Annotated in this window: 56 protein-coding genes, 1 tRNA gene and 1 other RNA gene (2 of these 58 only partly in view); 6 read left to right on the top strand and 52 right to left on the bottom strand. The window is 45.5% G+C overall.

The window, feature by feature from the left end:
- The 23 genes from essC to MWM02_RS02205 all read right to left on the bottom strand — a co-directional run.
- Positions 1 to 2,230: the 5' portion of a type VII secretion protein EssC gene (essC, locus tag MWM02_RS02315; RefSeq protein ID WP_244402863.1), read on the bottom strand. It extends 2,210 nt beyond the left edge of the window; only the first 2,230 of its 4,440 coding nucleotides appear in the window; the start codon lies at positions 2,228 to 2,230; its stop codon lies beyond the left edge, outside the window.
- Positions 2,231 to 2,282: 52 nt separating this feature from the next.
- On the bottom strand, positions 2,283 to 3,617 hold the full coding sequence (gene essB, locus MWM02_RS02310; RefSeq protein WP_064552107.1) for a type VII secretion protein EssB: 1,335 nt from the start codon (positions 3,615 to 3,617) through the stop codon (positions 2,283 to 2,285).
- Between the two features lie 34 nt (positions 3,618 to 3,651).
- Complete coding sequence (yukD, locus tag MWM02_RS02305; protein WP_244402862.1) at positions 3,652 to 3,891, bottom strand: ESX secretion system protein YukD; 240 nt, start codon at positions 3,889 to 3,891, stop codon at positions 3,652 to 3,654.
- A gap of 79 nt (positions 3,892 to 3,970) precedes the next feature.
- A complete protein-coding gene (locus MWM02_RS02300; RefSeq protein WP_064552108.1) occupies positions 3,971 to 4,264 on the bottom strand; it encodes a WXG100 family type VII secretion target in 294 nt (97 codons plus the stop codon).
- Between the two features lie 272 nt (positions 4,265 to 4,536).
- On the bottom strand, positions 4,537 to 4,869 hold the full coding sequence (locus tag MWM02_RS02295; protein WP_244402861.1) for a hypothetical protein: 333 nt from the start codon (positions 4,867 to 4,869) through the stop codon (positions 4,537 to 4,539).
- A gap of 15 nt (positions 4,870 to 4,884) precedes the next feature.
- Complete coding sequence (locus MWM02_RS02290; RefSeq protein ID WP_244402860.1) at positions 4,885 to 6,837, bottom strand: DUF6792 domain-containing protein; 1,953 nt, start codon at positions 6,835 to 6,837, stop codon at positions 4,885 to 4,887.
- 25 nt (positions 6,838 to 6,862) lie between these two features.
- Positions 6,863 to 7,447, bottom strand: coding sequence for a hypothetical protein (locus tag MWM02_RS02285; protein ID WP_244402859.1), 585 nt, complete (start codon positions 7,445 to 7,447; stop codon positions 6,863 to 6,865).
- A 466-nt stretch (positions 7,448 to 7,913) separates the two neighbouring features.
- The gene (locus tag MWM02_RS02280) at positions 7,914 to 8,477 is read right to left on the bottom strand and encodes a 3D domain-containing protein (protein WP_064552112.1); all 564 of its coding nucleotides are present in this window, start codon (positions 8,475 to 8,477) and stop codon (positions 7,914 to 7,916) included.
- Positions 8,478 to 8,866: 389 nt separating this feature from the next.
- Positions 8,867 to 10,156, bottom strand: coding sequence for an EAL domain-containing protein (locus tag MWM02_RS02275; protein WP_244402858.1), 1,290 nt, complete (start codon positions 10,154 to 10,156; stop codon positions 8,867 to 8,869).
- Between the two features lie 555 nt (positions 10,157 to 10,711).
- Positions 10,712 to 11,064: a transfer-messenger RNA gene (gene ssrA / locus MWM02_RS02270) on the bottom strand.
- 102 nt (positions 11,065 to 11,166) lie between these two features.
- Positions 11,167 to 11,634, bottom strand: coding sequence for an SsrA-binding protein SmpB (smpB, locus tag MWM02_RS02265; RefSeq protein ID WP_064552114.1), 468 nt, complete (start codon positions 11,632 to 11,634; stop codon positions 11,167 to 11,169).
- 91 nt (positions 11,635 to 11,725) lie between these two features.
- A complete protein-coding gene (rnr, locus tag MWM02_RS02260) occupies positions 11,726 to 14,017 on the bottom strand; it encodes a ribonuclease R (protein WP_244402857.1) in 2,292 nt (763 codons plus the stop codon).
- 21 nt (positions 14,018 to 14,038) lie between these two features.
- Entirely contained in the window at positions 14,039 to 14,779 is a 741-nt protein-coding gene (locus MWM02_RS02255; RefSeq protein WP_244402856.1) for an alpha/beta hydrolase, read from the bottom strand.
- 79 nt (positions 14,780 to 14,858) lie between these two features.
- Positions 14,859 to 15,092: a preprotein translocase subunit SecG gene (secG, locus tag MWM02_RS02250; protein WP_064552117.1), complete on the bottom strand. Its 234-nt coding sequence runs from the start codon at positions 15,090 to 15,092 to the stop codon at positions 14,859 to 14,861.
- 560 nt (positions 15,093 to 15,652) lie between these two features.
- Positions 15,653 to 16,945, bottom strand: a complete 1,293-nt coding sequence (gene eno / locus MWM02_RS02245) for a phosphopyruvate hydratase (protein WP_064552118.1) — start codon at positions 16,943 to 16,945, stop codon at positions 15,653 to 15,655.
- 15 nt (positions 16,946 to 16,960) lie between these two features.
- Complete coding sequence (gene gpmI / locus MWM02_RS02240; protein ID WP_064552119.1) at positions 16,961 to 18,505, bottom strand: 2,3-bisphosphoglycerate-independent phosphoglycerate mutase; 1,545 nt, start codon at positions 18,503 to 18,505, stop codon at positions 16,961 to 16,963.
- Positions 18,498 to 19,259: a triose-phosphate isomerase gene (gene tpiA / locus MWM02_RS02235; RefSeq protein WP_064552345.1), complete on the bottom strand. Its 762-nt coding sequence runs from the start codon at positions 19,257 to 19,259 to the stop codon at positions 18,498 to 18,500. Before tpiA ends, gpmI begins: the two co-directional genes overlap by 8 nt.
- Before the next feature lie 37 nt (positions 19,260 to 19,296).
- Positions 19,297 to 20,481 (bottom strand): phosphoglycerate kinase, encoded by a 1,185-nt coding sequence (locus tag MWM02_RS02230; protein ID WP_064552120.1) that lies wholly within the window; start codon positions 20,479 to 20,481, stop codon positions 19,297 to 19,299.
- Between the two features lie 125 nt (positions 20,482 to 20,606).
- A complete protein-coding gene (gene gap, locus MWM02_RS02225; protein ID WP_003248107.1) occupies positions 20,607 to 21,614 on the bottom strand; it encodes a type I glyceraldehyde-3-phosphate dehydrogenase in 1,008 nt (335 codons plus the stop codon).
- A 44-nt stretch (positions 21,615 to 21,658) separates the two neighbouring features.
- Positions 21,659 to 22,678 carry a sugar-binding transcriptional regulator gene (locus MWM02_RS02220; protein WP_064552121.1) on the bottom strand — a complete coding sequence of 340 codons (1,020 nt, stop codon included), beginning with the start codon at positions 22,676 to 22,678 and terminating at the stop codon, positions 21,659 to 21,661.
- Positions 22,679 to 22,803: 125 nt separating this feature from the next.
- The gene (locus tag MWM02_RS02215; RefSeq protein ID WP_064552122.1) at positions 22,804 to 23,049 is read right to left on the bottom strand and encodes a glutaredoxin family protein; all 246 of its coding nucleotides are present in this window, start codon (positions 23,047 to 23,049) and stop codon (positions 22,804 to 22,806) included.
- A 6-nt stretch (positions 23,050 to 23,055) separates the two neighbouring features.
- Positions 23,056 to 24,369, bottom strand: coding sequence for an RNA polymerase factor sigma-54 (gene rpoN / locus MWM02_RS02210; protein WP_244402855.1), 1,314 nt, complete (start codon positions 24,367 to 24,369; stop codon positions 23,056 to 23,058).
- Between the two features lie 401 nt (positions 24,370 to 24,770).
- Positions 24,771 to 24,842 (bottom strand) — tRNA-Arg (locus tag MWM02_RS02205).
- Positions 24,843 to 25,076: 234 nt separating this feature from the next.
- Here MWM02_RS02205 and clpP point away from each other — a divergent pair.
- Complete coding sequence (clpP, locus tag MWM02_RS02200) at positions 25,077 to 25,667, top strand: ATP-dependent Clp endopeptidase proteolytic subunit ClpP (RefSeq protein ID WP_003248099.1); 591 nt, start codon at positions 25,077 to 25,079, stop codon at positions 25,665 to 25,667.
- Positions 25,668 to 25,720: 53 nt separating this feature from the next.
- Here the strand turns inward: clpP and MWM02_RS02195 are convergent, their stop codons facing one another.
- From MWM02_RS02195 to MWM02_RS02120, 16 genes are all read right to left on the bottom strand, one after another.
- Positions 25,721 to 25,978 (bottom strand): HPr family phosphocarrier protein, encoded by a 258-nt coding sequence (locus MWM02_RS02195; protein ID WP_064552124.1) that lies wholly within the window; start codon positions 25,976 to 25,978, stop codon positions 25,721 to 25,723.
- Between the two features lie 16 nt (positions 25,979 to 25,994).
- The gene (whiA, locus tag MWM02_RS02190) at positions 25,995 to 26,957 is read right to left on the bottom strand and encodes a DNA-binding protein WhiA (RefSeq protein ID WP_064552125.1); all 963 of its coding nucleotides are present in this window, start codon (positions 26,955 to 26,957) and stop codon (positions 25,995 to 25,997) included.
- 23 nt (positions 26,958 to 26,980) lie between these two features.
- Positions 26,981 to 27,958 (bottom strand): gluconeogenesis factor YvcK family protein, encoded by a 978-nt coding sequence (locus MWM02_RS02185; RefSeq protein ID WP_064552126.1) that lies wholly within the window; start codon positions 27,956 to 27,958, stop codon positions 26,981 to 26,983.
- Complete coding sequence (rapZ, locus tag MWM02_RS02180; protein ID WP_244402854.1) at positions 27,955 to 28,848, bottom strand: RNase adapter RapZ; 894 nt, start codon at positions 28,846 to 28,848, stop codon at positions 27,955 to 27,957. Before rapZ ends, MWM02_RS02185 begins: the two co-directional genes overlap by 4 nt.
- Before the next feature lie 18 nt (positions 28,849 to 28,866).
- On the bottom strand, positions 28,867 to 29,325 hold the full coding sequence (locus tag MWM02_RS02175; protein ID WP_244403586.1) for an NUDIX hydrolase: 459 nt from the start codon (positions 29,323 to 29,325) through the stop codon (positions 28,867 to 28,869).
- Positions 29,326 to 29,579: 254 nt separating this feature from the next.
- The gene (gene trxB / locus MWM02_RS02170) at positions 29,580 to 30,527 is read right to left on the bottom strand and encodes a thioredoxin-disulfide reductase (RefSeq protein ID WP_064552128.1); all 948 of its coding nucleotides are present in this window, start codon (positions 30,525 to 30,527) and stop codon (positions 29,580 to 29,582) included.
- A 75-nt stretch (positions 30,528 to 30,602) separates the two neighbouring features.
- Entirely contained in the window at positions 30,603 to 32,084 is a 1,482-nt protein-coding gene (locus tag MWM02_RS02165) for a tetratricopeptide repeat protein (RefSeq protein ID WP_064552129.1), read from the bottom strand.
- 111 nt (positions 32,085 to 32,195) lie between these two features.
- Positions 32,196 to 32,828 carry a bifunctional phosphoribosyl-AMP cyclohydrolase/phosphoribosyl-ATP diphosphatase HisIE gene (gene hisIE / locus MWM02_RS02160; protein WP_244402853.1) on the bottom strand — a complete coding sequence of 211 codons (633 nt, stop codon included), beginning with the start codon at positions 32,826 to 32,828 and terminating at the stop codon, positions 32,196 to 32,198.
- A complete protein-coding gene (gene hisF / locus MWM02_RS02155) occupies positions 32,825 to 33,583 on the bottom strand; it encodes an imidazole glycerol phosphate synthase subunit HisF (RefSeq protein ID WP_244402852.1) in 759 nt (252 codons plus the stop codon). The genes hisIE and hisF overlap by 4 nt, the downstream gene beginning before the upstream one ends.
- The gene (gene hisA, locus MWM02_RS02150) at positions 33,580 to 34,317 is read right to left on the bottom strand and encodes a 1-(5-phosphoribosyl)-5-[(5-phosphoribosylamino)methylideneamino]imidazole-4-carboxamide isomerase (protein ID WP_064552132.1); all 738 of its coding nucleotides are present in this window, start codon (positions 34,315 to 34,317) and stop codon (positions 33,580 to 33,582) included. The genes hisF and hisA overlap by 4 nt, the downstream gene beginning before the upstream one ends.
- Positions 34,317 to 34,958, bottom strand: a complete 642-nt coding sequence (hisH, locus tag MWM02_RS02145) for an imidazole glycerol phosphate synthase subunit HisH (protein ID WP_198401587.1) — start codon at positions 34,956 to 34,958, stop codon at positions 34,317 to 34,319. The genes hisA and hisH overlap by 1 nt, the downstream gene beginning before the upstream one ends.
- A complete protein-coding gene (gene hisB, locus MWM02_RS02140; RefSeq protein ID WP_064552134.1) occupies positions 34,955 to 35,542 on the bottom strand; it encodes an imidazoleglycerol-phosphate dehydratase HisB in 588 nt (195 codons plus the stop codon). The genes hisH and hisB overlap by 4 nt, the downstream gene beginning before the upstream one ends.
- Positions 35,543 to 35,555: 13 nt before the next feature.
- Positions 35,556 to 36,824, bottom strand: coding sequence for a histidinol dehydrogenase (gene hisD, locus MWM02_RS02135; protein ID WP_064552135.1), 1,269 nt, complete (start codon positions 36,822 to 36,824; stop codon positions 35,556 to 35,558).
- A gap of 14 nt (positions 36,825 to 36,838) precedes the next feature.
- Complete coding sequence (gene hisG / locus MWM02_RS02130; RefSeq protein WP_064552136.1) at positions 36,839 to 37,459, bottom strand: ATP phosphoribosyltransferase; 621 nt, start codon at positions 37,457 to 37,459, stop codon at positions 36,839 to 36,841.
- 3 nt (positions 37,460 to 37,462) lie between these two features.
- On the bottom strand, positions 37,463 to 38,644 hold the full coding sequence (locus MWM02_RS02125; RefSeq protein WP_064552137.1) for an ATP phosphoribosyltransferase regulatory subunit: 1,182 nt from the start codon (positions 38,642 to 38,644) through the stop codon (positions 37,463 to 37,465).
- Positions 38,645 to 38,859: 215 nt separating this feature from the next.
- The gene (locus MWM02_RS02120) at positions 38,860 to 39,849 is read right to left on the bottom strand and encodes a hypothetical protein (protein WP_244402851.1); all 990 of its coding nucleotides are present in this window, start codon (positions 39,847 to 39,849) and stop codon (positions 38,860 to 38,862) included.
- Positions 39,850 to 40,136: 287 nt separating this feature from the next.
- Between MWM02_RS02120 and MWM02_RS02115 the strand changes: the two genes are divergently transcribed.
- On the top strand, positions 40,137 to 40,592 hold the full coding sequence (locus MWM02_RS02115) for a MarR family winged helix-turn-helix transcriptional regulator (RefSeq protein ID WP_081260370.1): 456 nt from the start codon (positions 40,137 to 40,139) through the stop codon (positions 40,590 to 40,592).
- A gap of 240 nt (positions 40,593 to 40,832) precedes the next feature.
- Here the strand turns inward: MWM02_RS02115 and MWM02_RS02110 are convergent, their stop codons facing one another.
- From MWM02_RS02110 to MWM02_RS02055, 12 genes are all read right to left on the bottom strand, one after another.
- On the bottom strand, positions 40,833 to 41,348 hold the full coding sequence (locus MWM02_RS02110) for an acyltransferase (RefSeq protein ID WP_064552140.1): 516 nt from the start codon (positions 41,346 to 41,348) through the stop codon (positions 40,833 to 40,835).
- Entirely contained in the window at positions 41,345 to 41,992 is a 648-nt protein-coding gene (ppaX, locus tag MWM02_RS02105) for a pyrophosphatase PpaX (RefSeq protein WP_064552141.1), read from the bottom strand. Before ppaX ends, MWM02_RS02110 begins: the two co-directional genes overlap by 4 nt.
- Positions 41,989 to 42,927, bottom strand: a complete 939-nt coding sequence (locus MWM02_RS02100) for a nucleoside recognition domain-containing protein (RefSeq protein ID WP_064552142.1) — start codon at positions 42,925 to 42,927, stop codon at positions 41,989 to 41,991. Before MWM02_RS02100 ends, ppaX begins: the two co-directional genes overlap by 4 nt.
- A 17-nt stretch (positions 42,928 to 42,944) precedes the next feature.
- Entirely contained in the window at positions 42,945 to 43,754 is an 810-nt protein-coding gene (gene lgt / locus MWM02_RS02095; protein ID WP_244402850.1) for a prolipoprotein diacylglyceryl transferase, read from the bottom strand.
- Between the two features lie 20 nt (positions 43,755 to 43,774).
- Positions 43,775 to 44,710 (bottom strand): HPr(Ser) kinase/phosphatase, encoded by a 936-nt coding sequence (hprK, locus tag MWM02_RS02090; protein WP_064552144.1) that lies wholly within the window; start codon positions 44,708 to 44,710, stop codon positions 43,775 to 43,777.
- 116 nt (positions 44,711 to 44,826) lie between these two features.
- Entirely contained in the window at positions 44,827 to 45,186 is a 360-nt protein-coding gene (locus MWM02_RS02085) for a phage holin family protein (RefSeq protein WP_064552145.1), read from the bottom strand.
- Between the two features lie 39 nt (positions 45,187 to 45,225).
- On the bottom strand, positions 45,226 to 46,302 hold the full coding sequence (locus MWM02_RS02080; RefSeq protein ID WP_244402849.1) for a DUF4097 family beta strand repeat-containing protein: 1,077 nt from the start codon (positions 46,300 to 46,302) through the stop codon (positions 45,226 to 45,228).
- A 21-nt stretch (positions 46,303 to 46,323) separates the two neighbouring features.
- Positions 46,324 to 46,650: a magnetosome magnetite crystal formation protein family gene (locus MWM02_RS02075; protein WP_064552147.1), complete on the bottom strand. Its 327-nt coding sequence runs from the start codon at positions 46,648 to 46,650 to the stop codon at positions 46,324 to 46,326.
- A gap of 92 nt (positions 46,651 to 46,742) precedes the next feature.
- On the bottom strand, positions 46,743 to 49,607 hold the full coding sequence (uvrA, locus tag MWM02_RS02070) for an excinuclease ABC subunit UvrA (RefSeq protein ID WP_244402848.1): 2,865 nt from the start codon (positions 49,605 to 49,607) through the stop codon (positions 46,743 to 46,745).
- 10 nt (positions 49,608 to 49,617) lie between these two features.
- Positions 49,618 to 51,597: an excinuclease ABC subunit UvrB gene (uvrB, locus tag MWM02_RS02065; RefSeq protein ID WP_064552149.1), complete on the bottom strand. Its 1,980-nt coding sequence runs from the start codon at positions 51,595 to 51,597 to the stop codon at positions 49,618 to 49,620.
- A 172-nt stretch (positions 51,598 to 51,769) separates the two neighbouring features.
- Complete coding sequence (locus tag MWM02_RS02060) at positions 51,770 to 51,991, bottom strand: CsbA family protein (protein ID WP_064552150.1); 222 nt, start codon at positions 51,989 to 51,991, stop codon at positions 51,770 to 51,772.
- A 14-nt stretch (positions 51,992 to 52,005) separates the two neighbouring features.
- Positions 52,006 to 53,193 (bottom strand): PDZ domain-containing protein, encoded by a 1,188-nt coding sequence (locus MWM02_RS02055; RefSeq protein WP_244402847.1) that lies wholly within the window; start codon positions 53,191 to 53,193, stop codon positions 52,006 to 52,008.
- A gap of 233 nt (positions 53,194 to 53,426) precedes the next feature.
- Here MWM02_RS02055 and MWM02_RS02050 point away from each other — a divergent pair, with 233 nt between their 5' ends.
- The 4 genes from MWM02_RS02050 (at position 53,427) to MWM02_RS02035 (ending at position 57,159) form a co-directional block, all read left to right on the top strand.
- Positions 53,427 to 53,915 (top strand): MerR family transcriptional regulator, encoded by a 489-nt coding sequence (locus tag MWM02_RS02050; RefSeq protein WP_064552152.1) that lies wholly within the window; start codon positions 53,427 to 53,429, stop codon positions 53,913 to 53,915.
- A 167-nt stretch (positions 53,916 to 54,082) separates the two neighbouring features.
- On the top strand, positions 54,083 to 55,753 hold the full coding sequence (locus MWM02_RS02045) for a DUF6044 family protein (RefSeq protein ID WP_244402846.1): 1,671 nt from the start codon (positions 54,083 to 54,085) through the stop codon (positions 55,751 to 55,753).
- Between the two features lie 18 nt (positions 55,754 to 55,771).
- Positions 55,772 to 56,764 carry a glycosyltransferase family 2 protein gene (locus MWM02_RS02040; RefSeq protein WP_064552154.1) on the top strand — a complete coding sequence of 331 codons (993 nt, stop codon included), beginning with the start codon at positions 55,772 to 55,774 and terminating at the stop codon, positions 56,762 to 56,764.
- A complete protein-coding gene (locus MWM02_RS02035; protein WP_064552155.1) occupies positions 56,761 to 57,159 on the top strand; it encodes a GtrA family protein in 399 nt (132 codons plus the stop codon). The genes MWM02_RS02040 and MWM02_RS02035 overlap by 4 nt, the downstream gene beginning before the upstream one ends.
- A gap of 36 nt (positions 57,160 to 57,195) precedes the next feature.
- Here the strand turns inward: MWM02_RS02035 and MWM02_RS02030 are convergent, their stop codons facing one another.
- Positions 57,196 to 57,671: the 3' end of a S41 family peptidase gene (locus MWM02_RS02030; RefSeq protein ID WP_064552156.1), read on the bottom strand. The gene runs 967 nt beyond the window's last position; 476 of the gene's 1,443 nt are visible here — the last part of the coding sequence; its start codon lies beyond the right edge, outside the window; the stop codon is at positions 57,196 to 57,198.

Here is a 57,671-nt window from a genome sequence, read left to right as displayed (position 1 = left end):
CACTGTTAATGGAAGCCAACGCGCGCGCGCTGAAGTTTTTGCTGCCATGAATATTAGTAATCGTGCCTAATAAATGCGGAATGTTTTTAAACGGCTGCGCCATGCCGCCTCCCTTATAGTCGATGAGCAAAAATGCGACTTCATGAGGGTGAAAATGCACCGCCAATGACAAAATGTACGTTTGCAGCAGTTCACTTTTCCCAGACCCTGTCGTCCCCGCGACAAGCCCGTGCGGACCGTGCGCTTTTTCATGCAAGTTCAGCTCTACGACGTCTTTTCTGCCTTTTAGTCCAATTGGAACGGCCAACGAGCGCGAAGGTTGATGAGTCATCCAATTTTCCTTCATATTTATCTCTTCCGCTTTCTTCACTTGAAGTAATTCGAGAAACGTGACTTTTTCTGGAATAGAATTATGCATTCCTCTTTGATGATCTAAAGAGCGCAATAACCGTGCGAACCGCTCGTTTCCTTCCCGAGTATGTTCATCGAGCGTAAACGGAATATGCGCCGCTTTCCGGTGCTGGATTAAAATTTCTCCATCCCGCTCGTTGATATATTGCACGAGCGTATGAATGTTTTCTGTTAAACTTTCCTTCGTATCGGAAGCAAAAATCACGGAAATACCGACTTCTTCATTTTTTTCCTCCAAATATTCCAAAATGACATGTTCCGCAATTAAAGAGCGGTCGGCGACGATAAACACAAAATGCGGGGAAAACCGTTTTTTCTCTTTGTCTTCATCCAAGTCGCGCTCCCTCAACATTTCGTAAATGGACGATAACAATTGGTCGCGTGTCTGTTCGTTATAAATAAATCCTTTCGCGAAAGAATTGGGCAGTTGAAAATGCGGGAGCCATTTCATCCATTCCCAATCCTTATAATCTTTTTCAGCAAAGATGGCCACAAACCGTACATCGTGGTAACTGTGGAAAAAGGCGATTTGCCCTACAAGCTGCTGAATTTCATGATTAACGATCGCAGCTTTCCCGATCATTCCCATTGCCCCGCTTGACAAATCAATCGTAAGCGGAACATTTTTTACGGTTTGATAAGTTCGCGCCATCTGTTGAGCCTGCTCTAATAAATCGTCGATTTCCCGGTTAGCCAAATCCCCCATACTCACCGACACTTCATAGGTAGACGGAACATCCGCTTTTCCGATGCGAAGATGAAGGAAATCGCCGCTTTCCATCGTTCGTTCCCAAATACGGTCGCTAATTTGCAAAGCTAGCAATTTCATCTTTTCAAATGAAGGAAAGTGGTAATATAGCACGTTTCTTTGTTTCTCGGATAGCGCGTGAAGCTCTTCCCGCTTTTGTTTCAAATAATTCGTATAAATGCGCCGGCGCTTTTCTTTCCGCGCTTTGCGATTTTTTCTTTCCCGAAAATATTGCACGGCCGATGTCACCAACGTTGTCGCAAACATCACGATCGAAATGAGAATAAAGATGCCCCGCGGTTGAATGAAAGCAATAACCCCCATAACAAGAAGCATCATCAACGGCGGTAAAATCATTAGCCATAAACCGCGCTGATCCCCGTCTCCTTCTTGGCTTGGAAACGAAATCGCAACCTTTTCGCTTGGCAGTTCATAAATCATGCGCGGCGTCCGGTGATAAACAGGATACTTTTTTTTCATTTCCGAAACCGGCGGCACTGTTTCCGTCAGCGAAGATGTTATCTCTTGGCTGCTTGCGACTGCTAATAAATCATCCTCTAAAAAAACAAATTGTGCATATGGACACAGGATCACGTCCCCATTTTGCAAAGAAACAGCATCGGATATTTTCGCACCATTAAGAAACAGCGGCGATTCATGGTTTGGAACAACGAACCATTCTCCCTGCTGCTTGACAAATGATGCCCTCGCCATTTTCGTTTGAATGTCTGCCTGTGGATCAGGCGCCACCATTAGTTCAGTTTTATTGCCAACGTAATAAATGTGTTGTTTTATTTCCTTGTCCATCCACACGACCTTGAGCGTTTGTCCATCGTCGTCCACCGTAACGGGAACATACGGCTTCAGCTCCCCGATTGGTTTATCTCCTTGCAGCACCGTCATGGCGGAAGCATCTGTTTGTTGTCTTATTTCCACATATCCGTTACGAAACAAAAAAGATGGGATGGTAACATGATGCTCCAGTTTATTTCCAATAAAAATACAATCCTCCTGTCCTGTCAGCGGGAATAGCTGGCAAGCATCCTCATAAAAAATCCACAATTGACTCATATCATTCCTCTCCTATGATGCTTGTTGTGCTTGTTGCTCCACTTTCTTCCATTTATTGTTTCGTTTCCGCATTGTTTGGCTGCACGCTATTAGATGCAGGCGGCGTATGATTGGATGCAGGTGCGTTCGACTGTTGGTTTGGCGCCGTCGAAGCCGGAGGAGTGGCTGCCGGCTGCTGCGCCGGGGCTTGCTGCTGGCTTGTCTCTTCTTGCTGTTCTTCTTTCAATTGCTTTTCCTGTTCCTTCCGTTCTTTTTCATATTCCTCTATCTCTCTGTCAATTTCTTCTAATTTTTGCTGTTTTTCCTCTCCGCTTAACTCTTCGTCTGCCTTTATTTCTTCGCGATGTTTTAACAAACCATACACAATCAGCTCCCGATCTTCCATCGCTCTCGCCAATTCAAGCGCATCTTCGCTTCTTCCCCGGCCGATATAAATCCAATAAAGCAAATACTGCGGGTCTGTTTTCAACGTAATATTATTTAATACCACTTTCCGCTGCTCTTCAGTAAGCGACTCCGTCATTACGTAGGAAGAAGCCAGTTCATATTGCACGACATACGGCATTTTTTCTGGAGGGTAATTTTCCAGTGCCGTAATCACGTCGCTATATTTATTCTGTAAAAACAGCTCCGCACTTCGGACATATGCTTCTTGTTTGGGCTGTAAAAAAAAGAACGAATAAAACGTATAAATCATAGCAGGAATCAACAAAGCCATTGTCGAAAAAAAGATATATCGTTGCACATTCCATTTTTGTTTTGGAATATGTACAGACGCCTGTTCTTTCGCTTCTTCCTCATCCATCCATCGCTCTAAAATAGACAGAAGCGCTTCTAAGTTTTCTGCTTGCAACATTTCCTTGGCAATAGCGGAATATTTTAATGTTTCGTGAAATTTCAGGTATTCTTCGAATCGGTATTGCCCGTCTGTCAATGCGAGTACTGTCGCTTTTACTTCTTGAAGGAGACGCGCTTCATCCGGCTCATACGGCGGCAGGCTCTCCTTTATTCCAACATGAAGGAAAAAAGGCTCCAATCCATGATCAAACACGAGGTTTTCCGGGCATACAATAAGGATAAACCGGCGAAGAGAGTGATTTTTCACTTTTGCGACGAGCTGATATGCCGCTCTTAGCCGGGAAAGAAGCGATTTTTTCCGCACAACTGGAAACGGAAAAAACGACGGAGGTGGAGTGACGATAATCTTCACTTCATCTTCGGACACGTCAATATCCCGTAACAAATAAGGATCGATTTCTTTTATGATCTGCAATTCTAGCGGATGCTGCATTTTTAATTTCGCGCGCTGGAAGACCATCGTATAATGTTTATTCTTTGTCATTACGGCATCGATTTGTGTTTCCAAATAAGTTTTTTTCTCTTCCATAACAAAATAGGACTCCTTCTCGCTTTCTCGATGGCTACAATATCACAATGCGGTCTCCATCCGTAATTCCGCTGTCCTTTAATGTAAAATAGCCTGGGCAGACCATTTGTTTATTGTCTACCCGCACCCAGTAGCCTTCTCTTGGCGGCGCCGATATGTTTTTTAACTGCCAAACAATATCGATGAGCTTTTTGATCGAATAAAAATTGGACAGACGAAGGTCAAATACATCCTCCGTATAATGCCGAAGATCGATAGTGATTTGAATATACATAATGATAAGCCCCCAATATAGAAAAAAGCGCCATAATCTTTCTTAGATTTGTAGCGCTTTTTTCTGAACGTGTCACTATTTACCCGCGGATTTGGCCAGCGATTTGCTGATCTGTTTCTTCCAAAATCGTAGCGGAGTTGTGCAATTGTTGCGCGATTTCATTTAATAATACAGCCATTTTTTCAAACGATGGGCGCAACTCGTGATACTGCTGGATAAATGCTTCACTAGAAGCACCTTCCCAAATTCCTTGCAGCATATTGCTCATTTGATCCAATCTTGAAATCAATTCCGTGACATTAGAGCTTTCTGTATTATATTGTCTTGCGACTCCTCGTAACTCTTCTGGCGTTAAGCGAATAACTCCAGACATGTTCTCTCCCCCTATATCCATAATTTCACTTTTATTTTAATGAAGCCGACAAACAATGGTCAACAATATATAACCATTTATTTTAAAATAAGGAAAAAGAACTATTTTTTACCTAAATAATTATATAGAAACCACGATTATTTTACGATTTTTTTGCACCATTATCCTCATTATAAAAATTACTTTCTTACTATTTATGGAATTAAAAGAAAATGGAATTATAGGAGAAATGTATGAGAATAGGCAGGGCTGATGTTCATTAATCCCCTAGTTTACCTTTTCTTTTCCCGTGTGACGACATCATAATACAAGGTGATATTTTGTCCTCTCATGTCGTTAATCATGTATGTGTACCGCCAAGCAGCGGTGTGCATGGAGTTTTTATACATATCACTGTGCGATTGATTGTTTTTTTGATACTGTTCTATCGCTTCATTGGTTTTGTTGATGATTTGTCCCCTATCATCTTTCATTTCATGATGAATCAAATGAACCAATTCCGCATCCAATTCACTCATTCTATTTAATTGTTGAATAAACGTGTTCGCTTTATACATGAAATCCTGCTCTACATCAAAATGATAGAACATATTCAGTTGTCCCATACAAAATATCCCTCTTTATCCATATCGCAAATCAAATATCTTGGACACATTTTGGTCCTGCTCAAAAAACTCTTCAAACGATTTTTTGATCGTTGCAATGAGTTTTTTTCCTTTAGAAATTTCCTGTTCATAATACGAAAACATCGTTTCAAAGATATGCGGAATCATCGGATCCATCGGCGGAATCGACTCATGAACCTCAATGCGGCGCAACACATGCACCTGTTCAGCATCGTAGGTGAAATGCCCCAATAAATGCTGATAGGCCCACGGGTTTTGTTCCATGTCATTGATTTTGTTCATCAGTTTTCGTTTTTGCATTTCAAAATCTTCTACATATTCATCGAAATATCGCTGCTTCATCTCATGTAATACCGTTTCTTTTTCTTCCAGGATTTGCAGTCCCTTTTGATAAATTCTTACGGCGGAGGAAAGATTCATCCGGATTTCGTGGTCTCCCACCTTCTTGACTAAGATTAAATTCCCATACTCATCATACGTTCTGCCTTTGGAACGGGCGAGAGCCATGATGACTTCGTTCAAGGTATGGGCATCCACGCTCATGGTGATGGCATTTCGAAGATTCGCCGTATTTTCTTGGATGATTTGAAGGCGTTTTAAGATGTCCAATACCTTATCCCGAATCTGGAATAACACCTCAATACTAGCTTTCCATTGAAGAATGTCATCAGTTACCAATGGGGTAAGGAGTGGAATGGCCATTCTCCAATTCCATGTTTTGCGAAGCAGTTGTTGAATCGATGCGATATCCTTTTCAATTCCCTTGACTTCGCTCAAAACCGTTTTCTTTTCTTCTGGAGTAACATAGCCCAACTCCACAAAAACACTGAATATCGGATCCAAATTTTTATACAAAATCGCCACGTTCTTCATGAGTTCCGGAATTTTCACTTTCATATCGTCGAGCATATGATTCGCTTTCGAAACAATGTCTCCTGCATGCCACACGTAGTCCATGCTATCATAGCCCTGAAGCGACTCAATAAAAGCGATATCGACCCCCGTCATCGCCTGAACGACCTCATCAAACCCTTTTTCATTGTAAACATCGGAATATTGCGATAAATACACTTGAATGGCTTTGACATCTTTATCCGATATTTTGGAAACCAAATCTTTGATACTAGTAAAATCCTTGTTCGTATCAATGACCCGGCGGCTTCCGATATCGATGAACCCCCGCGCCCCGCTCACCGCATACAACATATCCTCTTGGGCGGTCAGATGATGAATCGAACGCTCGTCGATTTGCTTTTTGTAGTATTCTTCCGCAAAGACTTTGAGCTTGGAAGGGGAAAGGGTGTATATAGAGTTGTAGTTCAAAGGATTTAAGTTAAATCTTTCGGCTAAATCATACCAAAAATCAACATCTATTTTTGCTAACTGATAATAACTAGGAGGAGCATCATTAATTACATATACTTGCTCATACTCTTTTGCTGTTAACTGGATAGTAACAATTAAGTTTCCACCCAAAGAATGACCTAGTCCTATTTTCTTTAACTTGATTTTTTTATCATATTTATTCTTTTCCAAGTCTTCATCTATTTTTTTAGTTACTATTTCGTCAAAATGCATGGCATCTCTATATTGGCTTTTGTCTTTACCCACGAAAATACCAAAGGTATTATAAAACCAATCAAGGGGCTTCCATGTATCTTTCTCTGATACTTCGCTTCCTCTTGTAATGATATACGCTTGATTGATTCCCTTCTCCTCATCATAAAAATGAATCGCTGTTCCATCAAAACCAGAATCAATATGACTGAAATCTTTAAAATCATCAGAGCGATAAATATTAATGTGAGCGGGCGGTTCCTTTCCCGTTTCTTCGATATAAATTCTTTTGATTTCTCTTTTGATTTCGTCAATGCTAAGATTTTGATATTCTACATTCATAATCCGCGCACGCAATATATCCGTACTTAGTACTTCTTCATTTGACACAATTCCTTCGCCCCCCCGGGTTCACTTAATGCAGGAATTCAATGGATTTTATTAACTTCTTAGCATTTTCTTCTTCCTTTGTTAGGTCAATATTACATTTTTGTTTAAAATTCAAACATGACACTCCATAAATAAACTCTATTCCTTGATTACTTTTATTAGACTTTATATAACTAAAAAATGTATAAGCTTTACTTTTTCCGTTACTTAGAAGTTTTTCAGTTTTAGCATAGTAGAATGTCTTATCTTCATATTGAAATTCTGTATAATTTCCATTGTAGTTAACAGAATTAGATAATAATTTTAAATTCGTATCAATGTTATTAGTTATTGCTTTATTTTCATATGTTATCCTTACAAAATAAGCAATATTCTCTTTCTTGTTACTTTCTCCGAAATTAATATCTTCGAAATAATTTTCATGTTTTTCATAATACATCTTATCCATTATTGCATTTTTCGGATACAACATCGTATAACCGCCGGTTTTCGACTTGAATAAGTAATACCCTTTCTTCACTTCTTTTGGCGAGACCATAAATTCTCGGGTAAACTCGTCTTGAAATGCCACCGTGTCCGGCAACTTCTCCGGTTGAGCCTTCGAATCCATCTCACACCCCCCGATCAATATTAACGCCAATAGCAATAAGTTCCTCCATCTCTTAAGCAAAGGATGCTCTCCTTTCCCAATTATCTCCATTCTCTCTATACGTATCATATGATGACAAAATGTTCAATAAAAAATGTAATTATATCCAAATTTAAGCAAAAAGAACTAGAAAATCAGTGCGTTTTAGGCAGGAATGCAGATATTTTATGACTTTAGACCTCGTTGATGAATTGGAAAAATAATGTGGAGACTGGCTCTATATGTTTTATTGAAGGGCGGCACACGCGGATCTAGGAGGAAAAGGCTCACTGTCTGCCTCTTTGATTCCTCTGCGGCGAAGATAAAAGCACAAAATTTACTTTTTATATATCCAAACGAATTCATGAAATTAAGTAAGTATTATATATAAAATTGTAAGGTAAGATGCTATATTATGAAAAAAGCCGGCATCATGCCGGCTCCTTGATTATTTATATACTTTAACTTTTACTGTTCTCACACCCCATTGGATAGCTTTTGCTTTTGTAGGCATGAATACGTCAATTTTGTTGCCTCTGATTCCGCCTCCTTTATCAGCTGCAACCGCATAGCCGTAACCTTCCACATAAACCTTTGAACCTAACGGAATTACCTTTGGATCAACGGCAATTACTTTCATCAAAGGATTTTTCTTTAAATTTAAGCCTGTAGCCGTTATCCCGCTGCACCCTTTGCAGTTTACTGTATAAGCATATGCTTTAACGGTGATTGTTTTGTACGCTGCTGTTTTGGCTACCGCCTTTTTTACTGTAGTTTTAGCAGCCGCTTTGGTTACCGTTCCTGAAATCTTTAAAACCTGCTTTGGTTTGATCAAATCGCTTTTAAGGTTATTCCAGCTCTTTAGCTGGCTGACAGTCACTTTATACTTTTTAGCTATGTCCCAAAGAGTGTCACCACTTTTTACCTGATATGTACCGGCTGCCGATGCAGCTCCTGAAAATCCGAATGCTAGAAAGAATGATGAAGTAATATATAATAGTAATTTTTTCAAGATACTGCCCCCCTTACTTAATTTCTTCCCCTTGATTAAATTCGCAACAATAGAATATCAATAAAATGTAACAATTATGTTTCATAGAATTAGTAATTATATTACAAAATGAAAACATAATTGTTTCTTGACTTTTAGTTCCTCAAGCATCGGATAGACCGTATTAAAATTGCTGGCAATTTCTAATCTGGAAATTTCTGAAATCAATATGAATAGCTCAACAAACTTATTTCAGGATAACACTAGACAAACTTTTGAACTATCCAGCCCAATCATTTAAGAAAATACTCTCTCTAGAGAACAAACAAAAAAGGCAGATCTATAATTGATCTGCCTCAGCTTGTCGGCTTTGTCGACAAACCGAAAACATGGGGTAAAAACCCATGTTTTCAAACTGTTGAAGAATGTCTTTGCATCCATTCGCTCACCGCATCGGGAACTGGCTGCAGCTTCGGGTTTGGCCTTCCCAACAAATATCCTTGACCGAAATGAACGCCAAGCTGTCTCACTATTTCCAGCTCCTCGAAAGTCTCAATTCCTTCCGCAATCATTTGGCAATCGATTTTTCGCGCAAACACTACCAACGTCTCCAACAAAATTTCTTTAATCTTGTTGCGATTGATGCGATGAATGATCGAGCGGTCAATTTTAATGTAGTCAGGTCGCAATTCGGCGATTGCCTGCAAAGAAGAATAGCCTGCTCCCGCATCGTCAATCGCAATTTGGTATCCCTGTTTTCGATAGTGGTCTAACGCTTTCGTGAAAGATGCGTAATCATCGATGGACTGGCGCTCTGTAATTTCAAATACAACGTTTTGCGGCGTTAAATTCATCTTTTCGAGGAACGCCAATGTCTGCCCCGGAGTAAACTGCGGGTCATGAATCACATTAGCATTAAGATTGATGAATAATTTCCAGTTAAAATCGTTTGGCAAAAATCCCTCAATTGCCCGTTGCCGCGCCGCTTTTTCCAATGCGTACAGCTGGTTTTCTTTTTCGGCAAATCCCCACAAGCGGTTTGGCGTCGCAAAATAACTCGACTGCGGACCGCGTGCTAACGCTTCATATCCATAAATGTTTCCGGTAGAAAGCGAGACAATCGGCTGATAATGAGCCGTAATCTTACGGCAAACAAGTATATCGCGAAACTCCATCCGCAAACGTCTATATTCCGCATCTGTTTCGCTTCTTGCTTCGAAAATCGCTTCTTTGATTGCATCATACAGCAAGTTTTCAGCAGTGCGCCCCGTGCCAGGGTCTAACACGGCGGTTCCGGCGTAAAGTTCGATCGAATCACCAGACAACGCCATCGTTTCGTTTAATCGCTTTTCAAAGACGGCGCGGATCTCTTGTGCTAAGCGCAACAAAGCCACTTTCACCTGATCTGCTTCTCCTTGCTTCGTGCGGACAAACAACAATACATCGTCGCCAAACATTCGGTGAGCCAACAATCCAAATGAACCGGACATTTCCGCTTCAAAGACCAATTGTTTCCACGCTTCAAGCAGCTTTTGGCACGTTATTGGCCCATGTTTTTTCTCTATTTCCCCAAAACGTTTTATATCTAAATAAATAAGCCCTACAGGATGCTTGTTTAAATATTTGTCCATTTTCGCCGTAAGATTTTCACTGCTCAGACTGTCGGCGAGCAACATGATGGAAGCGAGCTGGTCCGCCATCCTTTAGGCTCCTTTCGATCAAAAACAGCAAACTACTTATGTGTTTAACATTATCATAACATAGTCGATACTGCGGGAATCTTAAAGATTTTGTAAATGTTCATTGAGTTTGTGTAAACCTATATAGACCAACTCCTAAATGTTAACATCCCACTCCCCATTCCAACGAACTTAGCTTTTGCATCTCATCTTTTTATAACAACATTCTCAAACTTAATCACTATGCACCTCTAGTTGGTAAAAAGACTTTTTATTTGTCCACATTTCGTACACTTTTTCAAAAAATAGATCCGTTCCATCAAAATCAATAAAACTATTAAAAAACGGACTCGCCATATCGGCAAGTCCGTTGATTTACGTTTAACACATCAAGACACATTAATTATGGAGAAAGGGCCAGACAAGTCGACCTAAACTATGCAAGCACTCTGCAATGCATAAAGCTATGCAAAATCGTGCAAATTCCTTTCAAAATCTATAGAAAATGAAAAACGACTACAAACGCAGCCGTATCAAGAGTTTCACGATGTTCAATCCGAAACGATCGGATATTGAAAATGGAGACGGTGGGAGTCGAACCCACGTCCAGAGATATCGCCACTTAAGCATCTACGAGCGTAGTCGGTATATTTGCGTTTCGCTGCATCTTCCGCCTACCGACAGGCCTCCGAGCAGCTAGCCTGATTGTTCTCTTCCCTCGTCCTCAGGCGGCGGACTCGGGCGTAGCCCACTCGCTATGAGCCCCTGAACCGCCACGTGGGCGATGGCGGGAGGAGCTAGCTGCGTTTATTAGGCAGCTAAAGCGTAATTTTCTTTGCCAGTTATTTTTAGGTGACGTTTTTTACGAGGACGTCCCCTCGGCTCGCAGCTTAAGCTCGATCTATCCCTGTCGAATCCGTATCGTCCCCGCGATGGAGAAACGATGACGAGCAATTAAGCTTTTGGTAACTGGCTTTTGCATTATTCATTATAACATAATGCGCGTCATTTTCAATTGTGAAGTTTTGGCATTATAGCTTTTGCCGCTCGCGGAATGCGCGTTCAATCTCGCGCTGCGCTTCTCTCCGCTTCATATCTTCGCGTTTATCATATTTTTTCTTCCCTTTGCCGACTCCCAACAACAATTTGGCAAAACCGTTTTTAATATATAGCTTTAACGGAACGAGCGTATAGCCTTGTTCCTTTGTGTAGCCAATCAGCTTATTAATTTCCCGGCGATGAAGAAGCAGCTTTCTTGTCCGCAATGGGTCATGGTTGTAGCGGTTCCCTTGTTCATACGGGCTGATATGCATATTATAGAGAAATACTTCGCCTTTTTCCACTTTCGCAAAAGAATCCTTTAAATTCACTTTTCCGGCGCGAATCGATTTAATTTCCGTTCCTTTTAAGACAATCCCCGCTTCATACGTTTCTTCGATAAAATAATCGTGATGCGCTTTTTTGTTTTGGGCAATCAGTTTCCCTTCACCTTTTGGCATACCGCGCTCTTCCTCCTCTTATAGCGACAACTGTAATTTTAGCAAAAAATTGAGGAAAGGAAAAGTCTCTGCCCATCGAGACTTTCCCCTATCATTTTTTCTTTTTCTTCTTCTTTTTCACCTTTAGCTTTGGAATATCTTCATAAAATTTCTTTTTCTTTGCTTTTTTCAATTTCTCGTCTTTATTGCGCTTTTTTCGTTTTTTCCCCTCAATCACGACGGGAGCATTTTTTGGATCTTTACGGCGGCGGTCTTTCATCCCGACAATCTCAAAGTCAACGATCCGCTCTTCTTTGTTTACGTTGATGACGCGAACCGTGATTTGGTCGCCGATGCGGTACACTTTTCCAGTCCGTTCGCCAATCATGGCGTAGCTCCGTTCATCGTAGCGGTAGTAGTCATCCGTTAAGTAGCTGACATGAACAAGCCCCTCGACCGTGTTCGGCAGTTCGACAAAGAGGCCGAAGTTCGTAACGGAGCTAATAATCCCATCAAACTCCATGCCAATTTTATCTTCCATAAACTCCGTTTTCTTCAAATCATCTGTTTCCCGCTCGGCTTCCACTGCGCGGCGCTCCATATTCGACGCGTGTTCCGCGATATCCGGGAGCTTTTCCGCCCATTTTTGCTGTGTCTGTTCATCCATTTGCCCATTAATCAAATACGTGCGAATAAGGCGATGAACAATTAAATCCGGATAACGGCGGATCGGGGAGGTAAAATGCGTGTAAAAATCGGTCGATAATCCGTAATGCCCGAGGCTTTCAGCATCGTAACGCGCCTGCTTCATCGAACGAAGCATCACCGTCGATATAAGCATTTCCTCCGGCTCGCCGCGCACTGCTTCTAAAATCTCTTGGAGCGCGCGCGGGTGAATGTGATTTCCCGTTCCTTTTACGACATAGCCAAAGTTGGTAATAAACTCAAGAAAACGCTGCAATTTTTCCGGTTTCGGATCTTCGTGCACGCGATAAATAAATGGGACGTTCAGCCAGTAGAAATGTTCGGCGACCGTCTCGTTCGCCACAAGCATAAATTCCTCAATAAGCCGTTCCGCTACCGAACGTTCACGCAGCACGACATCGTACGGTTTCCCGTTTTCGTCGACAAGCACTTTCGCTTCTTTAAAATCAAAATCAATCGCGCCGCGCTTCATCCGTTTATTGCGCAAAATCTCCGCAAGTTCAGCCATTAATTCAAACATCGGCACAAGCGGAGCGTATTTTTTTCGCAGCTCTTCGTCTTTGTCAACAAGAATTTTGTTCACATCCGAATACGTCATCCGCTCCGTCGTGCGAATGACACTTTGGAAAATTTCGTGGCTGACGACTTCGCCGCGCTCGTTGATTTCCATTTCGCATGAAATCGTCAAACGGTCGACTTTCGGATTTAACGAACAAATGCCGTTAGACAAACGATGCGGAATCATCGGAATGACGCGGTCGACCAAATAAACGCTTGTCCCGCGTTCGTACGCTTCCCGGTCAATCGGCGAGCCCTCTTCGACATAATAGCTGACATCGGCAATGTGGACGCCAAGTTTATAATGCCCGTTTTCCAATTTCGTGACGGTAACAGCGTCATCCAAGTCTTTTGCGTCTTCGCCGTCAATCGTGACAATCATTTGGTCGCGCAAATCGCGGCGTCCTTGCAAGTCTTTTTCGGAAATCGTGTCGGAAATGCGGTTGGCGTGTTCAAGTACTTCGTCTGGAAATTGCAACGGAAGACCGTGCTTATGAATAATGGATAAAATATCGACGCCTGGATCGTTTTTATGGCCAAGAATTTTAACAACTTCCCCTTCGGCACTCATTCGTCCTTGCGGGTACGAGGTGAGCCGCACGACGACTTTATGTCCTTCCACGGCCCCATTTGCCGCATGTTTCGGGATAAAAATGTCGTTGACAATCTTTTTATCATCAGGGATGACAAATCCGAAATATTTGCTTTCCGTATAAGTTCCGACCACTTCGGTGATGCCGCGTTCTAAAATGCGCACAATCGTTCCCTCTCTGCGCGCACCTGAAGAATCGGCATGCACGCGCACTAATACAGTATCGCCATGCATTGCGTTTTTCATCTCGGAAGGCGGAATAAAAATGTCATCGAGCGCCGGATCGTCTGGCACGACGAAAGCGAATCCTTTCGCGTGCCCGGACACTTTTCCGCGCACTAAATTCATTTTTTCCGGCACACCGTAGCGGTTGCTTCTCGTCCGTACAACAAGCCCTTGCTCCTCCATCGCGACAAGCGCTTTTACAAACTCCTTAAACGTTGCCGCGTCCGTGATGCCGAACGCTTCTTCCAGCTCTTGAACGGTAAGAGGTTTGTATGCCTCATCCCGCATAAACGTTAAAATTCGCTCGACTAACGATTGATCCATCCTTTTCCCACCTTTCAACGGTTACCAATCCAACGACTCTAAAAACTCGTAAATATCCTCATGCAGCTGTTCTTTTTCTTTATCCAGCGTAATGACATGGCCTGACTCTTCATACCATTTGATTTTTTTCACTGGCGATTCAATACCGTTATAAATAATATTGGCGCTATCGGGGTTAATCATTTCATCGTGACGCGCTTGCACAACAAATGTCGGCGCATAAATCAAATCGATGTGGTCGCGTACATCGGCAATCAGCTCTTGCAACGCTTTTAACGTTTTCATCGGCGTCTTTTTAAATGCTTCCATTTCTTTTTCAATTTGTTCCGTTGTTTTTCCTTCCCGTTTTTTATATTCGCGCGCATACTTTAGCACACCTTGATACATTGTTTCTTCGCTTTTAATATACATCGGCGCGCACATTGGAATAATTCCCACTACAGGTACAGTGTAACCCAATTTCAGGGAAAATACGCCTCCAAGCGATAGTCCAGCAACCGCGATTTTTTCGTATCCTTTATTTTTTAAAAATTCATAGGCGTTTATCACATCTTGCCACCAATCGTCCGGTCCAGTGTGTACAAGCTCTTCTGGCGGCACCCCGTGCCCTTTATAAATTGGCGCATGACATGTGTATCCTTTTGCTTCAAGAAAACGCCCCAGCATTCTGACATCCGACGAGTTTCCGGTAAAACCATGTAGCAATAAAACTGCGCGTTCTCCTGCTTCAAACGTAAATGGTTTTGGTGGAACGATCTTCATAGTGCAATAACCCCTTTCTCTTTTCCAAACAGAAAAGGCAGCCCTAGTAAATGGTTGGACCGCCCCATTGTTTTCAACATTAAAGTTGCATATACGTCACCGCTATTGATAATACAAAAAACAACACCGCTAGCACAACTGTAATGCGCTGCAACACTGCATCCAATCCGCGCGCTTTCTGTTTTCCAAACAGCTGCTCCGCACCGCCGGTAATGGCGCCAGAAAGGCCGGCGCTTCGTCCCGATTGCAACAAAACGATCACAATAAGCGCAATCGAAACAATAACTAACAATGTGACAAGCAATGCATGCATGCCTATTCCTCCTTAAAAAACGCACATTGCAATAACCTTACTATATCATAAATTCTCCATTACTACAACAGTGACCATGAATATGTCCGATGCCGGGCTCCCTTGATCAATACTTCTGACAAAGAGCCTTTTCCCATGGTCCATGTATCTTTTAATCCATGAAAAAACGTTTCTCGTCGCTTACATCGATGTTGTTCCCTGAATCGTTCCTTACACTTAATTTTTAATTTTTCTCTACTAAGAAAGGATCTCTTTCCCTAAATACATCTATGGCCGAAATAATTGTTTTTACCACTTTTTTTAAAGGGAGAAAGAAGTCATCACTCGTTTATTCCCACCTACATAAACGGTTATTTAGAAAGGATTAACCATTCAAATAAATGTCATATGGCATGCGCAACTTTGAGTGGTTTAGAAACAAGGTGTTATGTTCATTGCCCTAACTTTCCTATAAAAGAGAGGGGCACTTCATATCAAGCACCCCAACAATGGGCATAGAACCTGAAATAAAAAGAACCCAACCGAATGATTCGGTCAGGTTCCTTGTTTAGATTCTTCCATTATTTTTTCAAGTTATAGAACGATTTAATGCCGTTGTAAATCGCTGTGTCGCCAAGCTGGTCTTCGATGCGGAGCAATTGATTGTATTTCGCGACACGGTCGGTGCGGGAAGGCGCCCCTGTTTTAATTTGGCCGGCGTTTGTCGCCACCGCGATGTCAGCGATCGTGCTGTCTTCCGTTTCACCGGAACGGTGGGAAACAACCGCCGTATATCCGGCGCGTTTTGCCATTTCAATCGCATCGAACGTTTCCGTTAATGTACCGATTTGGTTTACTTTAATCAAAATCGAGTTGCCGACGCCTTTTTCAATTCCTTCCGCTAATTTTTTCGTGTTCGTTACAAACAGGTCGTCACCAACAAGCTGTACTTTTTTGCCGAGGCGTTCGGTTAATAGTTTATGGCCTTCCCAGTCATTTTCATCCAACCCGTCTTCGATGGAAATTATTGGATATTTTGAAACAAGTTCTTCATACCATGCGACCATTTCTTCGGACGTTCTTACAACGCCTTCGCCTTCCAAATGGTATTTGCCGTCTTCTTTGTTGTAAAGCTCGGAAGAAGCAACGTCCATCGCCAGCATCACTTCTTCGCCTGGTTTGTAGCCGGCTTTTTCAATCGCTTCAATGATCGTTTGCAGCGCTTCTTCGTTCGATTTTAAGTTTGGCGCAAAGCCGCCTTCGTCGCCAACCGCCGTATTGTAGCCTTTCGCTTTTAATACCGCTTTTAAGCTGTGGAAAATTTCCGATCCCATGCGAAGCGCTTCACGGAAGCTTTTCGCGCCGACAGGCATAATCATAAATTCTTGAATGTCCACGTTGTTATCGGCATGCGCGCCGCCGTTTAAGATATTCATCATTGGCACAGGCAATGTTTTCGCGTTAAACCCGCCGAGGTATTGGTATAATGGCAGATCCAATTCGTCTGCCGCCGCGCGCGCGACTGCCAGTGATACACCTAAAATCGCGTTTGCCCCTAATTTGCTTTTATTTTCCGTGCCGTCTAGTTCAATGAGCGTTTTGTCAATGCCGACTTGGTCTGTCACTTCAAAGCCGATAATCGCTGGTGCAATGACTTCGTTAACGTTTTCCACCGCTTTTAATACGCCTTTTCCTAAATAACGGCTTTTATCGCCGTCACGCAATTCCACCGCTTCGTATTCTCCCGTTGATGCACCGCTTGGCACTAATGCGCGGCCAAAACCGCCGTCTTCTGTATATACTTCCACTTCTACTGTCGGATTGCCGCGCGAGTCTAATACTTCACGTGCGTATACATCTACAATTGCAGACATGTTCACACTCTCCTTTTATTCATTATTTTTTATAATTAATGTTTTTCCAGTCATTTCTTTCGGCTGTGGCAAGCCAAGCAAATCAAGCATGGTTGGGGCTAAATCCCCTAAAATGCCGTCTTTGCGAAGTTCGATGCCTTTTTTCGTGACGATCACCGGAACCGGATTTGTCGTATGCGCCGTTTGCGGTTTGCCATCCGGCGTCAATACTTCATCCGCGTTTCCATGGTCTGCCGTAATAATAGCGATGCCGCCTTTCGCAAGAATCGCATCCACGACTTTGCCAAGGCATTCATCGACCGCTTCCACCGCTTTAATGGTTGGTTCGAGCTTACCGGAATGGCCAACCATATCCGGGTTCGCATAGTTTAAAATGATTGCGTCATATTTATCTGCTTCAATTTCTTTCAGGAGCGCATCCGTTACTTCATAAGCGCTCATTTCTGGTTTTAAGTCATATGTGGCGACTTTCGGTGAATTGATTAAAATGCGGTCTTCGCCCGGAAACTTCTCTTCCCGTCCGCCGCTCATAAAGAACGTCACGTGCGGATATTTTTCCGTTTCCGCGATGCGAAGCTGGCGCAATCCATGTTGTGATATGACTTCACCGAGCGTATTATCCAAATTTGTCGGTTTAAACGCGACATACCCTTTTACAGTTTCACTAAAGTGTGTCAAGCAGACAAAGAACAAGTTTTTCGGATGTTTCGGCCCGCGATCGAACTCGCGGAAATCTTCGTTCGTAAACGTGTTCGAAATTTGAATCGCACGGTCTGGACGGAAGTTGTAGAAAATGATCGCATCTTCGTCTTTAATCGTCGCCACCGGCGATCCATCTTCACGTACCATAACGGATGGAAGAACGAACTCATCGTAAATGCCATGTTGATAAGAGTCTTCAATGCACTCAAGCGGATCGCGGTATGTTGGTCCTTCTCCATATACCATCGCGCGGTACGCTTTTTCGACGCGATCCCACCGTTTGTCGCGGTCCATCGAGTAATAGCGGCCGGATAATGTCGCGATTTCGCCAACGCCATACTCTTTTATTTTTGCTTGCAGCTCTTTAATATATTTCGGCGCCGTTTGCGGACCGACGTCGCGGCCATCTAAAAAGCCGTGAACATAAACGTTTTTCACGCCTTCTTTAGCGGCTAATCTCAATAGCGCATATAGATGGTTAATATGGCTGTGCACGCCGCCATCGGAGAGAAGACCGAAAATGTGCAAATTTGTCCCTTTTTCTTTGACATGATTCATCGCCGCTAAAAATGTTTCATTGCGATCAAACTCTCCTTCGCGAATCGCGATGTTGACGCGCGTTAAACTTTGATAGACAATGCGGCCGGCGCCGATATTTAAATGGCCGACTTCCGAGTTGCCCATTTGCCCTTCCGGAAGCCCGACCGCTTCGCCGCAAGCGGTGAGCGTTGCGTGTGGATATTCGTTCCAATAGCGGTCAAAGTTCGGCTTGTTCGCTTGCGCTACCGCATTGCCGTATGTTTCTTCGCGAAGCGCAAATCCGTCTAAAATAATTAACGCTACCGGTTTTTTACTCATGTTGTCCAGCCTCCACTAATTGTAAAAATGATGTCGGATCGAGGCTTGCGCCGCCGACAAGGGCGCCATCAATATGTTCTTGTGCTAAAAATTCGCGAATGTTTTCCGGTTTTACGCTACCGCCATACTGAATGCGTACGGCTTCGGCCACTTCCGGCGAAAAGATTTTGGCAATGACCGAACGAATATGGCCGCACACTTCGTTGGCATCTTCTGCCGTCGATGATTTGCCAGTGCCGATCGCCCAAATTGGTTCATAAGCGATCACCACTTGTTTGGCTTGTTCCGCAGTTAAACCGGCAAGCGCTTTTTCGACTTGCGCGCCGACGATGTCATTCGTTTTTCCGCTTTCCCTTTGTTCCAGCGTTTCGCCGCAGCAGACGATTGGAATTAACCCATGCTTGAAGGCAGCATGTACTTTTTTATTGACGGTTTCATCCGTCTCCGCAAACATTTCGCGGCGCTCGGAGTGACCGATAATGACATACGTCACGCCGATATCTTTCAGCGCAACCGGGCTGATTTCGCCAGTAAACGCCCCTTTGTCTTCAAAATGCATATTTTGCGCACCGATTTTTAAATCGGATCCTTGTACGTTTTGGACAAGGCGGTCTAAAAACAAGAAAGGGGCGCAAATGACAGAGTCTACTTGTTCTGCCGGCGGAACAAGCCGTTTTACTTCTTCCACGAAGCTTACTGCCTCCGGCAATGTTTTATGCATTTTCCAGTTTCCTGCGATAATTCGTTTTCTCATCATTGATCCCTTCCTTTCTCAGAAAGGAGTTAGCGCGTTATTTATCGTTTAACGCCACCACTCCAGGAAGTTGTTTTCCTTCCATAAATTCCAGCGATGCACCGCCTCCGGTAGAGATGTGATCCATTTTGTCCGCTAAGCCGAATTTTTCTACCGCTGCCGCAGAATCTCCACCGCCGATGACCGAATATGTATCGGCAGCGTCCGCTAACGCTTGGGCAACCGCTTTTGTTCCTTCGGCAAAAGCATCCATTTCAAAAACGCCCATTGGGCCGTTCCAAACAACAAGCTTCGATTTCATAATTACATCACGGTAAAGTTCGCGCGTTTTCGGACCGATATCCAGCGCTTCCCAATCGCTTGGAATCGCATCAATCGCAACGACTTTCGTATTGGCGTCGTTCGCAAACCGATCAGCTACGACGACGTCAACTGGCATATAGAAGTTAACTCCTTTTTCTTTCGCTTTTTCCATAAATGATTTGGCCAGTTCGATTTTATCTTCTTCCAGCAGCGATTTGCCGACTCCATGGCCGAGCGCTTTTACAAACGTATACGCAAGACCGCCGCCAATAATCAAATTGTCCACTTTGTTAAGCAAGTTTTCGATTACACCGATTTTGTCTTTCACTTTCGCGCCGCCAATGATCGCCGTAAATGGACGTTCTGGATTGGACAACGCTTTTCCTAGCACTTCAATTTCTTTTTCCATTAAAAATCCGGCAACGGCTGGCAAGTAGTGCGCGATTCCTTCAGTGGAAGCATGGGCACGGTGAGCGGCGCCAAACGCGTCGTTCACATAAATATCCGCTAATTCAGCAAATGCTTTCGCCAACTCTGGGTCGTTTTTCTCTTCCCCCGGATAAAAACGGACGTTTTCGAGAAGCAATACATCGCCTTCATTCATTTTTGAAATTGCTTCTTTTACTGCATCACCGTATGCTTCATCTGTTTTTGTCACATGTTTTCCAAGCAGCTCGCTTAAACGCTCAGCAACCGCATTTAAACGCAATTCTTCCACGACTTTTCCTTTCGGACGGCCGAGATGGCTCGCCAAAATCACTTTTGCGCCTTGTTCGATTAAATAACGAATCGTTGGGAGTGCCGCGCGGATACGCGTGTCATCCGTAATCGCTCCGTTTTCCATTGGCACGTTAAAGTCGACGCGGCAAAACACTCGCTTTCCTTTCACATCCACGTCTCGAACTGTTTTTTTATTCATGGCGCTATGCCTCCTTTTTGAACGTGTGTCATTTCACAAACGAAGAGGAGTGGGGATCACTCCCCGCTCCCCCTCTCCATTCCTTATTATAGACTTGATTGAGCGATAAACACAATGACCATGAATTATAGGCCTTTTGATGCGATATATTCTGCAAGATCGACAACGCGGTGAGAGTATCCTGTTTCGTTATCGTACCAAGATACTACTTTCACCATTGTTCCTTCAATAACCATTGTGGAAAGCGCATCGATTGTCGAAGATACAGTAGAACCGTTATAATCGCGCGATACAAGCGGCTCTTCACTGTAAGCCAGGATGCCTTTTAATTCGCCTTCTGCCGCTTCTTTCAATGCTGCGTTGACTTCTTCTACCGTTACTTCTTTTTCAAGCTCCGCAACAAGGTCAACAACAGACACGTTTGGTGTCGGCACACGCATTGCCATACCGTTTAGTTTACCTTTTAGTTCAGGAAGCACAAGCGCAACTGCTTTTGCCGCACCAGTAGTTGTCGGAATAATCGATTCCGCAGCAGCGCGGGCACGGCGCAAATCTTTATGAGGCAAGTCCAAAATTTGTTGGTCGTTCGTATACGAGTGAACTGTCGTCATCATGCCGCGGACGATGCCAAATTTTTCGTGAAGCACTTTCGCAAATGGCGCCAAGCAGTTAGTTGTACAAGAAGCGTTGGAAATAATGTGATGGTTTGCTGGATCGTATTTATCTTGGTTGACACCCATGACGATCGTAATATCTTCATTTTTCGCCGGTGCAGAAATGATGACTTTTTTCGCGCCAGCTTCCAAATGTTTTGCCGCATCTTCGCGTTTTGTGAAGCGGCCTGTCGATTCGACGACAATATCGACGCCTAATTCGTTCCATGCTAATTGAGCTGGGTCGCGTTCTGCTTTCACCACGATTTCTTTTCCGTTTACAACGATATTATTGCCATTCACCGATACTTCCGCGTCTAATTTTCCATGAACAGAATCATATTTCAAAAGATGTGCCAATGTGTTGGCGTCCGTTAAGTCGTTTACCGCCACTACTTCAATGTTTGGATTTTTTAATGCCGCGCGAAAAACGTTGCGCCCAATACGACCAAAACCGTTAATACCAATTTTTACAGCCATCAATAGCTCCTCCTTTAAAATAGTTGTATTTATATTAAGGGATGTTACTCCCCTAGTAACGCTTTTGCGGCACCTTCGTCGGTAATGAGAATCGAATGATGCGCCCGTTTCATATACGCCTGAATGGCTTTTGCTTTGGAAGATCCACCAGCCACTGCAATGACATGTTCGACGCGCGGAAGGTCTTCAAGCTGAATGCCGACCGTTTTCACTTTATGGACTACTTCCCCTTTTTCGTTAAAGTAATAGCCAAACGCTTCAGCAACCGCATGCCGCGCCTGAATTTTCTCCATATCTTCACTTGGGGTTTTTCGGCGTTCTGCCATTGTAATAGCATCCCCGATTCCATGCACGACCATACGGCACGATTTAATAAGTTCCAACGCTTCTTTCACGGTCGGTTCTTCTACTAAAGACTCATACGCTTCGCGGCTTAAATGGTCGGGAACATGAAGAAGCCGATAATTTCCTAGCGATTTTTCCGCCATCTTTGCGCAAATGGTATTGGCCTGGTTTTCCACATTCTCCCCTAGGCCTCCTCGTGCGGGAACAAATAAAAGATCGTTTAGCTTCGCATCCGGCGTCATCATCTCGGCCACCGCAGCCATCGTGGTGCCTCCTGTCACCGCCACGATGTCGCCGTTTGCTAGCCGTTCTTTCATGCACGTCGTACAAGCTCTCCCCATTTCTTTTTTTACCCAAGGAGAAAGGTCGCTATCCCCGGCGACAACGATCACTTCTTTAACATGAAGTTTTTGCTTTAATTTTGTTTCTAAATCTTTTAGGCCCAACACTTCCCTCATAACATCTTCAAGGGTATGCAGCAATCCCTTTCCTTCCTGCGTCAAGCTCATGCCAGCGGAGCTGATGGTGAGCAAGTTTTGCTCTTTTAAAAACTGCACCTCCGAACGAAGCACGCGTTCACTTATTCCTAAGCTGTTCGACAACACCCTTCGCCCGACTGGCTGCATGAGAGAAATGTAACGCAAAATGCGATAGCGTTTTTGCATAACTTCAAGAAGGTCGGGCAATAATTTTTTTTGCGCCTCAATTAATGACTGCATTGATTCCCTTCTCCTTATGAAAATGCATGGACACAAAACGTCCCGGTATGACTTATTATGTCCCGATTGTACGAAAAAAACTCCCTCCTGCGTCGATTTTATTGTAACAGGAGGATTGACAATGTTCAACTATTTCGCACCTCAAGCAAACGCTTTCTTATGACATCTTTTTGAATTATGCCGAAATCGACTTCTTCGCCATCGATTTCGACAACGGGAATCATCAACTGATATTTTTCCAGCAACGCATCATCTTGATAAATGTCAATTTCCCTGATTTGAAAAGTGAATTCCTTTTGTAGTTCTTGCAGCACTTGTTTTGCTTTATCACATAGCGGACAATTTGTTTTCGAATATAAGTTAATGATCACTTGCTGTCACTTCCCTACATACTGTTTTCGTTTTGCTGATGACGGAATACGCAGTTGCTCACGATATTTTGCAACTGTTCTGCGCGAGACGACTACGCCGTATCGCTCATGCAATAAGTCGGCGAGCTTTTGGTCGGAAAGCGGCCGCTGCTTATTTTCCTGTTCTATTAATTGCTTAATAAACATTTTCACTTTTACCGAAGAAGCTGCATCTTCGTCCGCGTAAACGGAAGAAACAGCGTTGGAAAAAAAGCGGCGAAGTTCCACGGTGCCAAACGGCGTTTGCACGTATTTGTTTTTCACGGCACGGCTGACAGTAGATTCGTGAATGCCCAACTCTTCCGCCACTTCCCGCATCGTAAGGGGCTTTAAGGAGGCAAAACCCGCTTCCAAACATTGTTTTTGCTTATTAACGATGACATGCATAATGTTGAGCAACGTTTGTTTACGCTGTTCTAAGCTTTTGGCTAACCATAAAAATTGCCGATATTTATCTTTTATAAACGATTGAACTTGCCCGTCATGGTAACCGGAAACTTTTTGTTCGTATGCCCGATTCCAGACAAGCTCCGGATGCACATCATCATTGCAAAAAACGCACCAATCCCCTTCATCGCTACGTTCGATAATGATATCAGGAACGATGAAATGGGGCATCTCTTTTGTATAATGGATGCCGGGGCGCGGCTCAAGCGAGCGGATTAAATCCCATACGCGCTGCAATGAAGCAATGTCCACGTCAAGCTGTTTTGCTAACGTTTTCCAAGCTTTTTCGACAAATAGCGAAAAATGATGTTGTACGATTTGTTCCGCTAACTCATCGCGATGCGGCAAACGCCTTAGCTGCAAATATAAACATTCTTGCAAACTGCGGGCGCCAACGCCAGCCGGCTCTAACGACTGAACAATCTGCAGCGCTTTTTCCGCTTCCTGTTTGGAAATAGCAAGCTGTTCCGCGATCTCTTCGATCTCTGTCCGCAAATATCCATCTTCATCAAGGGAAGCGATCATATAATGCACGACGCGTTCTTCGCGTTCCGAAAGAGACAGGGCTGGAAGCTGTGCGGTTAAATACAATGAAAGCGTTTCCGAATGAGCGCTTATATTTTCAATCCATCGCTGTTTTTCCTTATCTGACGAGTCGCGATAGCTGCGCTTCAACCGGTAGTCGCGAATTTCAAGAAACGGGTTATCCAGCGACTGTTCATATAAAAACGACTGCAGCTCCACGGCAGAATATTGCAATAATTCGATTGCTTGCGTCAATTCTTTTGTCAGCGATAGCTTCAGCCGCTGTTCTTGCCATAATTCCGCCCTCATCGTCAAGCCCCCCTTTCTTTTATTGTACACTACTGCTGCCTTGACGGTATATAGAAAAATATATAAAACAGGTAACACAATCAGCCCGGAAATGCGCTATTGTCTAGCATAGCGTGGTCAACGAAAAGCAGAAACGTTTAGTTATATATATGCAATTATGCAAAAAACCTGCCGCGTTCCGCAGCAGGTTTCCGCTTTTACGCCCTAGACGAAATAGAACAAAAAGAAGCTCGGCAAGTGGAGCTTGCGATGGATGAGCTCTACAACGACAAATAAGCCGTGCAAAATTTTTTCAAATTCTATCGGATTCTTTCGGATTCCCAAAAAATGAAAAACGACTGCAAACGCAGTCGCATCAACGGTTCGGATAAATTCAATCCGAACCTGTCGGACAGTTGGAACGCCCTCGGCAGGATTCGAACCCACGCTAAGAGAACCGGAATCTCTCGTGCTATCCACTACACTACGAGGGCACTATGATCAGTTGCATATTCAATTATATTGAAAACAGCTTTATATTGCAAGAGGGAAAATACGTTTAAAAAATGGAAAAGAGGTTATGATGAAAAAAGGGATGTCTAATGCCGATAGCGAATAATAATTAAAATATAGAGTAAGGTCAGGTATTTTTTGTTTGACCTTCATTGACCATTTATGTATGATAGAGATACATACGATTTTAAGCGATTGGTAAAGGAGGAAGCCTCATGAATTTAATCCCTACAGTTATTGAGCAAACAAGCCGCGGGGAACGTGCATATGACATTTATTCTCGTTTATTGAAAGACCGCATTATCATTCTCGGCAGTCCAATTGACGATCAAGTGGCAAACTCGATCGTTTCGCAATTACTATTTTTAGCGGCGGAAGATCCGGAGAAAGACATTTCGCTTTATATTAACAGCCCAGGCGGTTCGATTACTGCCGGCTTGGCGATTTATGACACAATGCAATTTATTAAGCCGGACGTTTCAACGATCTGCATCGGCATGGCTGCTTCGATGGGAGCATTTTTGCTTGCTGCCGGGGCAAAAGGAAAACGGTTTGCCTTGCCAAATAGCGAAATTATGATTCATCAACCGCTTGGCGGCGCGCAAGGTCAGGCGACAGAAATCGAAATTGCCGCAAAACGAATCCTTTTCTTGCGCGATAAGTTAAATCGCATTCTTTCTGAAAATACCGGCCAGCCAATCGACGTGATTGAACGCGATACGGACCGCGATAACTTCATGACGGCACAAAAAGCGCAGGAATATGGAATTATCGACCGCGTGTTAACGCGCGTAGATGAAAAATAAAATGAATTAAAATGATAGGCTGCTTCGATTTACGCAGAAGCAGCCTATTTTGTTTATTTCTCATTTTCCACATAATTTGCTAATTTTTCAATCGCTTCGTTTTCATCCGGGCCATCCGCGATCAATGTAATGACAGAACCGGTGCTGATCGCAAGGCTCATTAGCCCCATAATGCTTTTGGCGTTCACTTTCTTCCCGTCTTTTTCCAAATAGATGTCGGAAGAAAAGCGATTCGCCTCCTGAACAAACAACGCCGCCGGGCGCGCTTGCAATCCCGTTTTCAACCGCACTTCTACTCGTCTCTCAACCATGCTCCATCTCCCCTTTTTATAACGATTTATGAAAATCGACAGGCTTGCCAGCCCGCAGCCGTTCCGCAATTTCATCAATTTTCCGCAGACGGTGGTTGATTCCTGATTTGCTAATCTTTCCGCCGGACACTAATTCCCCTAATTCTTTTAACGTTACATCCTGATACATCATTCGCAATTCGGCAATTTCCCGTAATTTATCAGGAAGGGAACTCAATCCGATCGTTTCATCAATATAGCGAATGTTTTCCACTTGGCGAAGCGCAGCACCAATCGTTTTATTTAAGTTCGCCGTTTCGCAATTGACAAGGCGGTTTACCGAATTTCTCATATCGCGCACAATGCGAATATCTTCAAAGCGCAATAACGCTTGGTGGGCGCCGATAATATTTAAAAACTCGGAAATTTTTTCTGCCTCTTTTAAATACGTAATAAACCCTTTTTTTCGTTCCAGCGTTTTAGCATTAAGAAAAAAGTGGCTGTTCATTAATTCACATAATGAATCGTTATGTTCTTCATAAAGAGAAAAAATTTCTAAATGGTAGGATGATGTTTCCGGATTGTTTACCGATCCTCCGGCGAGAAACGCGCCGCGCAAATAAGAACGCTTACAGCACTTTTTTTTCACTAATTCTGGCGAAATGACTCGAATCAGTGAAAAATCCTCCTCCAATATTTTTAAATCCTTTAACAATTCGCGAGCGCCGTCGACGATTCGCACGATGTACACATTGTTTTTTTTCAGGCGCATCTTTTTTCGAACTAATAGTTCGACCGTGACTTCATACCCTTTCTTTAAAAGAGTGTAAATTCTCCGCGCGATGGCAGCGTTTTCCGTTTGCACATCGACGATAATCTTTTGGTTGGAAAAAGACAGCAAACCATTCATGCGGAGAAGCGCGGACAACTCCGCTTTTAAGCAGCAAGGTTTCACTTCTAAATTCGTTAGTTCTTTTTTCGTTTCTGATGCAAATGACATGGTTAGTCACCTCCGTAGTTCATTCAGCCATTGGAAGAAGGAGGTGCTGTAATAAGCGAAATGAGCAGCGACGCCACTTTTTTTGTGTCATGACGGATGACGTGGTCTTCATAGCTGACGATATTATCGCGAATCACTTCAATTCCCAGCTCTGTGAGCCGGTCGCCATCATCCTTCACCGGTTCGGCCAACTCTTCAGCATAACGCCGTTGGATCTCTTCCGGAATATGTCCGCTATTGACAACGACAACATCAAGAAATAAGCATCCCATATGGTCATGGAGCGCTTTGACATGATCGCTTACCGTATAGTGCAGCGTCTCGCCCGCTTGGGTCATCACGTTGCATATATATACCTTTTTCGCCTTCGCTTGACAAACCTCCTGACCGATTTTCGGCACAAGCAAGTTTGGCAAAATGCTTGTATATAAACTTCCCGGACCGATGACAATCAAATCCGCAGAGCGAATCGCGTCAATCGTTTCGGGAAGCGGCTCAACATTTTCTGGCGTCAAAAATACTTTTTTAATTTTTTTTCCGGAATAAGGGATTTTTGACTCCCCGGAAACAATTGCGCCGTCTTCCATCTCCGCGTGAAGAACGACACTTTTATTCGCCGCCGGCAACACTTGTCCGTGCACGTTCAACACTTTGCTCATCTCGCGGATCGCTTTCACAAAATCGCCGGTAATCGAGGTCAACGCCGCCAAAATTAAATTCCCTAGCGAATGCCCTGACAATCCGTTGCCGTTTTGAAACCGATGCTGAAACAATTCGACAACAAGCGGTTCGACATCTGACAGCGCCGCCAATACGTTGCGCACATCTCCTGGCGGCGGAATTTGCAATTCATCGCGTAATCTTCCTGAGCTGCCGCCATCATCGGCGACAGTGACAATCGCCGTAATATCAACGGCATACTGCTTCAAGCCGCGCAACAAGACAGGGAGCCCTGTTCCGCCGCCGATGATGACAATCTTCGGTTGACTTTTCGCATTCATTTATACTTTTCCTTTCTCCTCTCCATGTCACGGTGGGACACATGGGTTTTATAATCATTTGCAAAATGGCGGGCAATATATTCGGCAATCGCCACTGATCGGTGCTGCCCTCCTGTGCAGCCAATGGCGATCACGAGCTGGCTTTTTCCTTCCCGCTTATAATGAGGGAGCATAAATGTCAATAAATCGATCAGTTTTTCAAGGAATTTTTGCGTTTCCCCCCACTTTAGCACATAAGAAGAAACTTCCTCATCCAATCCTGTTTTCGGACGCATATGGTCAATATAGTGAGGGTTTGGCAAAAAGCGAACATCAAATACTAAATCGGCGTCAATCGGAACGCCGTATTTAAAGCCAAACGACATCACGTTGACCGTAAACGTTTGTTGCGCATGGGAAGAAAACTGCTGCAAAATTTTTTCCCGCAACTCGCGCGGCTTTAAATCCGACGTATCATAAATAATTTGCGCCCTTCCTTTTAATTCCTCGAGCAGTTTGCGCTCTAAACGGATTCCCTCAAGCGGCAATCCGTTTGGCGCAAGCGGATGCGTGCGTCTTGTTTCTTTATATCGCGCCACCAGCGTCGAATCGTTGGCGTCTAAAAATAAAATTTGCGGCGTTACCCATGACTGCTCCGCCAAGTCGTCAAGCGCGGTAAACAAGCTGTCGAAAAAGTCGCGGCTTCGCAAATCCATCACTAACGCCACTTTATTCATTTTATTCCCCGACTCTTTCATCAGCTCCAAAAATTTTGGAAGCAACGTCGGTGGCAAATTATCGACACAAAAAAAGCCCAAGTCTTCAAAGCTCTGAATCGCGACGGTTTTCCCGGCGCCGGACATCCCCGTGATAATCACCACTTGAATATTGTTGGCCGAACCTTTGCTCATTTCTTCCCCTCCTCTCCATCAACTGGAGTCTAACCGGTAGGAAAGTAATTCGAAATCTTCCGTATATATAAACGTTCCGTACATAACTTCTGATCCTTTAAGCGCATAATCCAAAATATGGTAATCACCTGGCGCCATTGGAAGCTGGCGGATCGTTTCCAACGGATGCCATTCCAACTTTCCTTCTTCACAATATGGAACATTCTCGCCAGCAAATTGATCGGCAAAAAAGGTAAACATCATCCATTCAGAAACCGTTTGCTCTTGATCTTTGACGACAATCGTAAAAACTCCTTTGAGCTTCGGGTTTTTTAAATAAATTCCTGTCTCTTCGCGATATTCGCGAATGCATGCTTCACGGACGGATTCCCCTTGTTCCATCTTTCCTCCCGGGGCAACCCACCAGCCCCGCTTCGGCTTTTGTAATAACAATACTTTTCCATCTTTTACTAAAACGCAATTTGTCACGCGCTGCAACACGCTCACCTCAACATAAACTCCATCGAAAATGGTTAAACTTCTATTTATTTTATTATACTATTTCTTACAATTCACCACAACGAAGAAGCCTGGTGCTCGTACTTGTCCATCGCATAAAAAAGAAGCACGGGAAAGGGTACCCGTGCTTAGCAAAAAGATCTATATAAAAGGGGGTCAATTACTTACTTTTAGCATACAAAAAAAATATTTCACATGTGTTACAGCTCGGTTAAACATCGATTACGATTTCATTACTTTATGTTTAATTTTTCCTTTAACTCTTCCACATAGTGCTGCGCGCTTTGCGCCGCAATGCTTCCGTCTCCCGTCGCCGTTACGATTTGCCGCAACGATTTTTCGCGGACGTCTCCTGCCGCAAAAATGCCCGGCACTTTTGTTTCCATGCGCTCATTCGTCACGATATATCCGTTTTCATTTGTAATGCCAAGGTTCGCAAACGGCTTCGAAAGTGGAAGCATGCCGATATAAATGAACACGCCATCGCATGGAAATTCGCGTTCTTCGCCCGTTTGCGTATGAACGAGCGTCACGCTGCCAACTTTTCCGTCTTTTTCGTTAATTTGCTTGACGGTATGATTCCAAATGAAATCAATTTTTTCATTGGCAAACGCTCTGTCTTGCAAAATTTTTTGCGCGCGCAATTGGTCGCGGCGGTGTACGATCGTTACCTTATTGGCAAAGCGGGTTAAATATACCCCTTCTTCTACCGCAGAGTCGCCGCCGCCAACAACGACGAGATTTTTTCCTTTAAAGAATGCTCCATCGCAGACGGCGCAATAGGAGACACCGCGGCCGCCAAGTTCGGCTTCACCAGGCACGCCGAGCTTTTTATACTCCGCGCCAGTCGCAATGATGACGGCGCGCCCTTTATATTGCTTATCGCCGACGACAACTGTTTTATACGCTTCGCCGTCAATAATTTCTTTGACTTCACCGTATGCGTATTCCGCGCCGAATTTTTTCGCATGTTCAAACATTTTCGTCGCTAATTCCGGACCTAAAATCTGCTCGTATCCCGGATAATTTTCCACTTCCTCTGTATTTACCATTTGCCCTCCTGGCACACCCCGCTCAATCATCAACGTGGATAAATTTGCGCGAGATGTATAGACAGCGGCAGTCATTCCTGCTGGTCCGGCCCCCGCGATAATGACGTCGTAAATTTTTTCTTCTGACACGTCGTTCCACTCCTTCATTGATTAGTCTTCACCATTATCGTATAGAAAGTTGCGAACGGGCGTCTATTAATTTGCTCATGATAATAGTTCTTTCACTTTCTTTACATATTTTTTCACCGTTGATAATGAAACATGATATTTATCTGCAACCCATTGTTGCGTTACGCGCTGTCCCTGCCGCTGCCGCCATACATACTCCAGCGCCGCCGACCAAGCAGAATGGTTAGAAAATCGCTCATTTGTCGGAAATGCATTCACGACGACGGAAAACCACGCAACGTACATGGTTTCATCAGTCCGATCATTTTTCGCCGACAACTCATTGATAATGATATGGCTATCGATGACATACGCAGGAGACATTCTCACATCGCGAAGCAAAAAATAATCCGCAAATTGGCTAAGGAGCGGATGATCAGCCAAATAACGGCGAATCGCAATGGAAACGGCAGGATCATTTTTGTACGGCGATTCGCTAAGCAAATAAAGCCCATATAACATTTCGGCTATATTTGTCCGGTCAAACCAGCGAATAATTTTTTGCAGCTCCGGATCGACAGACGGGCTGAAGAACGCCCACGGCTCTTCTCCACGTTTGTTAGGATTTACATCTATTACCTTCTCCCAAACATTTTTCGCTAATTCTTCGCGGCCGGTGTAATAGGCTGCATAAGCAAGCCAATAATAAAAGGCATCATCTCCGTCATAGCGGATTTTATATAAATGATATAGCCATTTGAAAGCGAGGTCGAAACGGCCGACAAGCGCGAATGTCGCTCCGAGCTTATAACGATGTTCGATGAAAAACGGATGCACGCATGCTAATTGGTCAGAAAGGCGCTTTACTTGCCGTTCGTCTCGCAAATAATAATAAAAGACGAGGCGGTTGCAAAGCGCGTGCAAATTGCCTGGGCTTCGCTCCAGCACTTGCTCGACAATTTCTTGCGCCTTTTGCACGTTTCCGTTATAAAAATAGGCAAGCGCCAAATTGTTGTACGCTGACCAAAATTCAGGATAGTTAGCAATGATCGTCTCCAACAGACGAATCGCTTCCGGAAACTCTTCTTTTTCCAATAAAAACCGCGCCCGCTCCTGCAACGTAATTAAATCGTCTTGTTCACCGCCGTTTTCCTCTTCTTGGTCAATTTTCAGCAATTCCATTAAATCCTCTATATCCTCGGCAAAATGGCCATTTGGGTCACGCGCCAAATACATTTCCGCATACTTCATCGCTTCGTGGAACAATCCGAGATGAGCAAAGTTATTCGCTAAAAAATAAAAACATTCGTACATCGTTTCATCCAACTCGTGAACGATCTTGAGCAGCCATTGATTCGAGGCTTGATATTCTCCAAGCTCGGCAAGCACGGAGGCAAGCTGCAATGCAAACGAAGCGTTATTCCGATCATATTGGACCGCCCGTTCTAAATATTTTTTCGCTTTATACAAATCGCGTTGTTGATACGCTTGCATTCCCTTTTTGAAATAGTATTCGCCGTTTTGAATAAATGGAATAATTTTTGTTTTTCGCTGTTTCGGCTCCAGTTGTTTTCCCATCGAATCCTCCATCTATGTTGAATTTACCGAAAAAAGTATACCATATTCTTTGCAAAAGCAAACAATAAAAATAAAAGCTGGCTCAAGAAAAAGCCAGCTTGACGCCATTGTTTACCGTTTGGCGTTGTGCCGCTCCGTTAATACTTCCAACACCGCATCAAGCGGAAGTTTTTGCTCTCTTAGCAGCACAAGCAAATGATACAATAAATCGGCGACTTCCCATTTCAGTTCGTCATGGCTGCGGTTTTTCGCGGCAATAATGACTTCGGCCGCTTCCTCGCCGACTTTCTTTAAAATTTTATCGATGCCTTTTTCGAACAAATATGTCGTATACGCCCCTTCAGGTCGTTCGGCATCCCGTTTCGCGATAATTTCCTCTAACGTGTTGATAATCGCAAAACGTTGTGGCGAAGCTTCGTGTTTTTCACCGTTGATCCGGTTGGAAAAACACGAATAGCTTCCCGTATGGCAGGCTGGCCCAGCCGGCTCGACAAGCACAAGGAGTGCGTCGCTGTCACAATCGTAGCGCATGTCGACAATGCGCTGTGTATTGCCGGAAGTGGCTCCCTTATGCCAAAGCTCCCTGCGCGAGCGGCTATAAAACCATGTTTCGCCTGTTTCTAACGATTTTTTTAACGATTCTTCATTCATATAGGCAAGCATCAATACTTCTTTGCTTTGCGCGTCTTGAACAATCGCCGGAACGAGTCCTTTTTCGTCAAATCGGATGTTGGCGAGGTTCATCGAATATTTACCCCTCTTTCTTTTAAATACGCTTTTACTTCTTTTACTGATGTTTCTTTATAGTGGAAAATCGATGCCGCCAGCGCCGCATCCGCTTTTCCGTCCACGAATGCTTCGAGAAAATGTTCGGCGCTGCCAGCCCCTCCAGAAGCAATGACCGGAACGGAAACCGCTTCACTTACCGCTCTCGTCAGCGCAATATCAAAGCCGTTTTTTTCGCCATCGCAATCCATGCTCGTCAGTAAAATTTCGCCCGCGCCGCGGCGGACCGCTTCTTTTGCCCATTCGACAACTTCCAAGTCCGTCGCGTTTCGCCCGCCGTGCGTATACACGCGCCACGAGCCAATTGTCTCATCATATTTCGCATCAATCGCAACAACGATGCATTGCGCCCCGAAAAAGTCCGCTCCTTCTGTAATCAGTTGTGGATTGCGGACAGCAGCCGTATTGAGCGATACTTTATCAGCTCCCGCACGCAAAATCATCTTTATATCATCTAGCGAATGGATCCCACCGCCGACCGTAAACGGGATCGCCAATTGTGCAGCAACTTTCTCGACGACTTCCACCATCGTCTTCCGCCCTTCGTGTGACGCGGAAATATCCAAAAAGACAAGCTCGTCCGCTCCTTGCTCGTCGTAAAACTTCGCCAGTTCAACCGGATCGCCGGCGTCGCGAAGCTGGACAAACTGCACTCCTTTCACGACGCGACCATCTTTCACATCCAAACAAGGAATAATGCGCTTCGTAATCATTCCCCTTGCACCACCTTCAGCGCTTCCGCAACCGTAAACTGCTTCGTGTAGAGCGCTTTGCCGACGATCGCGCCGACGACGCCGTCACCGACGTGTTTTTGCAGCGACACTAAATCTTCAAGCGAGCTGACGCCTCCGGAAGCGATCACATGCTTTCCGGTTGCACGCGCCATTTCGACAGCCGCTTGAATATTCGGACCTGACAACATTCCGTCTGTCGCAATATCTGTAAAGATGAACGTTTGCGCTCCAGATTCTGCCAGCTCTTTTCCAAGGTCTGTCGCTTTGACATTCGACGTGTTAAGCCACCCTTCCGTCGCAACAAACCCATCTTTCGCATCAATGCCGATCGCAATGCGCTCGCCATATTTTTTCAGCATTTCCTTAACAAACGAAGGTTTGGCGATGGCGGCGCTTCCTAAAATGACGCGGGCCACGCCGTTTTCCAAATAATAGACAATGTCGTCTTCCGTACGAATGCCGCCGCCGATTTGCACTTTCACCGGCAGCTGTTTCGCCGTTTCGACAACAAAGCGGTCGTTGACGCGTTTTCCTTCCTTCGCGCCGTCTAAGTCGACCATATGAATCCATTCCGCTCCTTGTTCGGCGAACAAGGCGGCCATTTCGATCGGGGAATCGCCATATACCGTCTCTTTATTATAGTCTCCTTGCAAAAGGCGGACGCATTTGCCGCCGCGCATATCAATCGCCGGATAAATGGTAAACGCCGCCATTACATCCTCTCCTTTCCTTCGACGATCGCTGCGTAGTTTTGCAAAATTTTCATGCCAATCGCGCCGCTTTTTTCCGGATGAAACTGCGTGCCGTACACATTGTCTTTCCCAACGACAGCGGGCACCTCGACATCGTAAAAGCTGCTGGCAAGCACCACACTGTCATCGTTCGTCACCACATAGTACGAATGAACGAAATAAACATGCCCTTCTTCCACATTTTGTAAAAGCGGGGATGAATGGCGAAAAACGAGGCGGTTCCATCCCATATGTGGCACTTTATACCGCTCGCCGCTCGCCGTTACGCCGGGAATGCGGACGACGCGGCCGCTTAGCAGCCCTAATCCTTCCGTCAACCCGTTTTCCTCGCTTTCCTCAAACAATAGCTGCATGCCAAGGCAAATGCCAAGCAATGGCGTTCCTTCATTTACCGCCTCGCGAATAAACTGGTCAAGCTCTGTTTTCCGCAAAATATGCATCGCGTCTTTAAACGAGCCGACCCCCGGCAAAATAAGCCCCTTCGCTTGTCTCAGTTCGTTTGGCTGATCGGAAACGACGTACTCGTAACGAAGTCGTTCTAATGCTTTGCTGACGCTGTATAAATTCCCCATTCCGTAGTCAATAATGCCAATCATCGTCACAACATCCCTTTCGTTGATGGAACGCCTTTGACGCGCGGATCAATCATCGTCGCTTCGTCGAGCGCGCGCCCTAATGCTTTAAACACCGCTTCGATCATGTGATGTGTGTTGCGCCCGTAATGGACGATGACATGCAGATTCATGCGCGCTTCGAGCGCCAATTTCCATAAAAACTCATGGACTAATTCGACATCAAACGTTCCGACTTTTTCGCTTGGAAACTCGCCGCGAAACTCAAAATGCGGGCGGTTGCTTAAATCAACGACAACTTGGGCGAGAGCTTCATCCATCGGGACAAACGCGTTGCCGTAACGTTTAATCCCTTTTTTATCGCCGAGCGCCTCCCGAAGCGCCTGCCCGAGACAAATGCCGATATCTTCGGTCGTATGGTGGTCATCCACCTCCGTATCGCCTTTGGCGGTCACCGTTAAATTAAAGTGGCCGTGCTTCGTAAACAAATCAAGCATATGGGTTAAAAACGGCACGCCGGTATGAAGCTCCGCCTTTCCTTCCCCGTCGATGGCAAATGCCAGCTGAATATCCGTCTCGTTCGTCTTTCGCGAAATCGAAGCATATCTTTCCATGAAACCGTCCCCCTTATTTTTTGAAACGTTCCTCAACGGCGCGCGCATGTGCTTCAAGCCCTTCGAGTCTTGCGAACGCCGCGATTTTTTCGGCATTTCGTTTCAGCGCCGGTTCGCTGTAAAAAATGATGCTCGATTTTTTCACAAACTCATCCACGCTTAATCCGCTCGAAAACCGGGCCGTACCATTCGTCGGCAGCACGTGGTTCGGACCGGCGAAATAATCGCCGACAGGTTCGGAGCTGAAGCGCCCTAAAAAAATCGCTCCTGCGTGGCGGATTTGGCCAAGAAGCTGCATCGGTTCAGCTGTCATTACTTCCAAATGCTCCGGCGCCAATTCATTGACGACTTCCACCGCTTCCGCGAGCGTTTCCGTGACGTAAATGGCTCCGTAATTCTCGATCGCCGAAGCGGCAATCGCTTTGCGCGGCAGCGTTTCGAGCTGTTTTTCGACCTCGCTTGCGACCGCGAGCGCCAATTTCATCGACGGAGTGACGAGAATCGCCGAAGCGCGCTCATCATGTTCAGCTTGCGACAACAAGTCAGCGGCGATTTCGTTCGCATTTGCCGTTTCATCAGCCAACACGACGATTTCGCTCGGTCCGGCGATCATGTCAATCGCCACTTGCCCAAACACTTCTCGTTTGGCAAGCGCCACATAAATGTTGCCTGGTCCGAAAATTTTATCGACCGGACGAATCGTTTCCGTTCCGTACGCGAGCGCGGCAATCGCCTGCGCGCCGCCGACTTTATATATTTCTTTCACGCCCAATTCATTGGCCGCGACTAACACGCCGGCCGGGAGCGTCCCGTTTTTATTTGGCGGAGATGCGATCACGATTCGTTTGACTCCAGCCACTTGAGCAGGAATAACGTTCATAAGCACCGATGACGGGTACGCCGCCGTCCCTCCTGGAACGTACAGCCCAACCGCATCGAGCGGCGTTATTTTTTGTCCAAGCATCGTGCCGTCTTCTTTCGCGGTGATCCATGATTCCTTCTTTTGCCGCTCGTGGTAATCGCGAATGTTTTCCGCCGCTTCGCAAATGATGCGAAGCGCTTCCTCGCTGATGTTTTGATACGCCGTTTCGATTTCTTCGTCTGTCACGCGCAGCGAATCGAGACGCACGCCATCGAATTTTTCCGTATAGCTTTTCAGCGCTTCATCGCCGCGGGCGCGCACAGCGGCAATAATCTCCAACACCGCACGCCGCTGTTCTTCCGTCCCCGATTCGATGGTGCGGCGCAATGATACACGGCTTTGCACTCGTTCGACTTTCACTGTTTTCCTCTCCTTCATTGCGGAATGACTTCTGACAAACGGTGGACCAACACGTCAACTTCTTCGTCTTTTATTCGATAACTAACCGGATTGACGATTAATCTTGATGTGACATCAGCGATTTTCTCCAACTCCACAAGCCCGTTTTCTTTCAGCGTCCGCCCGGTCGAGACGATATCGACGATGCGGTCGGCAAGCCCAATGAGCGGAGCGAGCTCGATGGAACCATTCAGCCGAATAATTTCGACTTGTTCTCCTTGTTCGCGAAAATAGCTCGAGGCGATGTTCGGGTATTTCGTCGCCACGCGTGGCGCAATTTGCGGCATGCGCCCGTTTGGCAAGCCCGCCACTGCCAAATGGCATTTACTAATCTTTAAATCTAAAAGTTCATATACATCACGTTCTTCTTCCATCATAACGTCTTTGCCGGCGATGCCCAAATCGGCCACCCCATGTTCGACGTATGTGACAACATCCATCGGCTTGGCAAGAATAAGGCGCATATTTTCTTCAGGCACTTCCATCATCAGCTTTCTTGATTCGGCGAATTCCGCCGGGAGCAGATATCCCGCTTTTTGCAACAGTTCGAGCGCTTCGGCGAAAATCCGCCCTTTCGGCATCGCAATCGTCAGCACCGCTCACTCCTCCTTTCCTCCGCTGCCGAGTAAATAGGTAATCGGCTGATATTTCTTGCTGTATGCGTCAATATCGCGGATGCCTAAAATATGCTGGAGCACGACGCGCTTTCCTTCCCGCCGCTTCGTTCTCGCAAGCTCAAGCGCTTCAGCGAACCGCTCTTGGCTAAACACGATGCACTCGATCGCCGCCTCCGCCTCCGATTCCCCAAGCGCTTCAATTAATCGGTCGACGCGAATGCCAAACCCGGTCGCTGGAGCTTTTCGCGAAAATTTTTCCAGCAATTCGTCGTAGCGACCGCCATTTCCGATCGGAAAGCCAACATGTTCGGCATATACTTCAAATAAAATGCCCGTATAATAACTCATATGGCTGACGAGCGTCATATCGATTTTCACCGCGTCGTCCACACCGTATAGCCGAAGCGCGCCAGAAAGTTCGCAGAGCTCGTTGACTGCACGCTTTCCTTCCTCGCTATGGACAAGCTCTCTGGCGTTTTCCATCGCCTGGTCGTTGCCGCGCAAATGCAATAATTGGAGCAAGCGTTTTTGATCGATAGAAGAAAGAGGAAGGGACTTTACGTGTTCGCGGTAGCCGACGTAATTTTTTTCGTATAAAAAGCGGCGCAATACGCTGGCGCGCTCTTCGTTTCCTAAAATTTCTAAAAACAGGGCATTGACGTAGCCGATATGGCCGATCGCCACCGTGAAATGCCGCAGTCCAGCTTGTTTAAGCGCTGCGATCATGACGCTAATGACTTCTGCATCGGCTGAGACCGTGCCGTCCCCAATGCACTCAACACCGATTTGCTCAAATTCCGCCGGACGCCCGCCTTCGCGCTGCTGGGCGCGGAACACGTTAGCGTTATAAGCGAGTCGGAGCGGATTGCCGTCTTTATAAAGACGGGAAGCAGCCAGCCTTGCGATCGGGGCGGTCATATCGGGGCGAAGGACAAGAGTATGCCCTTGCTGGTCAAGCAGCTTAAACAGCTGATGGTCGTCAATCGCCGAAGCGGCGCCGACTGTCTCATAATATTCCAACGTCGGCGTTTCGATCAATTCATATCCCCATGTTTCAATTTCACGAATCATCGCCTGGCGAACGCGTTTTTTGATTTCATATAAAAACGGTAATGTATCGCGCATGCCGAGAGGTTTTTCAAACATAAACAATTTTTTCGTCATGTCCCACACGTCCTTTATGACAAATACTTTAGTTTGCTAATATGGTAGAGAAGTGAAGTTATTAGTAGTTTACTCCTCATAAACCCGTACGTCAACTATAAAATACATTTTAGGCAAAAGTGACGTACAAAAAGGATAAATCCAGCGAAAAGAATTTAGAAAACAACAAAACGAGCAGGATGGCGCACCACCTGCTCGTTCATACTTTCCTCCTATCAAACACCCAACTCCTGTATTAAACGCTGAAATGTATAAAACGCCGGTTTCGGAGTATAATCATCTCGCATAATACCAAATTGATGGAACAGATCATTAATGGAACTGTCCGCATCACGCAAGCCAAAAAGCTCATAATGTGTGATGTTAAGTTCTTGGCGTAACGCATAAACAGTTCGGATGATCGCTTCCAGCACCTTAGCCTGATGTTCATACGATCTGTCTTCGCCGGTAAAAGGATGTTTTCCGGTAGGCCAACCGTTCTCGGTAATCCGTATAGGAACCGATTCGGGTATGTGGGCAGTCTTCAGATTTTTTTCGCGAAAACGGCGCAACACATACTCCACGGAAGCCGGTATATCTTTCAGGTCAATCGATTTTTCAAATACATCCGTATAGAAATTATATCCGACATAATCCAATGACTCGACAAAAATTCGTCCGCCCAGCTGAAAAATGCTTTCCCAGAAATCCGGAACAACCGGACCAAAATGATCTGGAACCGCAGCGAACCCGATATTCACCTGCACGTTAGCCGCTTCCGTTTCCTCTTTCGCTGCAATAACTCCCTGCACCAAAGCGTTTTGGACGTTCGGTTTGGAGCCTTCCGTAAACGTCAAGTTCGCTTCGCCCGTAATTTGCAAGGAATCGAGAGCAAAGCTATATTGTCTGATGATGGCACGAATCAGCTCGAGCCAGCCATCTAGCTCCATCCCTGCGTCTTGAAATCCTAGCGCCATATCCCACTTGAATCCCCACTTTACTCCCAAGTTGACATAACGTTCTACGTAAGATAAGACTTTATTTACCGATTCGGGTCCGACATAGACAACATAGGTTCTAGGCAATAACGATTTTTCTGGCCCCTGAAGCTCTTTTAATGCCGAATAAATTTTCTCATAATCATCCTTCGGCCCAACTGCTAAGCCTGTCGGCGTCCCCGCTACACTAAACGGATAAACCCCAAAAATTAAACCAGACGAAATCATAAAAGAACCCTCTCTTCCTTATGTTTTGAGAAATCATGCAACCCAACGAGTTAGGTTTGTATGATGCTGCCTGCTTGCCTTGGCAACGAATGAAATTGAATTGTGATTCGCATCAAGATAAACTAACTTTAGTAAATAAATGTTTTCTACAACCCACAAAATATTTAATAAATATTTACTTTTATATTCAGGATAATGTTGAAATAATTTAAATTAACTCAAATAAATAATAAATAATTATTTACTAAATATCAATGTGCTTTTGAAAAAAGAAAGGATGCATGCAAATGACACGGATTCAAAAAATCGCCGAAAGCTTTGCCCAACTTCTTCCCCTGTTTGATAATAAAGTTTTCAAACCGATCATCCAGGCTACCCCGATTCCGAAAAAAAAATCGGATTTGACTCATTTGCAGTATCACATTTTAGAAACTTTGTTCCATGCAAAAACAGGAATCTCGATGACGGAGTTGGCCCAACACTTAAGAATTTCCAAACAGCAATTAACCCCTCTGATGCGAAAATTAGAGGAGAAAGGCTATGTAATAAAAGCGCAAGATTCTACTGATAGACGAGTTGTTATACTGATGCTGACGGAAAAAGGGAAAGGCATTGTAAAGAAGCGCTGGGAGGAAATTTATCGCCTATTTTGTGACAGGTTAGAGAAACTGAGCGAGGATGACTTGATGGACTTGGACTATGCGATCACCAAAATGATCCGAATTATGGGCAAGCTGGAATAAGTCTCATTTCCAAACGGCATATGCACATTAACAGCAAAAACCAAAACGTATAAATCTATCTCAAAAATAAAGGGATTAGAGCTCTCTTGCCAATTGGACGAAAGGGAGAAAGGAATGGATGTGAAGAAGGAACCTGATTGTTGACAATCTACCAAATGAACCTTGGGAACTGCCAAACTCGCTGGATGAAGGAGAAACCGGTCTCCCACCTCTACATAAATGGTAGGTGGGAGACTTAATCTATTCGGAATGGTCTTTTCTCCGCTCCATCTCTTCTTTCGTGTAAATAATTCGCATCGGATTGCCAGCGACAAACGCTCCGGCCGGAACATCTTTATGAACGACAGTGCCGGCGGCGACGACGGCGCGATCGCCAATGACGACGCCAGGAAGCACGGTCGAATTGGCGCCGATCATCACTTCATCGCCGATAACGACATTGCCGAGACGGTATTCATCAATTAAATATTCATGCGCCAAAATCGTCGTATTGTAGCCAATCACGCAATTGCGGCCGATTTGAATTTTTTCCGGAAACATAATATCCGGCATGACCATAAAAGCAAGCGCCGTTTTTTCCCCGATTTTCATGCGCAAAAACGTGCGGTACAGCCAGTTTTTCACCGCTAAAAACGGCGTATAGCGGCCGATTTGAATGACGATCACGTTTTTGAGCACTTTCCAAAACGACACGGTTTTATAAATTTGCCACAAGGAATTTGCGCCTGATAACGGATATTTCGTCGTCCGTCTCACGCATTTTTCACTCCTACAATCGCCAATAAATCGCTCATTTTTTCAAGCATAAAATCCGGCTCATATTGCTGTAAGTACTCCCGCCCTTTAATCGTCCATGCCACTCCTGCCGTTTTCGTGCCAGCGTTTTTTCCTGCCAAAATATCGTGATAATTGTCGCCGACCATTAACGCTTCATCCGGCGTGGATCGCAGCAAATCGAGCGCTTTATAAATCGGCTCTGGGTCCGGCTTCGCATGCTTGACGTCATCAAGCCCAACGACGCAGCTGAAAAACGGCTCTAGCCTTGTTTTCTTTAATCCTCTTACCGCTGTTTGATGAATTTTTGTCGTCACGACGCCAAGGCGAAAACCATTTTTGTATAGCGTTTCGATCGTTTCATACACCGTTTCAAATTCGCGGATGAGCGCGTCGTGCTGCGCGTGATTGAAGGCGCGATATGTATCGATCATTTCTTGCGCGCGCGACGGATCTAACGCGTTGAACGTTTCATCAAGCGGGGGGCCAATAAACGGCAAGACGTCCTCGCGCGTATATTTTCCCGGATAATATTTTTCTAACGTATGCAAAAACGATCGAATAATTAATTCGTTTGTATCAACCAACGTCCCATCGAGGTCAAACAATATCGTCCGAATATTCATAGCGTCGCTTCCTTCCTTTTTGCTTCCTCCCCGCGATTCCAAATAAAGCTGACAAGCATCGTTAATAAAATGGCGGTCGTCAAGCGGATGATAAGCAGCGGCCACACCGGAATCCCAAGCGGCACAAACACTAGCGTGTCTTCGACAACCGCGTGGCAAGATACGAGAAAAATAAACGCCAGCGTCAAATCACGCTTCGATACCCCGTCTTCTTTGACCGCCTGAATCATCACGCCTGCACCGTATGCTAGACCAAACACGAGTCCAGCCGCCAGTGTCAACGAAGTGTTTTCTTTCATGCCGAGCGCTTTTGTCAACGGCGCCATCCAGCGTGAAAAAACATGAATCCACTTTAGCTCTTTCAATATTTGAATTCCAATCATCAGTGGAATCACGATCACCGCTAACTGCACGATCCCAAGGCACGCTTTTTTTATCCCGGCAAATAAAATAGCTCCCCAGCTTGTTAGCTGCTCTGAAGAACTGGAAACAAAGCCATATTGCGCCGTCTCACTTCCTCCTTGCCAAAGATGGTGAATCAGTAGCGCGGCAATGATCGCCAGACTGAGGCGAACGACGACCATTAACGCAATGCTCATTCCCGTTCTCGAGGCAACAGTCGACTCGATAAGCAAGTTGTGGGAAAACGAAAGCATTACCGCTAAAATCAATACTTCTTTTACCGTTAAATCCAACGTTAAAATCGCGCCAATTCCCGCGTACAAGTTCAATAAGTTGCCGAGCACAAGCGGAATTGCCGCGTCTCCCGGAAGCCCGATCCATTTCATCAACGGAGTGACAAGCTGAATGATCCATTGCAACACAGGGGTATGCTGCAAAATGGACACGAGGAGCGTTATAGGGAAAATCACTTTTCCAAGCGTCCACGTCGTCTGCAGGCCAACTGCAAGCCCCCGCCGTAATATTCCAACCATGTCTCTTCTCCCCTTTTCTAATCGTTATACCGCTCCTTTGCCAACCCTTTCTTTCTGCGAAATACCCATAAACATACCGAAAGTATAATAAGCATAACAGAAACGACTTGCGCGATGCGAAGGTGACTTGTCAACATCAAACTATCGGTGCGCATCCCTTCAATGTAAAACCGACCGGCCGAATACCAAATTAAATAGCTGAGAAACAATTCGCCACGCCGAAGATTGACGCGCCGCAGCCACAGCAGCAGCAAAAACCCGGCAAAATCCCAAAGCGATTCATATAAAAACGTCGGATGGTAATATTGACCGTCAATATACATTTGATTAATAATAAAATCCGGCAAATGCAAGCTTTCCAAAAACTCCCGCGTCACCGGGCCGCCGTGCGCTTCCTGATTCATAAAATTCCCCCAGCGCCCGATCGCCTGCCCTAAAATGATGCTTGGCGCCGCAATGTCCGCAATCTTCCAAAACGAAAGCCCTCTCGCTTTCGCAAAGACGATTCCTGTCGCGACCGCGCCGAGCAATCCGCCGTGAATCGCGAGACCACCTTCCCAAATTTTCGGGATTTCTGATAGATGTTTCGAATAATAACTCCACTCAAAAATCACATAATAGGCGCGCGCGCATAAAATCGCGATCGGCACCGCGAACAAAACGAGGTCGACAAACGTTTCTTTTGGGAGTCCGCGCCGCTCCCCTTCCCTCGTCGCCAGCCATAATCCGATCAATACACCCGTTCCGATAATGACGCCATACCAATAAATCGTGATCGGGCCGAGATGCAAAAAAACACGGTCTAGCGGTTGAATCGTCGCATCCATCGCTTTATTCCTCCTAACTGTTATTCGTAATCATGCTCGCCATCTTCAATCGCATCGGTCAAGCGCGCGGAAAACTCCTCCGCCGCGTTTACCCCCATTCGTTTCAAGCGGAAATTCATTGCGGCCACTTCGACAATCACAGCCAGATTTCGTCCCGGTCGCACCGGTATCGTCAATTTCGGCAATTCTGTGTCAAGAATTTTTACTTTTTCTTCTTCCAACCCGAGACGATCGTATTGTTTATTCGGATCCCAAAGTTCCAAATCGATCACTAACGAAATGCGTTTATGCGTCCGCACCGCTCCGGCGCCAAACAATGTCATCATATTAATAATGCCTAACCCGCGGATTTCCAGTAAATGTTCAATCAACTCTGGCGCGCTGCCAACGAGCATTCCTTCATCTTCTTGGCGAATTTCGACACAGTCGTCCGCGACGAGCCGATGACCTCGTTTTACTAATTCAAGCGCCGTTTCGCTTTTGCCAACTCCGCTCTTGCCAGTGATTAATACTCCGACGCCGTAAACATCGACCAACACACCGTGAACCGCTGTGGTCGGCGCCAATTTACTTTCCAAATAGTTCGTCAAGCGGCTCGCAAGGCGTGTTGTTTTCATCGTTGAGCGCATCACCGGCACCGATTGCCGCTCAGAAGCTTCCATCAATTCCGGCGGAACTTCCAGCCCGCGCGATACGATAATCCCTGGAGTAATATCGGTACAGAGCTGCTCCATTCTTACTTTTTTCTCTTCTGGGCTTAACGTTTCATAAAACGAAAGCTCCGTTCTGCCTAACAGCTGAATCCGTTCGGCCGGATAATACGCGAAATAGCCCGCCATTTCAATGCCGGGGCGGGACAAGTCGCTCGTCGTAATCGGACGGTAAATTCCTTCCGCGCCGCTCACCAATTCCAGCTGGAACTTTTCGATAATATCTTTTGTGCGCACTTTCGGCATGTCGGAATTTCTCTCCTTTCTTGTCTTTTTTCATTTTAGCATTTTTCTTTCTCGCATTGAAAGGGAAACATCCACCCAACAAAAAGAGGCGGATGCCCTTGTTCCGCCTCAAACGTTTATTTTTGTAACAACGGTTCAATGATCGCTTTTTGAACGAGCAAATGGAAAAAGGAAAGAACAATCGAAGCGAGAAGCGCCGTGCCGAATCCATCAATTTCAAAGGCGTCACCCATTAACGCTGCCGTCATCAGCAAAGTAATAGCATTAATGACGAACAAAAACAATCCGAGCGTCAAAATCGTCGCAGGCAATGTTAACAAAATTAAAACGGGACGCACGACAACGTTTAAAATGGATAAAATCATACTCGCAATAAAAGCGGCGCCAATGCCGCTAAATTGAATGGAATCAAAATATCCGTCAATTGCCATCAATAAAACCGTATTCACAAATACGCCAATTAACCAATTAATCATTTACTATCACCGTCTTTTTCATGATGTTCTTCCATTTACTCATACCCCTTCTTCCATCATTTGCAGAGAAACGGAGCCCGCTTTCGAATCCGCATAAATATGAAGCGGTTGTTTGGAAGGGTTTTCACATGCAAAGCGGATCATTTTTTGCGCAGTTTCCTGTTTTTCCTCTACAGGTGATACGTTCGGGTGCTGACAGATCAAACTGCCGAGGTTCGTTCTCATTTCGCCTTCCAAACATATATCGCGGGGAAGCCGCAATGCAATATTTCCCGTGACCGTTTTTCCGGTAATGACCCCATCTTCTCTTTCCGTTGCGTACGTAATCCCGCCGCTAAACGTCCGCAGCCGCGCGTAACGGTTATTTCCATTCAGTTTGATTTCCCCATGGATCGTCTCCGCTTCCACTTCCTCTACCGCACTACGCTCAAGAATAATCGATCCATTTGCCGTCTCTAATTCCGCTTTTTCAGCGAAAAGGCGCTGAAGCGTGATCGAACCGTTTACGTTTTTAATATGCAGCTCATTTGCGTGTAGGCGCTCGATATCGACATTCCCATTAAAAAGGCGAAAATGTACATCTTGATAGCGTGCTTGCGGGACATAGATCGTCGCATTTGTTTTCATAAACGGTTTCGCGACGGAAAAGCGGAAACGTCCGTTTTGCACGAAAAACAACGTCTCTTCTATAAATGACCGCCGCGCCGCATCCGGTGATTCAAGACGATAAACTTTCGCTTCACATTCGACGCGAACGTCCGCTTGTTCCCATGGCACCACTTTTATATTTCCGTTGGCAATATGCACATCGATTTCTTGCAAAGCGACATTGTTTTGTTGAAAAATATGTCTCACTTCCATCGGATTGGCAAACGGAAAATCAAATTCTTTCACTTTTTTTACGGTTGCATCTAAAAAATCAAACAATTTCTCTTTCAGCGAATCCATTTTTACGGAATGCTGTTTTGCATTCGAATGCGACTCGGACGCATGATGCAGATCAAGCAAGCCGGTGTTGCTTTTTTGTTCGTCTAACCTTTCGAGCAGCGTAAGCGCCTCTTCTACTGTAAGTTTCCCTTCCTGCACCATTTTTAATATGCGTTTTTTCTCTTCCATGGATGCTTCCCTCCATTTATTTCATTTTAATACCCGGATTCCTTGAACAATATTCCAAACCACAATGACCAAGTTGACAATTCCCGCTATGGCAAAACCGATCCATACAAGTCCGCCTCCTACTAAAAAAGAAATATCGTTATATTGCTGCGTAACCCCCATAGAAATGCCTAGAATAATGAAAAATGCAATCGTGGCGGCCGGAATGCAATGGGAAAGAAACGCTTTTTTCGCATGTTTTTTCACTTCTTGATCATCGGTCACAAAATAAACGATAATCGGAAAAACAAATCCGGCAAAAAGAATGCTGAAATAACATAATGATGCGAGCACTTTGTTGGAATTCACGAAAAACTCCTCCTTTTGTTTTTTATATACGACCGCGGTCAAGAAAAGTTTCATGAAGAAGATACGATTAGAGAAAAGCAAAACGGCAAAGGCTATGCCCTTGCCGTTTCATACAACGCCCGCATTCGTTCGCGGTCGCGTTGCAGTATTGGTTTTAAATAGCGGCCAGTATACGAATTTTCTGCTTCGGCCACTTCCTCCGGCGTTCCCGTTGCCACGATTTGTCCTCCTTGTTCGCCGCCTTCTGGCCCAAGATCGATAATGTAGTCCGCCGTTTTAATGACGTCAAGATTGTGCTCAATCACAAGAACAGTATCCCCGTTCTCGACTAAGCGCTGCAACACTTTCAATAAGCGGGCAATGTCGTCGACGTGAAGCCCGGTCGTCGGCTCGTCTAAAATATAGAGCGTCCGGCCTGTCGAACGGCGGTGCAATTCTGCAGCTAATTTGACACGTTGCGCTTCTCCGCCCGACAATGTCGTTGCCGGCTGCCCAAGCTTCATATACCCTAAGCCGACATCATACAGCGTCTGTAATTTCCGTTTAATTTTCGGGATATTCCCGAAAAACTCAAGCGCATCTTCCACCGTCATCTCGAGCACTTCCGCAATATTTTTTCCTTTGTATGTCACTTCTAGCGTTTCGCGATTATACCGTTTGCCATGGCATACTTCACACGGAACGTACACATCAGGCAAAAAGTGCATTTCAATTTTAATAATGCCGTCGCCATGGCACGCTTCGCATCGCCCGCCTTTGACGTTAAAACTGAAGCGTCCTTTTTTATACCCGCGCACTTTTGCTTCGTTCGTCGCCGCAAACACTTCGCGAATATCATCAAACACGCCCGTATATGTCGCCGGGTTGGAGCGAGGCGTACGGCCAATCGGCGATTGGTCAATGTCAATGACTTTATCTAAATGTTCAAGCCCTTTAATCGTTTTATGCTCGCCTGGCTTCTCTTTCGCACGGTGCAGTTTTTGCGCAAGCGCCTTATACAAAATTTCATTGACGAGCGTGCTTTTGCCGGAACCGGATACGCCGGTGACCGCGACAAACGTGCCAAGCGGAATTTTGACCGACACGTTTTTTAAGTTATTTTCTTTCGCGCCAACAATCTCAATCCATCGTCCATCCGGCTTGCGGCGCTCGCTTGGAATAGGGATGAATTTTTTTCCCGATAAATATTGCCCGGTGAGCGAGTCCGGGTTGTTCATCACTTCTTGCGGCGTTCCGGCTGCAACGACTCGGCCGCCGTGAATGCCCGCGCCCGGCCCGATATCAATTAAATAATCGGCGGCAAGCATCGTATCTTCGTCATGTTCGACGACAATAAGCGTGTTGCCGATATCGCGCATGCTTTTTAACGTCGCGATCAAACGGTCATTATCGCGCTGATGAAGCCCAATCGACGGCTCGTCCAAAACGTAAAGCACCCCGGTCAAGCGCGAGCCGATCTGCGTCGCCAGGCGAATGCGCTGCGCTTCTCCGCCCGAAAGCGTTCCAGCGGAGCGGTTGAGTGTTAAATAATCGAGCCCGACATTCTTTAAAAAACCGAGCCGCTCGCGGATTTCACGCAAAATGAGATGGGCAATCTTCTGCTCTTTTTCGCTTAGCTGCAAGTTTTCGAAAAACGCAAGCGCCTCCGTAACTGAGAGCGCCGTCACTTCGCCGATATGTTTGCCGCCGACGAGCACAGCGAGGCTTTCTTTTTTCAAACGGTTTCCTTTGCACGTCGGACATGGCTGCTGCGCCATATATTTTTCCATTTGTTCGCGAACATAATCAGAACTCGTTTCACGATAGCGGCGCTCAACGTTCGGAATAACTCCTTCAAAAACGATATATTGCTCGCGAATTTGCCCGAAATCGGTCTGGTAGCGGAAGTAAATTTTCTCACCGCCGCTGCCGTATAAAATTTTATCGAGCTGCTCCTTCGGCAAGTCTTTTACTGGCACATCCATGTCAATGCCGTAATGGTTGCACACCGCTTCCAACAGCTGCGGATAATATTGCGAGCTTTGCGGCTCCCACGGAGCGATGGCGTGCTCGCGCAATGTCAGCTCATCGTTCGGAATGACTAAATCAGGATCGACTTCGAGCGTCGCACCGAGGCCGTCACAATCCGGGCATGCGCCGTACGGGCTGTTAAACGAAAACAGGCGCGGCTCGAGCTCGCCAATCGAAAAGCCGCAATACGGGCACGCATGCTTTTCGCTAAACAGCAGCTCCTCCTGGCCAATGACATCAATCAGCACTTTTCCGTCCGCAAGCTTTAAAGCGGTCTCTAACGAATCCGCCAAACGCGAAGCAATCCCGTCTTTGATGATAATCCGGTCGACGACGACTTCGATCGAATGTTTTTTATTTTTCTCGAGCTCAATATTTTCTGTAAGCTCCCGCATTTCCCCGTCGACGCGCACGCGCACATACCCTTGTTTGCGAATGTCCTCCAGCGTCTTCGCATGCGTCCCTTTCCGGCCGGAAACGATGGGAGCGAGAATTTGCATTTTCGTTCGTTCTGGATAGGCAAGAAGCCGGTCGACCATTTGTTCGATCGTCTGCGATGTAATTTCGATGCCGTGCTCCGGACAAACCGGGCGGCCGATGCGGGCAAACAAAAGCCGCAAATAATCGTAAATTTCCGTGACCGTTCCGACGGTCGAACGCGGATTGCGGCTCGTCGTCTTCTGGTCGATTGAAATCGCCGGCGACAGCCCTTCAATCGCATCGACATCCGGCTTATCCATTTGCCCTAAAAACTGGCGGGCGTACGCTGAGAGTGATTCGACGTAGCGCCGCTGTCCTTCCGCATAAATCGTATCAAAGGCAAGCGACGATTTCCCCGAACCGGAAAGCCCCGTCAACACAACAAGCTTGTCGCGGGGAATTTCGACATTGATATTTTTTAAATTATGGGCTCTCGCACCTTTGACAATGATTTTATCAGTTGCCATATATTCACAATCATCCTTCCGCTTTTAACTCGAAAATAATATCGCGTAATTGGGCAGCCCGCTCGAAATCGAGCGCCTTTGCCGCCTCTTTCATTTCTTTTTCCAAATCGGCGATCAGCTTTTCCCGTTCTTTCTTCGTCATTTTGCCGTAAGACGGCTTTGCATCGTATGTTTCTTTTTCTTCCGCCGCATACGTCGCGCGGATGACATCGCGGATTTCTTTCTTCACCGTCTGCGGCACAATGCCGTGCTCACGGTTATACGCCTCTTGAATCGCACGGCGCCGTTTTGTTTCATTAATCGCAATTTCCATCGATTTCGTAATCGTATCGGCGTACATAATGACATGGCCATTCGCGTTTCTTGCAGCGCGGCCGATCGTTTGGATCAGTGAACGTTCCGAGCGCAAAAATCCCTCTTTATCCGCATCCAAAATGGCGACAAGCGATACTTCTGGAATATCCAGCCCTTCCCGCAACAAGTTGATTCCAACAAGCACATCGTATTTGCCAAGCCGCAAATCGCGAATGATTTCAATGCGCTCGAGTGTTTTAATTTCCGAATGCAAATACGCGACTTTAATGCCGACTTCTTTCAAGTAATCTGTTAAATCTTCCGCCATTTTTTTCGTCAGCGTCGTCACGAGCGTCCGTTCATTCCGCTTCACGCGCTCCTGAATTTCCCCGATTAAATCATCGATTTGCCCTTCAATCGGGCGGACGTCAATCGTCGGATCCAACAGCCCCGTCGGACGAATAATTTGTTCGACGACTTCCGGGCTATGTTCGAGCTCGTACGGACCAGGAGTGGCGGAAACATAAATAATTTGGTTGATTTTTTGCTCAAATTCCTCAAACGTTAACGGACGGTTATCAAGCGCAGACGGCAAGCGGAAGCCATGGTCGACAAGCACTTGCTTTCTCGCCCGGTCTCCGTTGTACATACCGCGGAGTTGCGGCAATGTCACATGCGATTCATCCACGATGATTAAAAAATCGTCAGGAAAATAATCGAGCAGCGTATACGGCGTCGAGCCTGGCGGGCGCAACGCCAAATGGCGGGAATAGTTTTCAATTCCCGAACAAAAGCCCATTTCCCTCATCATCTCTAAATCGTAGCGCGTCCTCTGCTCAAGCCGCTGCGCCTCTAGCAGTTTCCCTTGTTCCCGCAATTCGCGCAGCCGCTCTTCTAACTCTTTTTCAATATTTTCGATCGCTAAGCGCATCTTTTCTTCCCGCGTCACGAAGTGGGAAGCCGGAAAAATCGCGACATGCTCGCGTTCCGCGATAATTTCCCCCGTCAGCGCGTCGACTTCGCGAATGCGGTCAATTTCATCGCCAAAAAATTCAACGCGAATACAATGCTCGTCCCGAGAAGCAGGAAAAATCTCAACGACATCTCCGCGAACCCGGAACGTTCCGCGTTGAAAGTCAATGTCGTTCCGTTCATATTGGATATCGACAAGACGGCGCAGCAAAACATTGCGCTCGATTTCCATGCCGACGCGCAGCGACACGACAAGTTCACGGTATTCTTCCGGCGATCCTAACCCGTAAATGCACGATACGCTTGCGACAATAATGACATCGCGCCGCTCAAACAGCGCCGATGTCGCCGAGTGCCGCAGCTTGTCAATTTCGTCGTTAATCTTTGCGTCTTTTTCAATATACGTATCCGTCTGCGGCACATACGCCTCCGGCTGGTAATAATCGTAGTAGCTGACAAAATATTCAACTGCATTGTTCGGAAAAAACTCTTTTAACTCGCTGTATAATTGCCCTGCTAACGTTTTATTATGGGCAATCACAAGCGTCGGTTTGTTTACTTCTTTAATGACGTTCGAAATCGTAAACGTCTTTCCTGTCCCCGTTGCCCCTAACAGCGTTTGGTGCTTTACGCCTTTGCGAATGCCTTCGACCAGTTTGGCGATCGCTTGTGGCTGATCTCCTTGCGGCTTATATGCCGACACTAATTCAAAACGGTCTCCCACCGATTCGACCTCCTGTTTCGTTTCATCTTAATTTTCATTGTAGCACATCAGCAAAAAAGATGCATAAAAAAGCGAACTTATATTCGTTCCAAAATAGAAAACGACTTCCAATGAAAAAACGAACGGCATTTTTGCCGTTCGCCGCGATTAAACATGACTGTATGTCGTGCGATTATTCTTTTAACTGTTTTACCATTTTTCCCGCATACAAAAACCCAACCGTCGTTGATACGATATCCGCCAAAATTTCATGCAGCTCGTCCGTGTATCCTCTAAAATAGGAAGCGACGAGTAACGCGACTGTCAACAACGTCCCAATATAATGATTATACGTAACGCGAGTAAATAACAGCACAAGCAAACATGGCACAATTAACGCAATAATAAACCACATACGAAATCCCCTTATTAGACGGCTTCTAACGCCCATTTTTCCCGCTCTTTGACAAACAACAGACCAAGCTCATGATGTTCGTCTTCATATAACGCTCCTTGGACGAAACGAACTTCTTCATTTTCGTCCACCACTTCTAATTTACAAAATGCCCGGTTTCGTTGCAACGCTTCATAAAATTCCGTTTCCGTTTTTACCGGCACCCCGTTCACTTTCGTGATCACTTCGCCAATTTGCAGCCCCATTTTTTCCGCCTTCGAGTGTGGAAGAATGCCTAAAATGACAAGCCCATGTTCACGCTTCGAAAAATGCGGAGGCTTCAAGCGGTCTTGTCGATGCAGGGAGAAAGCAAGCCATTCTCTTCCGATCAACGCAAGCGCCGCCGCAACTATTGAAAGCGGCACATACCAATATCCGCCTATGGCAAACAAGCTAACCATCCATGCGAGCAGCATCATTTTTTGGCCGGCGAAACGAATCGAAGTTTTCGGGAGCGTCCCTTGTACGCGCTGGGAAAATCCGATGAAAAACGGCACAAGCATCAATGAATAAGAATCCCCGTCACAAGGAAACAACGGCCACCATGAAAATGGCGGTGGAAGCTCCCCGGCCACCGGAAGCAATACAGGAACGAACCAAAGCCGCTGTGACCAGTGCTCCCCAACGACAAAGCCGCGCTTGCTTTTCGCTAGCTGCGGAGATGTTTCGATGGCGCCGTTACGTAAAATAAGCCACGCTTCTACAAAAAGCAATAAGGCGAGCAAAATCGCGAGCGCCGCCACATTCGTCTCGCCAAGCTCTGGAAAAAAGCGTTTCAAAGCCGGGAAAATTTCTTTATCGTTTGCTAGAAAACTAACAATCAACAACGTCGTTCCCACCGTATACGCTGGAGAAAGCAGCCGCATTTGCAACGTCAATCCAAACGCGATCGTCACAAGTGCAATGAGTGAAACAGCATCACGCGGCAACGCGACGCCGGCAGCGATAGTCGCTAGCGATAAAATCAACCCAGCAGCGAGGCCGCTTCGCCAAAAAAACTTGCTTTCATGATACGGACTGTATACGCGAATATGAAAATATTTTCTTTCCCGTTTTACACGCCGCCATCCAGCGGCAAGCGCCAACACTATTCCGTAGTAAAACAACGGCTGCACAAATAGCCGCAAAACACCTCGGAGCGCTTCCAACACCCATATGGACATACCGCCACCACCTCGTTATATTCGCGACCCTTTATTTTTTATTCTACCAAATCGCTGTCATAAATCCTATGATCGCACGCATATTTTTTTCAGCAGCTTTTGCCACTTGATGCCGAACTGTTCCGCATCACCACTTTCTTTGCCGAATCCGCACTAGTTTTGTCAAGCAGAAAGGAATTTCCGCCGCGGTGGAAAATGATATAAAACAAGATGGAAAAGGAGGAATCATGTAGATGGAATTAAAAACAAGCAATATCGCGAAACGCCTTGGAGTATCGCCGAAAACGATTCAGCGCTGGGTAAAAAAATATCATATCCCATGCAAGAAAAATGAAGCGGGCCACTACGTATTCGACGCCGAAGCGGTCTCTCTGTTGGAACAAATAAAATTTGAACAAGGAGCGGCATTGGAACAACGCGACAGCCAAGAGCCGCCAAACCAATTCTCCGCTGAAGCGCTATTCACCGTTTACAATCAGCTTGCCTCCCGCCTCCAGCACATCGAACACAGGCTCGATCAAAAAGCCGACGATGTCGTTTCCGTTCAGCTTCTCCAGCATCGTCAAGAAATCGAAGAATTAGCCTCCCATCTTCATAAACTCGAACAGCGCATTGCCAAATTAGAAGAAAACGCAAATAAAGAACAAGCGGACGCAGCGGAAAAAACCAAGAAAAAACCGAAACGCCGCGGTCTCGGCCACTTTATGAGTTTGTTTCCGTAATTCTCATTATTTCAAAAAACTCCTTTACTCTTTTTCGAGAAAAGGAGTTTTTTTGCGGGCAAAATTCCTTTACATTTTCTTCATTGATTTTTTATTATTTTTTAATGGTCGTTATTTATAATGAACGGTGCTTTACTGAAGCTCCATCAAAAAGGAGGAGAACAATAATGGAGCGAAACGAACGAACGGCGATCGGGATCGCTTTGCTTCTTTTAGCTGTTTACCTTTCTCCGCTTTATATACTAGGAGAAGACGCGCATATCCGGGTACATGACAACATGGATTCAAACATCGCTTGGTATAAAGTGCTGACGCGAAGTGGTGAGCTGTTCGGCCCGATTAACGCGACGATTCCGCAAGTAATTAACGGGCTTCCGCGCAACGCGTTCGGTACAGAATTCAGCGGCATCGTTTGGCTCCATGCGCTGTTTCCCTCGATGGTCGCTTACGCGCTTAGCCAGACGATCACCCGCGTTTTCGCGTTTATCGGCATGTACGCATTGTTAAAAAGGCATTTCCTTCCAAATAAAGAATCCTATCTCATTCGCGTCGGCGCGTCATTGGCATTCGCTCTCACCCCGTTTTGGCCGTCGGGGATGTTGAGCACCCTCGGCATGCCGCTGGCGCTATGGGCGTTTTTAACGATCCGAAAAGGCGAAGCGACATGGAAAGAATGGCTTGTTCTTGTGCTGTTGCCGTTTTACGCAAGCTTCGTGCTCGGATTTTTCTTCTTTCTTGCCGCAATGGCGCTGCTATGGCTGCGGGACGTCATCGTCCAAAAGCGGTGGAACTGGCCGTTTTTTAGCGCGATCGCGCTGATGACAGGCATTTTCTTGGCCATTGAATATCGCCTCGTTTATTCGCTCGTATTTGGCGAAGAACCAACAAGCCGAAACGAATTTCTTTCTTCGCGGCTCAGTTTCTTCCATTGCGTGCGGCTTACGTTCAAAAACTACTTGCTTGGCCATACGCATGTGATGACCGTGCATACGTTTGTCATTCTGCCTATCTTATGGATCGCTTTCTTTTTCGCTTGGGCGAAACGAAGCGAAACGCTCGAAAAGCGATTCCTTTTCTTGTTTGTGTTGAATTTTGTCTTGTCGACATGGTACGCGTTTTGGTTTTACAAAGGATGGCAGCCGTTAAAAGAACGCTTTTCTTTGTTAAATACGTTTAACTTTGCCCGGTTTCATTTTTTGCGGCCAATGGTCATCTATTTAGATTTTGCGTTGGCATTGCAAATTCTTTGGAAACGGGGAATCCGGTGGCGGCGCGTTGTTCCTGTCGTCTTGGCGCTGCAACTATTGATTCTTGGCGGCTTTAACGAAGAGATTCGCTACCGCCTCATCGGGACGCCTTCGTTTAAAGAATTTTACGCGGAACATTTGTTTAACGAAATCAAACAATATATCGGCAAACCACAAAGTTCCTATCGCGTCGCCAGCGTCGGACTTCATCCGGCGATTGCGCAATATAACGGGTTTTACACCCTCGATACGTATAACAATTTTTATCCATTGTCTTACAAACATCAATTTCGCAAAATTATCGCCAAAGAGCTGGATAAAAGCCCTGTCCTGAAAGATTACTTTGATCATTGGGGCAATCGCGTCTATCTGTTCTCAGCCGAGCTCGGTAAACACTACATGTTCCGCAAAACGTCACATAAAAAAATTCATCATTTCGATATCAATACGAAAGTGTTTAAGCAGATGGGAGGACGCTATATTTTCTCTTCCGTCCCAATCATGAACGCAAAGGAAATTCACCTTCGATTGTTAAGAACGTTCGAAGATTCGCAATCCGTTTGGAAAATTTATTTATACGAAGTGGAGTAAAGAAAGGAGGAGAAAACGATGCAAAAACCGATTTTGACGATCGTCGTTCCTTGTTATAACGAAGAGGATGTTTTGCCGGAAACGATCAAACAGTTAACAAACGCCTTGGAAAATCTATTGGAGGAGCATTTAATCGCGATCGGAAGCAAAATATTGTTTGTCGATGATGGCAGCCGTGACCGTACATGGGAGCTTATTGAACAAGAAAGCGAACGAAACCCGTTTGTCACTGGCATTAAGCTGTCTCGCAACTTTGGCCACCAAAAAGCGCTGCTCGCTGGACTGGAAACGGCAAAAAATGATTCCGACTGCGTCATTTCCATTGACGCGGATTTGCAAGACGATGTTTCCGCCATCCGTGAATTTGTCATGAAATATCATGAAGGCTATGACATCGTTTATGGAGTGCGGCGCAGTCGCGATACCGATACATGGTTTAAAAGAGCGACCGCACAATGGTTTTACCGATTCATGCAAAAATTAGGAGTTCAATTAGTGTACAATCACGCCGATTTTCGGTTAATGAGCAAGCGTGCCCTGGAGGAATTGAGCCGCTACACAGAAGTAAACATCTTCTTGCGCGGAATCGTGCCGCTGCTTGGCTTTCGGTCAACAGAAGTGTTTTATGACCGTAAAGAACGTTTTGCTGGGCAATCGAAATATCCGCTTAAAAAAATGCTGGCGTTTGCGTTTGATGGAGTTACTTCTTTTAGCATCGCGCCGATTCGCTTCATTACGTTCATTGGATTTCTCGCTTTTCTCCTTAGCAGCATCGCCGGCATATACGCACTGGCCGTCAAATTGCTTGGCCATGCCGAATCGGGTTGGACATCCATCATCATTTCAATTTGGTTCATCGGCGGCTTGTTGCTAATGGGAATCGGCCTTATTGGAGAATACATCGGGAAAATTTACCAAGAAGTAAAAAGACGGCCGCGGTTTACGGTTGAAAAAACGTTGCGTTCTCCATCGCTTTCGCCATTTTCCAAAAAAGAAAAGGTGCGACTATGAATCAGCTATTTTTCCGATTTTTGCTTGTCGGCATCATCCACACTGCGGTCGGATTATCGATAATGTATCTTCTTTACCATCTCTCCCACATTTCGTATTGGTGGGCAACGTTGGTCGGCAATGCGATCGGCGCGGTCGTAAGCTACATATTGAATCGAACGTTTACGTTTCAAAGCAATGTCTCCATTATCGAAGGCGCATTCCGCTTTATCGCGGTTATGATCGTGTGCTACTATTTTTCGTACCGTCTAAGCAAACAGCTCGTTGATTGGGCGGCGCTGACGGCCGGCGTCATTTCTCCCCGCATGGCAAACGATGCAGCGCTTTTGCTTGGCGCAGGATTTTATACGATTTTGAATTATATTGGACAAAAACGGTTTGTATTTTCTCGTTAAAAAACGGGCAACGCTCAAGGCGCTGCCCGTTTCGTTTTATGGAAACAACACTTTCATCGCCGTTTTTAGCTGAACATCATTGTTTTCGTTGCGAATCGCATCCATCACTTTTGCCTGCAATACGTCGGCGGTGTTTTTATCAATTTTTCCGGTTGGCGGGAGCTTATTCGCTTTTTGGAACGCTTTTACCGCTGACTCGGTTTCTTTGCTGAAGTATCCGTCGGTGCGGCCCGGGTCAAATCCAATCCCTTTCAACATTTGTTGGGCATTTTTCACTTGTTCGTTGTTCATATCAAAGGAAAGTGCTTTTTCGATATGAAGCGGACTGGCGTGGAAGTAATCAGGCTGTTTGACTTCAACATCCGGCTTAATTCCTTTCTTATGAATCCAATGGCCGTCCGGCGTCAGCCATTTATAAAGCGTTAATTTTATGTTGCTGCCGTCCCCCATCGGAATCGCTTGTTGCACCGTTCCTTTTCCGAACGATGTTTCGCCGACGAGTTTGTATCCAC

The sequence above is a fragment of the Parageobacillus sp. KH3-4 genome (assembly GCF_022846435.1).
Taxonomy (GTDB): domain Bacteria; phylum Bacillota; class Bacilli; order Bacillales; family Anoxybacillaceae; genus Parageobacillus; species Parageobacillus thermoglucosidasius_A.
This window is presented reverse-complemented; position numbering and strand designations above follow the sequence as displayed.

Bases quoted from the DNA above. Each gene is read 5' to 3' on its own strand.
- essB (WP_064552107.1), bottom strand. From the start codon at position 3,617: ATGGAAGAGAAAAAAACTTATTTGGAAACACAAATCGATGCCGTAATG.
- yukD (WP_244402862.1), bottom strand. From the start codon at position 3,891: ATGTATATTCAAATCACTATCGATCTTCGGCATTATACGGAGGATGTA.
- MWM02_RS02300 (WP_064552108.1), bottom strand. From the start codon at position 4,264: ATGTCTGGAGTTATTCGCTTAACGCCAGAAGAGTTACGAGGAGTCGCA.
- MWM02_RS02295 (WP_244402861.1), bottom strand. From the start codon at position 4,869: ATGGGACAACTGAATATGTTCTATCATTTTGATGTAGAGCAGGATTTC.
- MWM02_RS02285 (WP_244402859.1), bottom strand. From the start codon at position 7,447: ATGGATTCGAAGGCTCAACCGGAGAAGTTGCCGGACACGGTGGCATTT.
- MWM02_RS02275 (WP_244402858.1), bottom strand. From the start codon at position 10,156: ATGGCGGACCAGCTCGCTTCCATCATGTTGCTCGCCGACAGTCTGAGC.
- smpB (WP_064552114.1), bottom strand. From the start codon at position 11,634: ATGCCAAAAGGTGAAGGGAAACTGATTGCCCAAAACAAAAAAGCGCAT.
- rnr (WP_244402857.1), bottom strand. From the start codon at position 14,017: ATGGATCAATCGTTAGTCGAGCGAATTTTAACGTTTATGCGGGATGAG.
- MWM02_RS02255 (WP_244402856.1), bottom strand. From the start codon at position 14,779: ATGAAGATCGTTCCACCAAAACCATTTACGTTTGAAGCAGGAGAACGC.
- secG (WP_064552117.1), bottom strand. From the start codon at position 15,092: ATGCATGCATTGCTTGTCACATTGTTAGTTATTGTTTCGATTGCGCTT.
- eno (WP_064552118.1), bottom strand. From the start codon at position 16,945: ATGTCTGCAATTGTAGATGTATACGCACGTGAAGTATTAGACTCGCGC.
- gpmI (WP_064552119.1), bottom strand. From the start codon at position 18,505: ATGAGTAAAAAACCGGTAGCGTTAATTATTTTAGACGGATTTGCGCTT.
- tpiA (WP_064552345.1), bottom strand. From the start codon at position 19,259: ATGAGAAAACGAATTATCGCAGGAAACTGGAAAATGCATAAAACATTG.
- MWM02_RS02230 (WP_064552120.1), bottom strand. From the start codon at position 20,481: ATGAATAAAAAAACAGTTCGAGACGTGGATGTGAAAGGAAAGCGAGTG.
- gap (WP_003248107.1), bottom strand. From the start codon at position 21,614: ATGGCTGTAAAAATTGGTATTAACGGTTTTGGTCGTATTGGGCGCAAC.
- MWM02_RS02220 (WP_064552121.1), bottom strand. From the start codon at position 22,678: ATGCAGTCATTAATTGAGGCGCAAAAAAAATTATTGCCCGACCTTCTT.
- rpoN (WP_244402855.1), bottom strand. From the start codon at position 24,369: ATGAGGGCGGAATTATGGCAAGAACAGCGGCTGAAGCTATCGCTGACA.
- clpP (WP_003248099.1), top strand. From the start codon at position 25,077: ATGAATTTAATCCCTACAGTTATTGAGCAAACAAGCCGCGGGGAACGT.
- MWM02_RS02195 (WP_064552124.1), bottom strand. From the start codon at position 25,978: ATGGTTGAGAGACGAGTAGAAGTGCGGTTGAAAACGGGATTGCAAGCG.
- whiA (WP_064552125.1), bottom strand. From the start codon at position 26,957: ATGTCATTTGCATCAGAAACGAAAAAAGAACTAACGAATTTAGAAGTG.
- MWM02_RS02185 (WP_064552126.1), bottom strand. From the start codon at position 27,958: ATGAATGCGAAAAGTCAACCGAAGATTGTCATCATCGGCGGCGGAACA.
- rapZ (WP_244402854.1), bottom strand. From the start codon at position 28,848: ATGAGCAAAGGTTCGGCCAACAATATTCAAGTGGTGATTATCACGGGG.
- MWM02_RS02165 (WP_064552129.1), bottom strand. From the start codon at position 32,084: ATGGGAAAACAACTGGAGCCGAAACAGCGAAAAACAAAAATTATTCCA.
- hisIE (WP_244402853.1), bottom strand. From the start codon at position 32,828: ATGAACCTCGCCAACATCCGATTTGACGAAAAAGGACTCGTTCCGGCG.
- hisF (WP_244402852.1), bottom strand. From the start codon at position 33,583: ATGATTACGAAGCGCATTATTCCTTGTTTGGATGTGAAAGATGGTCGC.
- hisA (WP_064552132.1), bottom strand. From the start codon at position 34,317: ATGGCGGCGTTTACCATTTATCCGGCGATTGATATGCGCGGCGGCAAA.
- hisB (WP_064552134.1), bottom strand. From the start codon at position 35,542: ATGGAAAGATATGCTTCGATTTCGCGAAAGACGAACGAGACGGATATT.
- MWM02_RS02125 (WP_064552137.1), bottom strand. From the start codon at position 38,644: ATGACGAAAAAATTGTTTATGTTTGAAAAACCTCTCGGCATGCGCGAT.
- MWM02_RS02120 (WP_244402851.1), bottom strand. From the start codon at position 39,849: ATGATTTCGTCTGGTTTAATTTTTGGGGTTTATCCGTTTAGTGTAGCG.
- MWM02_RS02115 (WP_081260370.1), top strand. From the start codon at position 40,137: ATGACACGGATTCAAAAAATCGCCGAAAGCTTTGCCCAACTTCTTCCC.
- ppaX (WP_064552141.1), bottom strand. From the start codon at position 41,992: ATGAATATTCGGACGATATTGTTTGACCTCGATGGGACGTTGGTTGAT.
- MWM02_RS02100 (WP_064552142.1), bottom strand. From the start codon at position 42,927: ATGGTTGGAATATTACGGCGGGGGCTTGCAGTTGGCCTGCAGACGACG.
- lgt (WP_244402850.1), bottom strand. From the start codon at position 43,754: ATGGATGCGACGATTCAACCGCTAGACCGTGTTTTTTTGCATCTCGGC.
- hprK (WP_064552144.1), bottom strand. From the start codon at position 44,710: ATGCCGAAAGTGCGCACAAAAGATATTATCGAAAAGTTCCAGCTGGAA.
- MWM02_RS02085 (WP_064552145.1), bottom strand. From the start codon at position 45,186: ATGATTAATTGGTTAATTGGCGTATTTGTGAATACGGTTTTATTGATG.
- MWM02_RS02080 (WP_244402849.1), bottom strand. From the start codon at position 46,302: ATGGAAGAGAAAAAACGCATATTAAAAATGGTGCAGGAAGGGAAACTT.
- uvrA (WP_244402848.1), bottom strand. From the start codon at position 49,607: ATGGCAACTGATAAAATCATTGTCAAAGGTGCGAGAGCCCATAATTTA.
- MWM02_RS02060 (WP_064552150.1), bottom strand. From the start codon at position 51,991: ATGTGGTTTATTATTGCGTTAATTGTGCCATGTTTGCTTGTGCTGTTA.
- MWM02_RS02055 (WP_244402847.1), bottom strand. From the start codon at position 53,193: ATGTCCATATGGGTGTTGGAAGCGCTCCGAGGTGTTTTGCGGCTATTT.
- MWM02_RS02050 (WP_064552152.1), top strand. From the start codon at position 53,427: ATGGAATTAAAAACAAGCAATATCGCGAAACGCCTTGGAGTATCGCCG.
- MWM02_RS02045 (WP_244402846.1), top strand. From the start codon at position 54,083: ATGGAGCGAAACGAACGAACGGCGATCGGGATCGCTTTGCTTCTTTTA.
- MWM02_RS02040 (WP_064552154.1), top strand. From the start codon at position 55,772: ATGCAAAAACCGATTTTGACGATCGTCGTTCCTTGTTATAACGAAGAG.
- MWM02_RS02035 (WP_064552155.1), top strand. From the start codon at position 56,761: ATGAATCAGCTATTTTTCCGATTTTTGCTTGTCGGCATCATCCACACT.